This is a genomic window from Gluconacetobacter azotocaptans, from assembly GCF_014174355.1.
Taxonomy (GTDB): Bacteria; Pseudomonadota; Alphaproteobacteria; order Acetobacterales; family Acetobacteraceae; genus Gluconacetobacter; species Gluconacetobacter azotocaptans.
The window spans coordinates 111093-168259 of sequence record NZ_JABEQF010000001.1; the positions used below are offsets into that span (position 1 = coordinate 111093).

General features: G+C 66.4%; 48 protein-coding genes and 2 pseudogenes (2 of these 50 cut by a window edge). 33 read left to right on the top strand and 17 right to left on the bottom strand.

The features are described 5' to 3' along the window. From HLH34_RS00560 to HLH34_RS00620, 13 genes are all read left to right on the top strand, one after another. Positions 1 to 145, top strand: the 3' end of a protein-coding gene (locus HLH34_RS00560; RefSeq protein ID WP_183117646.1) for an aldehyde dehydrogenase family protein. 1340 nt of this gene lie to the left of the window's left edge; 145 of the gene's 1485 nt are visible here — the last part of the coding sequence; its start codon lies off the left edge, out of view; it ends in the stop codon at positions 143 to 145. 5 nt (positions 146 to 150) lie between these two features. Further along, positions 151 to 1338 carry an amidohydrolase gene (locus HLH34_RS00565; protein WP_183117647.1) on the top strand — a complete coding sequence of 396 codons (1188 nt, stop codon included), beginning with the start codon at positions 151 to 153 and terminating at the stop codon, positions 1336 to 1338. After that, a complete protein-coding gene (locus HLH34_RS00570; protein WP_220791983.1) occupies positions 1335 to 2411 on the top strand; it encodes a tartrate dehydrogenase in 1077 nt (358 codons plus the stop codon). The genes HLH34_RS00565 and HLH34_RS00570 overlap by 4 nt, the downstream gene beginning before the upstream one ends. Positions 2412 to 2635: 224 nt before the next feature. Beyond that, the gene (locus HLH34_RS00575; protein ID WP_183117648.1) at positions 2636 to 5071 is read left to right on the top strand and encodes a TonB-dependent receptor plug domain-containing protein; all 2436 of its coding nucleotides are present in this window, start codon (positions 2636 to 2638) and stop codon (positions 5069 to 5071) included. A 152-nt stretch (positions 5072 to 5223) separates the two neighbouring features. Continuing rightward, entirely contained in the window at positions 5224 to 5892 is a 669-nt protein-coding gene (locus HLH34_RS00580) for a haloacid dehalogenase type II (RefSeq protein WP_183117649.1), read from the top strand. A gap of 55 nt (positions 5893 to 5947) precedes the next feature. Beyond that, positions 5948 to 7225, top strand: coding sequence for an NAD(P)/FAD-dependent oxidoreductase (locus tag HLH34_RS00585; RefSeq protein ID WP_183117650.1), 1278 nt, complete (start codon positions 5948 to 5950; stop codon positions 7223 to 7225). Beyond that, positions 7212 to 8813, top strand: a complete 1602-nt coding sequence (locus HLH34_RS00590) for an ABC transporter substrate-binding protein (protein ID WP_244959529.1) — start codon at positions 7212 to 7214, stop codon at positions 8811 to 8813. Before HLH34_RS00585 ends, HLH34_RS00590 begins: the two co-directional genes overlap by 14 nt. Next, positions 8810 to 9766 (top strand): ABC transporter permease, encoded by a 957-nt coding sequence (locus HLH34_RS00595; RefSeq protein WP_183117651.1) that lies wholly within the window; start codon positions 8810 to 8812, stop codon positions 9764 to 9766. Before HLH34_RS00590 ends, HLH34_RS00595 begins: the two co-directional genes overlap by 4 nt. Further along, the gene (locus HLH34_RS00600; protein WP_264784205.1) at positions 9763 to 10605 is read left to right on the top strand and encodes an ABC transporter permease; all 843 of its coding nucleotides are present in this window, start codon (positions 9763 to 9765) and stop codon (positions 10603 to 10605) included. Before HLH34_RS00595 ends, HLH34_RS00600 begins: the two co-directional genes overlap by 4 nt. Then, a complete protein-coding gene (locus tag HLH34_RS00605) occupies positions 10602 to 12428 on the top strand; it encodes an ABC transporter ATP-binding protein (protein WP_183117652.1) in 1827 nt (608 codons plus the stop codon). The genes HLH34_RS00600 and HLH34_RS00605 overlap by 4 nt, the downstream gene beginning before the upstream one ends. Positions 12429 to 12499: 71 nt before the next feature. Further along, positions 12500 to 13969: an NAD-dependent succinate-semialdehyde dehydrogenase gene (locus HLH34_RS00610; protein ID WP_183117943.1), complete on the top strand. Its 1470-nt coding sequence runs from the start codon at positions 12500 to 12502 to the stop codon at positions 13967 to 13969. Positions 13970 to 14007: 38 nt separating this feature from the next. Further along, positions 14008 to 14871 (top strand): GNAT family N-acetyltransferase, encoded by an 864-nt coding sequence (locus tag HLH34_RS00615; RefSeq protein ID WP_183117653.1) that lies wholly within the window; start codon positions 14008 to 14010, stop codon positions 14869 to 14871. Positions 14872 to 14885: 14 nt separating this feature from the next. Continuing rightward, on the top strand, positions 14886 to 15812 hold the full coding sequence (locus tag HLH34_RS00620; RefSeq protein ID WP_183117654.1) for a 2-hydroxyacid dehydrogenase: 927 nt from the start codon (positions 14886 to 14888) through the stop codon (positions 15810 to 15812). Between the two features lie 296 nt (positions 15813 to 16108). Here HLH34_RS00620 and HLH34_RS00630 read toward each other — a convergent pair whose 3' ends face one another. From HLH34_RS00630 to HLH34_RS00645, 4 genes are all read right to left on the bottom strand, one after another. Next, positions 16109 to 18412, bottom strand: a complete 2304-nt coding sequence (locus HLH34_RS00630) for a TonB-dependent receptor (protein WP_183117655.1) — start codon at positions 18410 to 18412, stop codon at positions 16109 to 16111. A gap of 161 nt (positions 18413 to 18573) precedes the next feature. Then, complete coding sequence (locus HLH34_RS00635) at positions 18574 to 19500, bottom strand: metallophosphoesterase (protein WP_240161306.1); 927 nt, start codon at positions 19498 to 19500, stop codon at positions 18574 to 18576. An 11-nt stretch (positions 19501 to 19511) separates the two neighbouring features. Continuing rightward, positions 19512 to 20234, bottom strand: coding sequence for an acid phosphatase (locus HLH34_RS00640; RefSeq protein WP_183117656.1), 723 nt, complete (start codon positions 20232 to 20234; stop codon positions 19512 to 19514). A 151-nt stretch (positions 20235 to 20385) separates the two neighbouring features. Continuing rightward, positions 20386 to 23358: a ligand-binding sensor domain-containing diguanylate cyclase gene (locus HLH34_RS00645; protein WP_220791984.1), complete on the bottom strand. Its 2973-nt coding sequence runs from the start codon at positions 23356 to 23358 to the stop codon at positions 20386 to 20388. A gap of 379 nt (positions 23359 to 23737) precedes the next feature. Between HLH34_RS00645 and HLH34_RS00650 the strand changes: the two genes are divergently transcribed. The 7 genes and pseudogenes from HLH34_RS00650 (at position 23738) to HLH34_RS19260 (ending at position 29057) form a co-directional block, all read left to right on the top strand. Then, positions 23738 to 24223 (top strand): VOC family protein, encoded by a 486-nt coding sequence (locus HLH34_RS00650; protein WP_183117657.1) that lies wholly within the window; start codon positions 23738 to 23740, stop codon positions 24221 to 24223. 85 nt (positions 24224 to 24308) lie between these two features. Next, positions 24309 to 24689, top strand: coding sequence for a hypothetical protein (locus HLH34_RS00655; RefSeq protein ID WP_183117658.1), 381 nt, complete (start codon positions 24309 to 24311; stop codon positions 24687 to 24689). A gap of 76 nt (positions 24690 to 24765) precedes the next feature. Then, positions 24766 to 26553, top strand: coding sequence for a copper resistance system multicopper oxidase (locus HLH34_RS00660; protein ID WP_183117659.1), 1788 nt, complete (start codon positions 24766 to 24768; stop codon positions 26551 to 26553). After that, positions 26550 to 27335 (top strand): copper resistance protein B, encoded by a 786-nt coding sequence (locus HLH34_RS00665; protein ID WP_306417741.1) that lies wholly within the window; start codon positions 26550 to 26552, stop codon positions 27333 to 27335. The genes HLH34_RS00660 and HLH34_RS00665 overlap by 4 nt, the downstream gene beginning before the upstream one ends. Then, positions 27335 to 27862 carry a hypothetical protein gene (locus tag HLH34_RS00670; protein ID WP_244959530.1) on the top strand — a complete coding sequence of 176 codons (528 nt, stop codon included), beginning with the start codon at positions 27335 to 27337 and terminating at the stop codon, positions 27860 to 27862. Before HLH34_RS00665 ends, HLH34_RS00670 begins: the two co-directional genes overlap by 1 nt. Beyond that, positions 27843 to 28283, top strand: a pseudogene (locus tag HLH34_RS19570) (DUF4232 domain-containing protein); the annotation flags it as partial. The gene HLH34_RS00670 and the pseudogene HLH34_RS19570, both read left to right, overlap by 20 nt. A 195-nt stretch (positions 28284 to 28478) precedes the next feature. Further along, entirely contained in the window at positions 28479 to 29057 is a 579-nt protein-coding gene (locus HLH34_RS19260) for a DNA-3-methyladenine glycosylase I (protein ID WP_204736742.1), read from the top strand. A 149-nt stretch (positions 29058 to 29206) separates the two neighbouring features. On the opposite strand, the pseudogene HLH34_RS00680 reads toward HLH34_RS19260, so the two are convergent. The 4 genes and pseudogenes from HLH34_RS00680 to HLH34_RS00695 all read right to left on the bottom strand — a co-directional run bounded on the left by HLH34_RS00680 (position 29207) and on the right by HLH34_RS00695 (position 31897). Further along, positions 29207 to 30104: pseudogene (locus tag HLH34_RS00680) on the bottom strand (fructose bisphosphate aldolase). 56 nt (positions 30105 to 30160) lie between these two features. After that, positions 30161 to 30718, bottom strand: coding sequence for a flavin reductase family protein (locus HLH34_RS00685; RefSeq protein ID WP_183117661.1), 558 nt, complete (start codon positions 30716 to 30718; stop codon positions 30161 to 30163). Between the two features lie 22 nt (positions 30719 to 30740). Then, positions 30741 to 31697, bottom strand: coding sequence for a D-2-hydroxyacid dehydrogenase family protein (locus tag HLH34_RS00690; protein ID WP_183117662.1), 957 nt, complete (start codon positions 31695 to 31697; stop codon positions 30741 to 30743). Between the two features lie 35 nt (positions 31698 to 31732). Next, the gene (locus HLH34_RS00695) at positions 31733 to 31897 is read right to left on the bottom strand and encodes a hypothetical protein (protein WP_183117663.1); all 165 of its coding nucleotides are present in this window, start codon (positions 31895 to 31897) and stop codon (positions 31733 to 31735) included. 460 nt (positions 31898 to 32357) lie between these two features. Here HLH34_RS00695 and HLH34_RS00700 point away from each other — a divergent pair, with 460 nt between their 5' ends. Both HLH34_RS00700 and HLH34_RS00705 read left to right on the top strand, forming a co-directional pair. After that, on the top strand, positions 32358 to 32495 hold the full coding sequence (locus HLH34_RS00700) for a hypothetical protein (protein WP_183117664.1): 138 nt from the start codon (positions 32358 to 32360) through the stop codon (positions 32493 to 32495). 40 nt (positions 32496 to 32535) lie between these two features. Beyond that, the gene (locus tag HLH34_RS00705) at positions 32536 to 34926 is read left to right on the top strand and encodes a glycoside hydrolase family 15 protein (RefSeq protein WP_183117665.1); all 2391 of its coding nucleotides are present in this window, start codon (positions 32536 to 32538) and stop codon (positions 34924 to 34926) included. Between the two features lie 16 nt (positions 34927 to 34942). Here HLH34_RS00705 and HLH34_RS00710 read toward each other — a convergent pair whose 3' ends face one another. Continuing rightward, positions 34943 to 36253, bottom strand: coding sequence for an alpha/beta hydrolase (locus HLH34_RS00710; RefSeq protein ID WP_183117666.1), 1311 nt, complete (start codon positions 36251 to 36253; stop codon positions 34943 to 34945). A gap of 77 nt (positions 36254 to 36330) precedes the next feature. Next, positions 36331 to 37953 (bottom strand): gamma-glutamyltransferase family protein, encoded by a 1623-nt coding sequence (locus tag HLH34_RS00715; RefSeq protein ID WP_244959531.1) that lies wholly within the window; start codon positions 37951 to 37953, stop codon positions 36331 to 36333. 257 nt (positions 37954 to 38210) lie between these two features. On the opposite strand from HLH34_RS00715, the gene HLH34_RS00720 reads away from it, so the two are divergent. From HLH34_RS00720 to HLH34_RS00730, 3 genes are all read left to right on the top strand, one after another. Then, positions 38211 to 39113 carry a LysR family transcriptional regulator gene (locus tag HLH34_RS00720; RefSeq protein WP_240161310.1) on the top strand — a complete coding sequence of 301 codons (903 nt, stop codon included), beginning with the start codon at positions 38211 to 38213 and terminating at the stop codon, positions 39111 to 39113. Further along, positions 39110 to 40393: an MFS transporter gene (locus HLH34_RS00725; protein ID WP_183117669.1), complete on the top strand. Its 1284-nt coding sequence runs from the start codon at positions 39110 to 39112 to the stop codon at positions 40391 to 40393. The genes HLH34_RS00720 and HLH34_RS00725 overlap by 4 nt, the downstream gene beginning before the upstream one ends. Positions 40394 to 40641: 248 nt before the next feature. Beyond that, positions 40642 to 43032 carry a TonB-dependent receptor gene (locus HLH34_RS00730; protein ID WP_183117670.1) on the top strand — a complete coding sequence of 797 codons (2391 nt, stop codon included), beginning with the start codon at positions 40642 to 40644 and terminating at the stop codon, positions 43030 to 43032. Between the two features lie 61 nt (positions 43033 to 43093). Here the strand turns inward: HLH34_RS00730 and HLH34_RS00735 are convergent, their stop codons facing one another. Together HLH34_RS00735 and HLH34_RS00740 are read right to left on the bottom strand one after the other, a co-directional pair. Then, positions 43094 to 43984, bottom strand: coding sequence for a slipin family protein (locus HLH34_RS00735; RefSeq protein ID WP_183117671.1), 891 nt, complete (start codon positions 43982 to 43984; stop codon positions 43094 to 43096). A gap of 109 nt (positions 43985 to 44093) precedes the next feature. Next, positions 44094 to 44486 carry a DUF1488 family protein gene (locus tag HLH34_RS00740; RefSeq protein WP_183117672.1) on the bottom strand — a complete coding sequence of 131 codons (393 nt, stop codon included), beginning with the start codon at positions 44484 to 44486 and terminating at the stop codon, positions 44094 to 44096. Positions 44487 to 44876: 390 nt separating this feature from the next. Here HLH34_RS00740 and HLH34_RS00745 point away from each other — a divergent pair, with 390 nt between their 5' ends. Then, positions 44877 to 46184: an NRAMP family divalent metal transporter gene (locus tag HLH34_RS00745; protein WP_183117673.1), complete on the top strand. Its 1308-nt coding sequence runs from the start codon at positions 44877 to 44879 to the stop codon at positions 46182 to 46184. A 9-nt stretch (positions 46185 to 46193) separates the two neighbouring features. Here HLH34_RS00745 and HLH34_RS00750 read toward each other — a convergent pair whose 3' ends face one another. Continuing rightward, on the bottom strand, positions 46194 to 47222 hold the full coding sequence (locus HLH34_RS00750; RefSeq protein WP_244959532.1) for an AbrB family transcriptional regulator: 1029 nt from the start codon (positions 47220 to 47222) through the stop codon (positions 46194 to 46196). Between the two features lie 53 nt (positions 47223 to 47275). After that, positions 47276 to 47851 (bottom strand): hydrolase, encoded by a 576-nt coding sequence (locus HLH34_RS00755; protein WP_183117675.1) that lies wholly within the window; start codon positions 47849 to 47851, stop codon positions 47276 to 47278. A gap of 70 nt (positions 47852 to 47921) precedes the next feature. Here HLH34_RS00755 and HLH34_RS00760 point away from each other — a divergent pair, with 70 nt between their 5' ends. Then, positions 47922 to 48545, top strand: coding sequence for a TetR/AcrR family transcriptional regulator (locus tag HLH34_RS00760; protein ID WP_183117676.1), 624 nt, complete (start codon positions 47922 to 47924; stop codon positions 48543 to 48545). Positions 48546 to 48570: 25 nt separating this feature from the next. On the opposite strand, the gene HLH34_RS00765 is transcribed toward HLH34_RS00760, so the two are convergent. From HLH34_RS00765 to HLH34_RS00775, 3 genes are read right to left on the bottom strand one after another with little or no spacing between them, the layout of a single operon-like run. After that, on the bottom strand, positions 48571 to 48702 hold the full coding sequence (locus HLH34_RS00765) for a DUF2474 family protein (protein WP_183117677.1): 132 nt from the start codon (positions 48700 to 48702) through the stop codon (positions 48571 to 48573). After that, a complete protein-coding gene (cydB, locus tag HLH34_RS00770; protein WP_183117678.1) occupies positions 48702 to 49715 on the bottom strand; it encodes a cytochrome d ubiquinol oxidase subunit II in 1014 nt (337 codons plus the stop codon). The genes HLH34_RS00765 and cydB overlap by 1 nt, the downstream gene beginning before the upstream one ends. A 25-nt stretch (positions 49716 to 49740) precedes the next feature. Then, positions 49741 to 51138: a cytochrome ubiquinol oxidase subunit I gene (locus HLH34_RS00775; protein ID WP_183117679.1), complete on the bottom strand. Its 1398-nt coding sequence runs from the start codon at positions 51136 to 51138 to the stop codon at positions 49741 to 49743. Between the two features lie 367 nt (positions 51139 to 51505). Here HLH34_RS00775 and HLH34_RS00780 point away from each other — a divergent pair, with 367 nt between their 5' ends. The 6 genes from HLH34_RS00780 to HLH34_RS00805 all read left to right on the top strand — a co-directional run. Beyond that, positions 51506 to 52906: an aminotransferase-like domain-containing protein gene (locus HLH34_RS00780; protein WP_183117680.1), complete on the top strand. Its 1401-nt coding sequence runs from the start codon at positions 51506 to 51508 to the stop codon at positions 52904 to 52906. Positions 52907 to 53211: 305 nt separating this feature from the next. Further along, entirely contained in the window at positions 53212 to 53694 is a 483-nt protein-coding gene (locus tag HLH34_RS00785) for an MSMEG_0572/Sll0783 family nitrogen starvation response protein (protein ID WP_183117681.1), read from the top strand. 22 nt (positions 53695 to 53716) lie between these two features. Further along, positions 53717 to 54694, top strand: coding sequence for a Nit6803 family nitrilase (locus tag HLH34_RS00790; protein ID WP_183117682.1), 978 nt, complete (start codon positions 53717 to 53719; stop codon positions 54692 to 54694). A gap of 4 nt (positions 54695 to 54698) precedes the next feature. Further along, complete coding sequence (locus HLH34_RS00795; protein ID WP_183117683.1) at positions 54699 to 55808, top strand: MSMEG_0568 family radical SAM protein; 1110 nt, start codon at positions 54699 to 54701, stop codon at positions 55806 to 55808. Positions 55809 to 55811: 3 nt separating this feature from the next. After that, on the top strand, positions 55812 to 56369 hold the full coding sequence (locus HLH34_RS00800) for an MSMEG_0567/Sll0786 family nitrogen starvation N-acetyltransferase (protein WP_183117684.1): 558 nt from the start codon (positions 55812 to 55814) through the stop codon (positions 56367 to 56369). After that, on the top strand, positions 56366 to 57167 hold the 5' portion of the coding sequence (locus HLH34_RS00805; protein ID WP_183117685.1) for a sll0787 family AIR synthase-like protein. It continues 173 nt past the right edge of the window; the window shows 802 of its 975 coding nt (coding positions 1–802); the start codon lies at positions 56366 to 56368; the stop codon falls past the right edge of the window. Before HLH34_RS00800 ends, HLH34_RS00805 begins: the two co-directional genes overlap by 4 nt.

Below are 57167 nucleotides of genomic sequence, written 5' to 3' on the forward strand. Positions count from 1 at the left end.
CTGGGTCAATCGCTATGGACGTTCGGCCGATTTCGTGATTCCGACCGGCGGGTTCGGTGGATCGGGAATTGGCAAGGACCTGGGGCGTCAGGCGGTCGAGGCCAATCTGCGCCACAAGAGCGTGCTGATGGCGTTTGGAAACTGAACGTCATGGCCGTCGAACCCGACCTGCTGGTCGCGCTGCGCCACGATTTGCACGCCCACCCGGAACTGCGATTCGAGGAGGACCGGACGTCCGACATCGTGGCCGGCCAGTTGGCGTCATGGGGCTACCGACCGCATCGCGGCCTGGCGAAGACAGGTGTCGTGACCAGTCTGGATACCGGCCGCCCCGGGCCTTCCATCCTGTTGCGCGCCGACATGGACGCGCTGCCGATCACGGAACGCGCCGACCACGATCACGTCTCGCGTCATGCCGGCCGGATGCATGCCTGCGGTCATGACGGCCACACGGTGATGCTGCTGGGCGCCGCGGCCGAGCTTGCGGCCCGGCCGCCCGCCTGCGGCCGGGTGCATTTCGTCTTTCAACCCGGCGAAGAAGGCGGAGCGGGCGCGGATGTCATGATCCGCGAGGGCCTGTTCACGCTGTTTCCGGCAGACCGCTGCTTCGGCCTGCACAACTGGCCCGGGCTGGAAGCCGGTCGCTTCGGCGTGCGCGCGGGGCCGATCATGGCGGGGGGCTGGCGGTTCGCCGTCACAATTCTGGGGCGCGGCGCGCACGCGGCCCAGCCGCACCGGTCGATCGACCCCGTGGTGGCCGGGGCCGCATTCGTGCAGGCGGCTCAGCAGCTGGTCGCCCGTCGTACCGATCCGCTGGTGCCCGCCGTGGTTTCGGTGTGCACGTTTCATGCGGGCAGCACCGACAATATCCTGCCGGATCGTGCCGAACTCGCCGGCACGATCCGCGCGCTGGACGCCACGGCGCTCGACGCGCTGAAGCAGGGTCTGCGTGACGTTGCCGAGGGGACGGCCCGCGTCTTCGGTGTGCATATCGATATCAGCTTTCACAGCCCCTATCCCGTGACCGTCAATTCCCCCGCCGAGGCCGAACTGGCGGGCCAGGTCATGCGCAGCCTGGATGATGCGTCGCAGGTGGCGCCGGCCGAGCGGAATGTACCGCCCAGCCTGGCGTCCGAGGATTTCGGCTTCATGCTGCGACGGCGTCCCGGGGCGTACGCCATGATCGGCAACGGCGCGTCGGCGCCGCTTCATGCACCGGACTACGACTTCAACGACTGGATCATTCCCCGCGGCATTGCGTACTGGACGGCCCTCGCACGCCATTGCCTGTCCGGGAACGACCACAACATCACGCAACAGGAGGAGACGCCATCATGACGACCCATACGATCGCCGTTCTGCCGGGCGATGGAATCGGCAAGGAGGTCATGCCCGAGGCCCTGAAGGTTCTCGATCGGGTGGGCGCGATGTTCGATATCGGCTTCCGTTTCTCGCATTTCGACTGGAGCTGCGAGACCTGGCTGGCGACCGGCAGCATGATGCCGCCGGACGGCATGGACCGGCTGTCGCAGCATGATGCGATCCTGCTCGGGGCGGTGGGCTATCCCACCGTGCCCGACCATATCTCGCTGTGGGGCATGCTGATCCCAATCAGGCGAGATTTTGACCAATACGTCAATCTGCGCCCGGTGCGACTGCTGCCCGGCATTCCGTGTCCGCTGGCCGGCCGGGGGCCCGGCGACATCGACTTCTGGATCGTGCGTGAGAACACCGAGGGCGAATATTCGCAGATCGGCGGTCGCTTCGCCGAAGGCAGCGAGGCGGAAGGGGTCGCGCAGACCGCGATCTTCACGCGCCGGGGCACGGATCGCATCATGCGGTACGCCTTCGACCTGGCACAGCGCCTGAACCGCCCGCATGTCTCGTCGGCCACCAAGTCGAACGGGCTGTTCCATTCCATGCCGTACTGGGACGAACGGTTCGAAAGGATGGCCGCCGAATACCCGCAGATCCGGACCGACGTTCACCATATCGATATCCTCGCCGCGCGGTTCGTCATGTATCCGGAACGCTTCGACGTCGTCGTGGGCAGCAATCTGTTCGGCGACATCCTGTCCGATCTCGGGCCCGGCGTTACCGGGACGATCGCGATCGCGCCGTCGGCGAACATCAACCCGGAACGGCGGTTCCCGTCGATGTTCGAGCCCGTGCACGGTTCGGCGCCCGACATTGCAGGGCGCAACATCGCCAATCCGATCGGGCAGGTGTGGGCGACGGCGATGATGCTGGACCATCTGGGCGAGGCCGAGGCGGCTTCGCGGGTGTTGCGCGCCATCGAACATGTGACGGCAAATCCGTCGGCGACCGTGCGCACCGCCGACATCGGCGGCACCGCCAGCACATCCGCCTGCGGGGATGCGATCGTCGCGGCGCTCGATCAGGTGGACTGACATTTCGAGACCCGGAGCGACGGGCGCGCCCCGACTTCTTCCGAATAGCGCCAGTCAACCGCAGCTTCTCCTGCGCTTCAATGCAAAATCGACACGATGTGCGCATTGTTCTGTGTTCAGAATAGTCCTGCCAGGACGGCCTGCCCGTACGATTTCCGACGCTGGTCCCGATCGCTGGATGCCGCAGATGGGTCTTTCTGAATTTTCTATAGAGGAGCAGGAACGTGCGACGAACCACCATCCTTCTTTCCGCAACGACAGCGCTGGTGACGGTGGCGTCCCTCGCGGCACCGGCCCGTTCCTACGCGCAGTCGGCGACCAGTTCCGTCACCGCGCCCTCGGACGTCGTGCGCAAGGCGTCCGTTGCGTCGCCGGCGCCGGGCACCGGGGACGGCGAGCGGGATGAACTGGTGATCGTCACCGGCACGCGCGATCCGCACCAGACCGCGCGCAGCAGTGTCAGCCCTATCCAGGTCGTCACCGCGACGCAGCTTGCGGCCACCGGGCAGGCCGACGTCCGGGACGCCCTGATCCAGCTTGCGCCTTCGGTCGCGCGGTCCACCCGCGTGAACGGCAGCGCCAACATGACCGACGCGATCAGCCTGCGCGGCCTGACGCCGAACCAGACCCTGGTCCTGGTCAACGGAAAACGCCGGCATACCACGGCCGTCCTGTCGAACAATGCCGGCCCGCAGCAGGGTTCGTCGCCGGTCGATATCGACATGATCCCGGTTTCGGCCGTGGACCACATCGAAATTCTCCAGGACGGCGCCGCCGCGCAGTACGGTTCGGACGCGATCGCCGGCGTGGTCAACATCATTCTCAAGCACGATACGCATGGGCTGACCGTCCAGGCGATCAACGGCGGACGCTATGCGGGCGACGGATTTACCTCGGGCGAATCACTGAACTGGGGAACATCGCTGGCGGGCCGAGGTTTTTTCGACCTGAGCGCCGAATATAAATATCAGGACCATACCGTCCGCGCCACGCCGGACAGCCGCACGGGCCGCTACGACTTCAAGGATATCGGCGACCCGCTGCAGCAGCGTGGAACGATCTCGTACAATATGGAATATGCCATTGCCGACGATGTAAATCTGTATTCCTTCGCGACCTATGGCCACCGGCACGGGGAAAGCTATCAGGATTACCGTGTTCCGACGGCAAGTCTGCCCATGTACCCCAATGGATTCAGTCCGCGCGAGACCATTGACGAGAACGATTACGGTGTGACCGTGGGGTTCAAGGGACGCAAGTTCAACTGGGACTGGGACCTCAGCACGACGTATGGCGGCGACGCGGAACGGATGGGGCTGATCGACAGCATCAACACGGCGATGCTTCAGGATTTCGGAAATTCGCCGACGCGCTTTCACCTGATGTCGTTCAGCAACACCCAGTGGACGACGGATGCGGGCGTAAGGCACGCGTTCAATGTTCCGCTGCTGGCTGCCCCGCTCAATTTCGCGCTGGGCGCGCAATATCGTTATGACAGCTACCATATCGGCGCGGGCGACATGGGGTCGTGGTACGGAACGGGTTCGTCGGCCTTTCACGGCCTGAGCTCCAGCAATGCCAGCGACAGCAATCGCGACGTGACCGCCGGCTACATCGACATCTCCACCCAGTTGCTGCCCAAATGGCAGGTCGACCTGGCTGGACGGTTCGAGCATTACACCGACGCGGGCGATACCGAGACCGGCAAGGTCTCCTCGCGCTACGATGTGAACCGCTATTTCGGCCTGCGCGGCACGGTTGCCAGCGGGTTTCGCGCCCCGACCCTGGCGGAGGAACACTGGTCGAACATGTCCGTCGCCCCGACGACGGCCAGCGGCTATATTTCCGTCAATTCGGCGGGCGCGCGGATGCTGGGGGCCCAGCCGCTGAAGCCCGAGCGCTCGACAAGCTTCAGCGCCGGTTTCGTCGTCAATCCGATCAACAACCTGCATGTCACGGTCGACGCCTACCAGATCGACTTGCGCGACCGGATCATGGCGGCCGGCGTCTACAGCGGTCCCAGCGCCATCGAGGCGCTGGAGCTGAACGGCTTCACCATTCCATCCGGCATCTCGTCCAAGGCGGTCACGGCGCAATATTATGCCAATGCCGCCAGCACCCGCACGCGCGGCCTGGATATCACGGCCAACTACCTTACGCATCTTGGGCGCTTCGGTCAGATCAACTGGGATCTGGCGGCCAATTTCAACCAGACGAACATCCGGCATGTCGGCACGGACGGAAACGGCAACGCGCTTCTGAACCTGCAACAGCAGGCGTACATCACAAGCTATACGCCGCGAAACCGGCTGATTTTCGGCGGTGTGTGGCATTACGGCAAGATGGATTTCAGTGTCCATGAAATCCGCTCGGGGCGGGCCACGTCGCAACTGTCGTACTATACCGGGCCGAACGCCTATTCGAACACGCAGTTCATGCGCTTCGTCAATCCGCCGCGCTACGAGACCAATCTGGTGATCGGTTATCAGCTTACCCCGCGCTGGCGCGTGGCGCTGGGGGCGAACAATGTCGGCAACGCCAAGCAGAAGAAAATTCCGGCGGAGTTCCGCTATCTCGGTGCCTATGCCTACGACGTGAACATCGAGCAGATCGGCTATAATGGCGGGTTCTACTACTTCCAGGTGAACTTCAAACTCTGATCCCGAGCCCGCCGCGGCATCGCGGGCGGCAGGGAATGCTGCCCGTGGTTTTCAATTCGGCATATTATGTGCCGACGTAGGAAAAAACCGGCCTCGCGTGGCCGGAAACCCATGCTCTACTGCACTTCACGACGCAGGAGGTCCTGTTCACCATGTCTCTCTTCAAGCCTAAATTCGTTACGTTTGACTGCTACGGTACCCTCGTCAATTTCGCGATGGGGCCAACGGCGCGCCGGCTCTACGCCGATGCCATTCCCGCCGAAGCCATGGACCGGTTCGTGGCCGACTTCGCGGGCTATCGGCTCGATGAGGTTCTGGGCGAATGGAAGCCCTACCGCAACGTGGTGCTGAACGCCGTCGAACGCACCTGCCGGCGCTGGAACATTCCTTTCGACGTTTCGGTGGCCAACCAGTTCTACGACGCGGTGCCAAGCTGGGGCCCGTGGCCCGACGTAGCGGAGCCCCTGGCCCGGGTCGCGAAGGAATTTCCGCTGGTGATCCTGTCCAACGCCATGAATTCCCAGATCCATTCCAACGTGGCGAATATCGGCGTGCCGTTCCATCGGGTGCTGACGGCCGAGGATGCGCGGGCCTACAAGCCGCGGATGCGGGCGTTCGAATACATGTTCGACTCGCTCGGCTGCGGGCCGGAGGATATCCTGCATGTCTCGTCGTCGCTGCGCTACGACCTCATGCCCGCCCGCGACCTGGGCGTGAAGAACAAGGTGTTCGTCGCCCGCGGGCATGAACCCTCGACCCCGGAATATGGCTACACCGAAATTCGGGACATCGGCGGCCTGCCTGGCGTCCTCGGGCTGTAGGACCCGGCTGCGTCGCGATGAACGCGGCGGGAAACATGGCAACAGGAGGAGGCACATGAAGGCGGACAGCTACTGGATCGATACCGCCCCTGCCTTTGACGGCGGCGCCTCCGGCCCCGTTCCGGCGCGGGCGGACGCCGTGGTGATCGGCGGCGGCTATACCGGCCTGGCGGCGGCGCGTGCTCTGGCGATGGCGGGCGCGCGGGTCGTGGTGCTTGAAGCAGGGCGCGCGGCTCATGCGGCCTCGGGGCGCAATGGCGGCCAGTGCAATAACGGCCTGGCGCAGGATTTCGGATCCATGGCCGGCGCGTACGGGTTGGATCGCGCGCGGGCGTTCTACCGCGATTTCGACGATGCCGTAACCACCGTCGAGACCCTGGTCAGGGACGAAGGGATCGACTGCGATTTCAGCCAGGGCGGCAAGCTGAAGCTGGCGGCCAAGCCCGAGCACGTCGCCAAGCTGGAAGCCAGCGCCGAGTTGCTGCGGCGGGAGGTGGATGCCGATGTCACGTTCCTCGACGCGGCGGAAACCCGGCGCGAGGTCGCATCCGACACGTTCCATGGCGCGCTGCTGTTCCGGCGGAGCGCATCGATGCATGTCGGACGCTTCGGCGCGGGGCTGGCCGCCGCGGCGGCTAGGCGAGGCGCGCAGGTGTTCGAAAACGCATTCGTCAGCCGCCTCGAACCCCTGGGCGGCGGCCGCTATCGCGTAACGTCCACCCGCGGCGTGGTTGACGCCGAACGGGTGCTGATCGCCACCGGCGCTTCGGAAAAGGGGCCGTTCGGCTGGTTTCGGCGTCGGATCGTGCCGATCGGCAGCTTTATCGTGGCGACCGAACCGCTGCCCGGCGATATGCGCCGGCGCATTCTGCCCGGCGCGCGCACCTGCACGACCACGCGCCTGATCGGCAATTTCTTCCGTACAACACCCGACGACCGGCTGATCTTCGGCGGCCGGGCCCGCTTCGCCCTGCCTGGGCCGCGCGACGACGCCAAGAGCGGCATCGTGCTGCGGCGCGCGATGGTGGGCATGTTTCCCGAACTGGCGCAGACGCGCATCGACTATTGCTGGGGCGGTGTCGTGGACATGTCGGCCGACCGCCTGCCGCATGCGGGCCGGCACGAGGGCCTTTTCTTCGCGACAGGGTTCAGCGGGCATGGCACGCAGATGTCGGTTCATCTCGGCGCGGCCATGGCCGCGGCCATGCTGGGCACGCGCTCGGACGTCGTCTGGGACCAGGGGAGGTGGCCTGCCATAACCGGTCATTACGGCAAGCCCTGGTTCCTGCCGGCGGTCGGCGCCTGGTACCGGATCAAGGATGCGCTGTCGTGACGGCGGGGTCCTGACCATGGGCGCCGGCGCGCTGTCCCCGCACTGCCCCGTCTCCCGCCGGGCGGCCCTGGGTCTTGGCCTTGGCGGCACGGCGGCCATTCTGGCCGGCCCCCGGGCAGCGGCGCAGGGGGCAGGGGTGCCCCGGCGCGGCGGGCATCTGCGCCTGGCCGGGCTGGCCGGATCGACCGCCGACACGCTGGACCCCGCGCGGATGTCGGTTGCCAACGATTTCGTGCGGGGCAAGTCGTTCTATGACGGGCTCGTGGCGTTGGACGATGCGATGGTGCCGCACCCCGCTCTGGCGGAACGTCTGGATACCGACGATTTCCAGACATGGCACATCACGCTGCGCCGGGGCGTGACGTTTCATGACGGCGGCCCGTTGACGGCATCGGATGTCGTCTATTCCCTGAGCCGGCACAAGGATCCGGCCGTCGCCTCGCAGCAACGGATCGCGGCGCAGCAGATGCGTGATATCCGCGCGACCGGGCCGCTGACGGTCGAAATCGGGCTGGTGGGGCCGAATGTCGATTTCCCCGCCATTCTCGGGATGGATAATTTCGCGGTCATCCGCGACGGAACCAGGAATTTTTCGTCCGCCAACGGCACCGGTCCCTTCATCTGCACCGGTTTCCAGCCCGGTATCCGGACCACCGGGCGTCGCAACCCCGACTATTGGGGCGCGGCCGCGTGGCTCGACACGATCGACCTGATCGCAATCTCCGACGACATGTCGCGGCACGATGCCCTGCTGTCGGGCGACGTGGATATCATCGGATCGGCCAATCCCCGTCTTGTCCGGCTTCTGCGGACGCGCGGGTTCGGGATCATGGAAAGCCCGGTGGGCACCTACACGGACCTTGCCGTCAGGCTCGACCAGGTTCCGGGGAACAACGCCGACTTCGTGACCGGCATCAAATATCTTGTCGACCGGGAACAGGTGCGCGATTCCGTATTCCTCGGTTTCGCGCGGATCGGCAACGACCATCCCATTCCGCCGGAAGATCCTTATTTTGCCGCCGACCTGCCACAACGGGCCTACGATCCCGACCGGGCGCGATTCCATCTGAAACGATCGGGAATGAGTGGGAAGGACCTGGCGTTTTTCTGTTCTCCGGCGGCGCTGGCCTCGGTCGATATCGCCGTGCTGCTGCAATACGCGGCCCAGCGCGCGGGAATGGATGTGGGCATTCGCCGCATGCCGGTGGACGGGTACTGGAGCCAGTACTGGATGAAAATGCCGATGAGTTTCGGCAATACGAATGCGCGCCCCTCGGCCGATATGGCCTTTACGCTCAGCTTTTCCTCCCAGGCCTCGATGAACGAGTCCCGCTGGCGTGATCCGCGCTTCGACGCGTTGCTGCTGCAGGCCCGCGGCGAGCGGGACGATACGGTGCGCCGGCGCATCTATCACGACATGCAGGCTATGGTGCGTGACGGGTCCGGCGTCTGCATTCCCGCCTTCACCACCAGCCTGGACGCGTTCGCCCCGCAGGTGCGGGGCCTGCGCCCCAATCGTGCGGGACAATTGATGGGGTACGGCTTCACCCGGTCCGTGTGGCTGGATGACGGGGGTACGCATCGATGACCCGCAGCCTGGGTCCGCTCATCCTCGGACGGCTGGCGGCCTCCGCCTTTTCGCTGGCGTTCGTCGTCGTGACGATCTTCGCGATCACCGCGGCCCTGCCGGGCGACGTCGCGGATACGCTGCTCGGCCAAAGCGCGACGCCTGAGGCCGCGGCGTCCCTGCGTCATGCCATGGCGCTGGACCAGCCGGCGTGGCTGCGGTTCTGGCACTGGGCGGGGGACATGCTGCACGCCGATCCCGGCCGGTCGCTGCTGACCGGCCGCCCCGTCGCCGAACTGGTGGGGCCGAGGCTGTATAACTCGCTGCTGCTGGCGGGGGCGACGGCGGCGGTTTCCGTACCGTTGTCCCTGGCCCTGGGGCTGGCCTGCACGATGGCGCGCGGCACGGTGTTCGACCGGGCGGCGACGGTGCTGATGCTTGGTACCGTCTCGGTGCCGGTGTTCCTGATCGCGACGGTCGCGGTGTTCGTGTTCGCGGTGCAGTTCCATCTCGCGCCCGCACTGGCGGATATCAACGCGGTCCATTCGCCGTTGCAGTTCGTCAGGGTCTTCCTGATGCCGGTGGCCACGCTGTCCGGCGCGACGACCGCGCAGATGAGCCGCATGATCCGGGCCTGCATGATCGACGTGTTTTCCGCGCCCTGGATCGAAATGGCGGTGCTGAAGGGCGTGCCGCCGGTCCGCATCGTGCTGTTCCATGCCCTGCCGAACGCCATCGGCCCGGTGGTGAACGCGATCGCGCTCAGCCTGTCGTCGCTGCTGGGCGGCGTCGTGGTGGTCGAAACGGTGTTCAGCTACCCCGGCATGGCGGGGTTGATGGTGGATTCGGTCGCGGCGCGCGATGTGCCGGTGGTCCAGTGCTGCGCGCTGATCTTCTGCATGGTCTATCTGGCCCTGACGACGCTGGCCGATGTCGTGGCGGTGGCATCCGCGCCCCGGGGGAGGGACCGGTGAGCGCCGTCGGCGCCTTCCTGTCGCGCGGTGGACGGCACGGGGCGATGTTCGCGGCGCGGCTGGCGCCGGGGCCGCGTCGCGCACTGGGGCTGCTGGCCGTGTGGTTCGTCATCGCCTTCGCCGGTCCGCTGCTGGCCCCCCATGCGCCGGGCGAGATCGTTGACCGCGATGTCTTCGCCGGCGTCTCGCTCCACCACTGGCTCGGCACGGATTATCTGGGCCGCGACCTGGGCAGCCGGCTGCTGTGGGGCGTGCGCTATACCGTGCTGATCTGCACCCTTTCGACGCTGCTGTCGTGCTGCTGCGGCATCGTGCTCGGCATCGCCGCGACGGCGACGTCGGTCTGGGTCGAGCGGGTTCTGGGACGGCTGATGGATGGGCTGCTGTCCATCCCCAGCCTGCTGTTCGCGCTGCTGGTCATCGCGGCGGCCGGTGAATCGATCCCGGCCCTGATCCTGACGATGGGCGTGATCTATATGCCGGGCTCGTATCGCACCAGCCGCGCCCTGGCCCTGCGGATCGCGCGGGCGGATTACGTTACGGCGGCGCTGGCGCGCGGCGAAGGCCGGGCCTTCGTCATCCTGCGCGAAATCCTGCCGAACATGACCGGGCCTCTGCTGTCGGATATCGGCCTGCGCTTTGTTTATGCCGTGCTGCTGCTCAGCAACCTCAGCTTCCTGGGGCTGGGGGTGCAGCCGCCCCTGGTCGACCTGGGGTCGCTGGTGCGCGAAAACGTGCTGGGCCTGGCCTACGGCGCGCCGGCGGTCGTGGTGCCCACCCTTGTGCTGGCGCTGCTGACGGTGGGCATCAACCTCGCGCTTGACGGACGGCGGCCATGACGAACCTGATTTCGGTCCGGGGTCTGCGTGTGACGGGACGGCGCGCGGATGGCGGCGACGTCCCGATCGTGCGCGACGTCAGCCTGGAGGCACGCCAGGGCGAGGTGCTGGCCCTGGTCGGCGAATCCGGCTCGGGCAAGACCACGATCGCCCTGGCCCTGATGGGCCATGCCCGCGCCGGATGCGGGATTTCGGGCGGCGAGATCGAGGTGGCCGGTCACAGGGTCGACCGGCTGGATGCCGCGGGGCTGCGGGCCTTCCGGGGGCGGACGATCAGCTACGTGGCGCAGAATGCCGGATCGGCGTTCAACCCGGCGCTGACGCTGCACCGGCAGGTGATCGAGCCCGCGCTGACGCACTGGGTACTGCCGCGCCGGGAAGCGGAGCGCCGCGCGGTGGAACTGTTCCGCGCGATGGCCCTGCCGCACCCTGAAACGATCGGCGCCCGTTACCCGCATCAATTGTCCGGCGGCCAGCTCCAGCGGCTGATGGCCGCGATGGCGCTGATTACGGAACCCGAAGTGGTGGTCTTCGACGAACCGACCACGGCGCTGGACGTGACGACGCAGATCGAGGTTCTGGAGGCCTTCCGGGCCGTGCTGGCGCATCGGGGCATCACCGGGGTCTATGTCACGCATGACCTGGCCGTCGTGGCGCAGGTTGCCGACCGCGCCGTGGTGCTGCGCCATGGCGCAGTGTGCGAAAGCGACGCCACAGCGATGGTTCTGGAGCGTCCGCGCACCGCCTATGCCCGCCAACTGGTCGAGGCGTGCCATCTGCCGGTGCGCCCCGCACGCCCCGCGGCCGCGCCCGCTGACGGCGCGGCCGCCGAACCGGTGCTGACGGTGTCGGACGTCATCGTGGGGTATGGGCGCGTGGACGCACGGGGCCTGCCCGCGCGGCGCATTCTGGACGGCATCGACCTGTCGGTGCCCCAGGGCCGCATCCTGGGCATCATCGGCGAGTCCGGCTGCGGCAAGAGCACGCTGGCGCGCACCATTGCGGGACTGCAGCCCCCGGCGGCCGGTACGCTGCGTTTCCGGGGAGATATCCTGGCGGGCGGCGTGGGGCATCGCACGCCCGAACAGCGCCGGCGCCTGCAGATCGTGGCGCAGAACGCGGATCTGGTGCTCAATCCGGCATGGACCGTGGGCGCCATCCTTGAGCGCGTGCTTGAATTCTTCCACGGCCTGCGCGGCGTTGCGGCCCGTGCCGAGGCGCTGAGGCTTCTGGATCTTGTCCATTTGCCGCATGCCCTCTTCGACCGGCGCCCGATGGAACTGTCGGGCGGCCAGAAGCAGCGGGTCAATTTCGCCCGGGCCCTGGCGGCGCGCCCCGATCTGGTCCTGTGCGACGAGATCACCGCGGCGCTGGACCCGGTGGTGGCCGCGGCGATCCTGGAGCTGATGTCCGAACTGCAGGCGACGCTCGGCCTGTCATGCGTCTTCATCACCCATGATCTGCATGCGCTTCGGGCAGTCTGCGACCGGGTGGCCGTGCTGCTGGGCGGGCATGTGGTCGAACAATGCGAAGCCGCGTCGCTGATGGATGGGGCGCATCATCCCTATACCCAGCTTCTGGTCTCCTCGGTGCCCGAGATGCGCGCGGGATGGCTGGACGAGGTCGCGGCACGGCGGCGCGCGACGACACCCGGCCCGGTGCCGCCCGCGGCCGATGGAGGGTGCCCGTTCACGCCCCGTTGCGGCCTGCGGGTCGAGGGGGTGTGCGACCGCGTGCCGCCTCCCATCATCAACAGCCCGGACGGCCAGCGGATCGCCTGCCATCTGCCGCCGGACGAACTGCCTGTCCTGCCACGGACATGACAGTGGACAGTACCTGCGGGGCCATTCCCGCCCCTTCGCCGATGGCCGGCATTTTCACGGAGACGCACCGAATGATCGCCTTGCAGTTGAACGATCCGGGCCTGTTTCGCCAGCAGGCGTTCGTGGACGGAGCATGGATCGACGCCGCCGATGGACGCACGATCGCGGTGGACGATCCCGCGACGGGCGAGATCATCGGTCACGTCCCCGCCTGCGGCACGGCCGAAACCCGCGCCGCGATCGAGGCTGCCGGGCAGGCCCAGGCGGATTGGAAACGCCGCGCCCCTGCCGAACGCGCGGCGGTGCTGACGGTCTGGCACGACCTGATACTGGAAAACAGCGAAGATCTGGCCCGGATCATGACGATCGAGCAAGGCAAAGTCCTGGCCGAGGCGCTGGGCGAGGTCCGCTATGCCGCATCATTCTTCAAATGGTTCGCCGAGGAAGCGCGGCGCATCGACGGTGCCGTTCTTGCCCCGCCGGCGCGCGATCGCCGTATCCTGGTCCTGAAGGAGCCGGTGGGGGTCAGCGCCGCGATCACGCCGTGGAACTTCCCGCTGGCCATGATTACCCGCAAATGTGCACCGGCCCTCGCGGCCGGGTGCAGCATGGTGGTCAAGCCGTCGGAACTGACGCCGTTCTCGGCCCTGGCGGTCGCTGTGCTGGGCGAACGCGCCGGCGTCCCCGCCGGATTGTTCAGCGTCGTTACCGGGATGCCGGAGGCCGTCGGCGCCGAACTGACCGGCAACCCGGCCGTGCGCAAACTCTCCTTCACCGGTTCGACGCGGGTGGGGGCGATCCTGATGCAGCAATCGGCCGACACCATAAAGCGACTGAGCCTCGAACTGGGCGGCAACGCGCCGTTCATCGTCTTCGATGACGCGGCGTGCGATCTTGCCGTCCAGGGGGCGATGGCCAGCAAGTTCCGCAATGCCGGGCAGACGTGTATCTGCGCCAACCGGGTCCTGGTCCAGTCCGGCATTCATGACCGGTTCGTCGCGGGACTGCTGGACGAGGTCGCGGGCCTTCGTGTCGGGCCGGCCCTCGACCCGGCCTCGACCCTGGGGCCGCTGATCAATGACGCTGCGGTCGCCAAGATGCGCGCGCATGTCGAGGACGCGCTGGAACGCGGCGCGCGCTATGCCTCGGCGCCGCTGTGTGTCGAGGGCCGTTTCGTCAGTCCGGTGGTGCTGACCGGCGTGACCACGGACATGCGGATCGCGCGGGAGGAAACATTCGGCCCCGTCCTGCCGGTCTTTCGCTTTGAAACCGAGGTCGAGGCCGTACGCATCGCCAACGCGACGCCGTTCGGGCTGGCCAGCTATTTCTTCACCGCCAGCCTGGACCGTGCCTGGCGGGTGGGCGAGGCCCTGGAATTCGGCATGGTGGGGCTGAATACCGGCGCGATCTCGATGGAATCGGCCCCGTTCGGCGGAGTGAAGCAGTCGGGCCTGGGCCGTGAGGGCGGCCACCCCGGTCTGGACGAATTCCTCGAAATCAAGAGTTTCCATATCGGTGGCCTCGGGGGGGATGTTTCATGACCTCTCCTGGCACTTTCTCGAACCCCCGGAATGCCGACATGACCGACGCCGACCGCCTTTCCGCAATCGAAATCCGCCCCATGCGTGACGGCGATATCGACGTCGCCAGCGGGTTGTCGAAGGCGCTGGGCTGGCCCCATCGGCTTGAGGACTGGCAGTTCATGTTCGGGGCGGGTCACGGCCTGGTCGCCGTGACGCCGACCGGCGAACTGGTGGGCACGATCATGTGGTGGCCCTACGGCGCGCGCGACGCGTCAGTGGGCATGGTGATCGTGTCGGGCGCGTGGCAGGGCCACGGCATCGGCCGGCGGCTGATGACCGGCGCGCGCAATGCGCTGCCCGGCCGCACGCTGCACCTGAATGCGACGCCGGGCGGATTTCCGTTGTATGAAAAACTCGGGTTCCGTCCGTGCGGCCTGATCGAGCAACGCCAGGCCATCGCCACGACCCAGCCGCTGATCCTGTTGCCCGAGGGCATGCGCCTGCGGCCGGCGGGGCAGAACGATCTCGCGGCCCTCGCGGCGCTGGACCAGGCGGCAAACGGCATGGAACGGCGGGACCTGCTGTGCGACCTGCTGGCTGCCGGCAAGGGTATTGTGGTGGACGATGGCGGCGCGATCGTCGGCTATTCGGTCTGCCGGCCGTTCGGCTGGGGCAAGGTGGTCGGCCCGGTGATTGCCACGTGCGATCAGTTCGCCTCGGCCATGATCGCCCATTGGGTCGGCAGTTGCGCCGGACAGTTCATGCGCCTGGACGTGCCGGCGGAGTGCGGCCTGTCCGCATGGCTGGACGAAATCGGGCTGCCGCGCGTCGACACGGTGACCACCATGAACACTGCGACCGGTCATGAGGCCACACGGGGGGCAACGGTCTTTGCCCTGTGCAGCCAGGCATTGGGATAGGAAGCAGCGTCACCATGTCCTTCGTCATCAAGTCCACAGCGGAACGGGCCGAGGCCTGGTCCGCGCTGTTCGCCGCCGACCTGCCGGACCAGACGGTTGAAATCTGGCCCGACATCGCCGACCCGTCCGCGGTCGAATTCCTGGCCGCCTGGGTTCCGCCGCCGGATCTTGCGAAGACATTTCCCAATCTCAAGGTACTCTTCTCGGTCGGTGCCGGCGTGGACCAGCTCGACCTGTCGGCCGTGCCGGACCACGTACAGGTCGTGCGCATGATCGAACCCGGTCTGACCGACGGGATGGTGGATTATGTGCGCTTCGCGGTCCTCGCCATCCATCGCGGCATGCTGCGCTATGTCGCGCAGCAGCGCGAACAGGTCTGGAAAGCGCATTCCTACCGGCCGGCAGCGGACCTGACCGTGGGGATTATGGGCCTGGGCCAACTCGGCCTGCCGGTCATCGAGGCGGTCCGCGCCCTTGGCTATCGCTGCCAGGGCTGGGCCCGAAGCCGTCGCGACATTGAAGGGGTCCGCACCTTCGCCAGGCAGCAGGACCTTGATGCGTTCCTGGAGGGAACGGACATCCTGGTCTGCCTGCTGCCGCTGACGGCCGAGACGACGCGGCTTCTCGCGCGACCGCTCTTTTCCCGTCTGCCGCGCGGCGCGGCGCTGATCCATTGCGGGCGAGGAAAGCAACTGGTGATGGACGACCTGATGGACGCGCTGGACGACGGGACACTGGGGGCCGCCATCGTGGATGTCACCGATCCCGAACCGCTGCCGACGGGCCACCCGTTGTGGAGCCGCCCGGACGTCCTGATTACGCCCCATACGGCCAGCATAACCCAGGCCGACACGGGCGGCCGGTCCATCGTAGAAAACCTGAAACGATATCGCAGGGGTGAAGCGCTCGAGGGGCTGGTCAACAGAACGGCTGGCTACTGACCGCAGCGGAAGGCCGTAGACGCGGATTGGGGACGCCGAAAATACGCGGGCCCGGCGCGAAAAACCGACCGGGGCGCGCTGAATGGCATCGGGATTCCCTGAGACCGAATGGTTTAAGTCTCCAGGGAACTACGGGCCTGGTCTCGAAGGCTACGTCGTTGCCGGTAATGGGGTTTGGTCAACCGGTGTTCGATGTCGTTTTCGATGCAGACCCGGTCGAAGATGTAAGCCCCAGGACGCGCCGGCTGGGGCCAGCGCGGTTGTCGGGCAAATCGGCGAAGGCTGAGGCTGAACGGTTAGAACCGCCCCGTCAACGTCACGAAGAACTGGCGCGGCGCCACCGGATAGGCCGTGAACTGCTTCGATGCGTTCGTCGCCAGGATCGTCGACCAGTTCCGCGTGTTGGTCAGGTTGGTGACGTTGAACTGGATGCTCCCCTCGCGCAGCACGGGCAGATGATGGAAGGTATAGCCCCCGTTGAACCCGAACAGCACCATCGGCGACACCGACAGATCGTTCAGATAGGTGGCATAGCGGCGGCCGATATAATCGCCGGTGATCTGCGCGAACAGATTGTGGTCGGTATAGGCGAAGATGAACTTGTTCATCCAGTCCGGCACCGCCACCACGTTCTTCCCCGCCGTCGCAACCACGGCGGAGCCCGACAGGTAATTGTTGTCGTACGTCGATTTGTTGTACGACACCGCGTCATATAGCGACAGGTGATGCGTGAAATGCAGCGTGAATTCCGCATCGGCGCCATTCGTCGTCACACCGCCCACGTTTTCCAGCAGCGACGCCGCGCCCGTCAGGCTGGTGATCTGCGGCGACGAACTCACCGTCAGCAGCCGGTTGGAAAAATCCACGTGGTAATAGGACAACTGCCCGTCGATGCTGACCAGAGGCCCGGCCGACAGCGGGTGGTTGAACCGCCACCCGGCCTCGTAGGTCCATGAGGTCTCCGGCTTGCCGGTCTGGCGGAAATTCTCGAACCCCGCCTGGCTGGGAATGCCCCACGGCGTCGCGTAGCCGTAGCCCAGGCTCTGGTAGCCGCGCATGTTCTTCTGGATATTGGCGAAGAACTGGTCATGCGCCGACAGGCGCCACGTCGCGCCGAAGCCGGGCAGGAACGCATCCACGGCGTCGATCTGCCCGCCCGCCGCGGTGGTCGAGCCCGCCGGCGACAGCGACGCCGGCAGCCCGGGCACCGTCAGGCGGCCGTTGGTATATTGCAGGCTGGATTTGAACCCCGCCTGCAGGGTCAGGTCCCGGGTCACATGCCACCGGTCCTGGATATGGGTCTGGAACGTGTTCGTATAGAAATCGTTGGCGAACTGGTTAATCAGCGGGTCCGTCGGCCGGTCGTACGGCGACAGCGGCGAGGTGGCCGAAAACGGATACCACCGCCGTTCGAAGGTGTTGACGTTGCGCTCGTACCACCCGCCAAGCTCGATCTCGTGCTTCCCCAGCCGGTAATTCAGGTTCGAGATCACCCCCTCGCGGCTGATCGAATATTCCGTGGTCCGGTTGGTGAAACCCGAACTGCCGAACAGGCTGCGGATGTCGCTGTCCGGATAATAGGCTGTGAGGATCTTAGAAATTCCAGATGCGCCGATCGGTGTGGTTACCACCCCGGCCGATGCGTCGCGATGGCCATAGGCCGTCGTCGTCCATGTCAGCGCGTCCGAAAAACGATGCTCGTCGCGGACATAACCGATGAAATCCTGACGCAGCGCCGTGCTGGCATAATCGCGGAAATTCAGGCCAGCCGCCGCAGGGGGCGCCCCCGCCTTGTTCAGGTAGGCCATCGCTTGCCCCAGGTCGGGGTAGAAGGACGGGCGCGTATAGACATTCGACGGCAGCACCACCGCATCCTCGTTGCCCTCCGCCTTGTCCATCCAGCTGAAATAGAACGTGATCCGATCTTTCGCGCCCTCATGCAGGAATTTCAGGTTTACCTGCTGGCCGCCCTGGTGCTCGTGATAATCCCAGGCGCGGGCGTCCTGCCGCAAATAGCTGATATAGGCCCGGTTGTTGCCGCCGAACGTGCCGGTATCGAACCGCCCGAAGGTACGGAACGCCGCGTAGCTTCCGAAACTCTGCGACACGCGGCCGCCGCGCGTCGTGCTGGGGTCGCTCGATACGGTCTGGATCGTCCCGCCCAGGTTGCTGGTGGATGCCGTTCCCAGGTCGCCCGCGCCGGCCGACAGCGACACATGCGCGACGTTCTCGCTCGAAATCATCCGCTGCGGCGACAGGCCATTGTAATTGTTATAGGTCTGGTCGCCCAGCGGTATGCCGTCCATCGTGAATCCCAGCTGGCTCTGGGCAAATCCATGGATATACAGCGCGGCGTTCTGTTCGGTCGAACCCCACGGGTCGGCGGTGGTGTAAATGACGCCCGGCAGCACCTCCAGCGCCTGGATCGGCGATGTCCCGGGCAGGATCTTCTGGATCAGCGCACTGCCGACGCTCAGCTCCGACCGGGTTCGCCGCTCGGTCACGACCACGTCCTCGCCGGCGTGCGGGGCGGGGACCGCCGCCTTCTTCGTCACGGCCGCGTCCGTGGGCGCAACCGTGGGCGTCGCCGCGCGGGCCATTCCGGAGAATCCGGAAAGGACAGAACAGAAAAGAAGAAAACGGGAATAATGTCGCATGATGGTAATGGCCCAATGAAAAATTCCATTGCCATCTAGCAACTTTGAGATCGCGAATATGTTACAGTTTGAAGAAGATTCAAACGATTTTCGTATGAGATATATTATGAAAAACTATTGATATCTTTCGACAGCAGGGACCGCCCGTCGAGGCCGATGAAGCGGAACTGGAACACGTCGCGCGACAGCGCCACCGTCATGAATCCATGTTCGCCCGGAAAGACGATGCCGCCGTCCTGCGCCGGCGCCACCGGGTCGATCCGCGAACCGGCGCCGTTGTTGATGTAATGGATGCCGTCCCGCTCGATATATTGCAGGTTGTGGATGTGCCCGTTGATGTAGACATGCACGCCATGCCGCTTCATCACGGGCACCAGCGCGGCAATCAGTTCCGGCTCGTCGAAGCGCCGTTCGGCCGTATAGACCGGATGGTGCCCGATCACGATCTTCCACCGCGCGTCCGACGCACCCAGCGCCGCGTCCAGCCATGCGACCTGCGCCGCCGTGTCCTGCCCGCTGATATCGACGTTCGTGCCCCGGTACCGGCTGATGAACGGCGAGGTATCCAGGAAGAAGGTTTCCGCTGTGCTCCCGTCCGGCAGGATATCGCGCATGCTGTAATAGCGGGCCGGCAGGTACCACCGGCTGTCCACCTGCTGGCCGTAGCGTAACTGGGGTTCCACCTTGCCGCGATAATCATGATTGCCCAGGATCACCCGCCACGGCGTCTTCAGGCTTTCGGCGCTGTAGATCGATTCGAACGACGTGATCCATTGCCGGTCGGTTATCGACTGCACCCCGTCGTCATAGAAATTGTCGCCTACCGAAACGGTATAAAGGCTGCGATGCTCGGCTGCGACCCGGCCCATACGGGCGGCCAGCCGCCCCTGTTCGTACTGCCCCTGCCGTCCCCAGTCGCCGATCATGACGCAATTATGCGTGGGTGTGCGTGCCCGCGCCGGCACCGAGGCCAGCAGGGCGCTGGCGGTGGCGCCGGTCAGGAAATCGCGGCGGGGCAGAATCATGGTCATGGGTGTCCTCTTTACTCGATCGGCTGCGCCGCCACCCGCGCCTCGACCGCGCAGCGCTCCGGGTCGGGCGTGGCGGGGTGGGCGCGCAGGGCGGCAATTTCGTGCCCGGCGGCGGCCATGTCGGCCTGGAAGCCGGGGTCGGCCTGCAGGGCGGCGAACATCGCCGCGCCGTTCAGCCATCCGGCCTGCACGTCGCTCTTCCAGTGCACGCCACAGACGATGCGGCTTTCGCCGAATGCCCGGCCCCGGTGCAGGATGTCCGTCGCCCGGTCTGGCATCAGTTCCGCCAGAATGCCGGCCACGATCCAGCCATGGGTCGTATGGCCGGACGGATAGGCCGGGCTGTCGCGCAGATGCGCGCTATCGTCGGTGCAGATCGGCCGGTCGGTGTCCACGAACGGACGCTGCCGTTTCCAGAACTGCTTTTCCTCGGTGATCCGGGCCTCGAGTTGCGGCTGCAGGCGCGCGGGCTCCAAGGTCATGCCGGCGGCACAGCTGAAATCGGCCAGCAGGCGCGCTGGGGCCAGTTCGGCATCCTCGCGGGCCATGGCCCAGCGGGCCGAGCCGACCAGGCGCCGCGTCCGGTCGAAAACCTCCTGGTCCTCGGCCTGCGCGGCGGAATGCGGCGCGGGCGGCGGGGGCAGCACCGTCCGTCCGTCCGGCAGCAGCGGGTCGGCGCGGGCCGGGCCGGCCGCAAGGATCATCATGGAAAGGGCAAGGCGCTTCAGCATCATGTCTCGACCGGCCCGCGGGCGTTTCGTTGACCATACGCAATGGGCATCGCTTGTGACACGCGCGCCTGCCCTGCGTCATCCGAGACGGCCGACATTTCATGAAAACGTCACGAACGGTGGCCGGATGCCGCCCTGGCGGTCGTCCCGGCCCTCAGTCACTCGAACACACCCTGTCCCGCCCTGTGTTCTTGGCCTGGTAGAGCGCGGCATCCGTCCGTTGCAGCAGCACCGCGGCACTCGTCTCGCCGGGGCGGGGGATGACGAGCCCGGCGCTGAACGTCACCGGCAGGGCGAGCGCCCCGCCCCAGTCCTGTTTCGCATGGAATGCGACGCGCAGACGCCGGCAGGCCTCTTGGGCTTCCGGCAGCGAGGTCGTGGGCATCAGGATGGCAAATTCCTCGCCCCCGATGCGCGCCACGACATCGGATGCACGCACGCACGCGCGCAGAACCACGCCGACCTCGCGCAGCACCAGGTCGCCCGCGGCGTGGGAATGACGATCGTTGATCGACTTGAAGTGGTCGACATCGATCAGCGCAAGACAGAAACCCGGCCCGCCGGCCGCGATCCCGTCCATCGCAAGGGCGAGCCTTTCATCGAAGGCCCGGCGATTGAGCAGGCTGGTCAGGGAATCCTCCCTGGCCTGCCGTGTCGCGACATCCGCCTGCTGGCGCAGGCGTTCCAGCAGAAGGTTTTTCTCATGATCGGCGGCCTGCAGTCGTTCGGCCGTCTGCCTGAGTTCCCGCGTCCGCTCCCCGATGATGCGCGACAGACGCCGCGACTGGCGGCGATAATAATGGGCGATGCCGAGGTAGATCGCGACCAGCATCAGGCCGGCCGCCGCTGCAGCGCCGACCCAGACCTCCCGGCGCTGCCACCAGAGGGGATCCACGACCAGCGGCAGGGCCATGTCGTGCGTGGACCACGCGCCCCCGGGATGCGCCGCCGATACGCGCAATGTGTATTGGCCGGGGGGCAGGCCCACCAGATGGATGTTGCGCGTATTTCCCTGGAGGCTCCATGAGTCGCTCAGCCCTTCGAGTTTCGTGCGGTAGACGATCCGGTCGGGAAACAGGTAGCTCAGGGCGACATAGCGGACCGACAGGCCATGACCCGCCCGAAGATGGAGGGCCGAGCCGTCGAGCGGCTGATGGACCTCGGATCCGTCGCGTTCGATCGAACTGATCGCGACGGGCGGCGGCGGCGGCCGCATGACGAATGCATCGAACTGCGCGGGATCGACATGCGCGATGCCGATCGCGGTGGCGATCCAGATCGTGCCGTCACGGCGCATGATCGCGGAAGGGGACGCGCTCCCGTTGGCCTGGCTGCTGAGCAGGCCGTCCGTCTCGTCGAAATGCAGCACGGACACGCGCGGCGACCGCCCGTTCGCCACAGCTTCGAGTTCGGACAGCGGCAATCGCAGAACGCCGCGATTGCTCGTCAGCCAGACATGCCCCTGCCGGTCGGGGATCGTGGCGAAGATCGAATCGACGGGCAGGCCCTGTTCGCGCGCGACCTGCGTGATCTGCCCGTCGCGCGCCCGATAGACGCCCCGGTCGCTGGCAATCCAGAGGTCCCCGCCGATGGTCGTGAACCCGAAGATGGTGTGCGCCCCCTGCGCGCCACCGAAACGGATGGCCTGGATGTGTGATCCATGCACGTGGCGCACGCCGTCGAGCGTGCCGATCCACAGATCGTCGCCGCGCGCCGCCAGCGCGGTGATAAGGCCGTGCGGGGCGTCCGGGCCGTCGAGCGGATGCGGCAGGCCGCCCTCGACGTGAAAGACCCCGTGTTGCGTGCCGATCCAGACCTGACCGTCCGCGCCGACGCTCAGCGCCCGGACATTGCCTGCCGGCAACCCGTTCGCCGTGCCGAAGTGACGGGAAGACCCGTCGGGCAGGCGTTCATACACCCCGTCCGAATAGGTGCCGACCCACAGGGTGCCGCCTGCATCCTCCGCAAGGCTGAGAACCGCGGGTTGGCGATCGTGCTCGGCGGAGAGGGGAACGGCAACGACGGTGCCATCGGGTTCCACCCGCGCCAGGCCGGCGTCCGTTCCCACCCACAGCCGGCCGCCCCGATCTTCAAGGACGACCCGCGCGAAATCGTCGGGGAGGCCGTCCCGGCGGCTCACTGTGCCGAACAAAGCCTCGCGCAGGCGGTACAGCCCTCCGTTCGAGCCGATCCAGATGCTGCCCTCGGTGTCCTCCCTCAGGCAGAGAATGCGGCCGGAGGCGGGGGCCATGTAGTCGGGCAGGCGCTCGATGCCCGACGCGGTGAGCCGGATCAGCCCGTGATCCTCGGTGCCGGCCCACAGCGCGCCATGCCGGTCCTGCAGCAGCGCGGTAATCCGGCCGATGCCGTGCAGGTCGTACTGCAGGGACGCCCCTGCCTCCCCTACACGGAAGATACGGCTGCCCGCCACGATCCAGAACGTGCCGTCCGGCCCCCGGTAGGGCCACGCCAGCCCGTGCGGCAGATTCCAGGCGGCCGGGGCGGTATGGACCTGGCCCTGGGCGCCCTGGACGACGACACCGTCATATGTCCCGAGCCAGAGCGTGCCGGTACTGTCCAGCACCATCCGGCGATACAGGTTCAGAAGCGGCGATTTCGGGGGCGGCGCCACGTAATGGAAGGTGCCGTCCGCGGTCATGGTGCCCAGGCCGTTGCCCTCGTAGAGCAGCCACAATCGGCCGGTCGGGTCGATCTGCAGCGACTGGACGATGATGGAGGGGGCGTTCGCGGGGTGCGGCCACAGGCGCCAGCTTCCATCGGCGGCGTGTCGGCCGATGTTGCCGCGCGAGTCGCTGAACCACAGGGTGCCCGCCTGGTCCGCGACGATCGTACCGATGCCGTTATCGAGCAGGGCCGGGCGGCTGCCCCGGTCATAGACGGTGAATTCCATTCCGTCGTACGAAACCAGCCCTTCCCAGGTGGCGAACCACAGGCGGCCATCCGGTGTCTGGGCAATGTCGCGGATCGAATTCTGCGGCAGGCCGTCACGGGTGGACCAGTGGTCGATGACGTAGTTGGCCAGCGGGGGCGCCGGGGCGCGTGCTTCGGCGCGCGGCATGAAGCCGACAAGGCCGCAGAGGGTGACGACCGCCAGACGCAGGAGCACGACCGGGCGGCAGCCTCGGACCTGCCTTGCATGCCCATTTCCAGTGACAGCGCTGAACAAACTCACCTCACCGGAAGAAGACGCTGGCACAGCCAACCGCACGACGGGCGTGCCGGACGTTTCCCGGCCGATCGCTCGACCATCCCGAACATTCCGCGCCACCCGCTGCTCGAACGGCGCCGGGCGGCAGGCCGCTTTGCCAGACCGTAGAGGACCTCATGGGTAGATATCGCGATATCTACCCGATGTTCGCGTGTTTGCAAGGATCGCCGGCGGTCACGGCCAAGTGCGGTGCGGCGGGTGAACGAACGCCCCGCGCCGGCGTAGGAGGCCCTGCATACGGGTTCACTGCCTGCCGCCGAAGGCAGGGGAGGGGACGATGGCCAAAATCATCCAGCACCTCTGGTTCCAGCGCGACATGGAAGCGGCCATCCGTTTCTACACCTCGCTCGTTCCGGGCTCACGGGTCGAATGGGTGACAAGCATCCCTGTCGATACGCCCAGCGGGCCGGCCGGCAGCGTGGCGATCGCGGCCTTCACGCTGGGGGACCAGCGCTACATGGCCCTGCAGGGCGGCCCGCTCGATTCGTTCAACCACAGCTTTTCGGTCATGGTCGAATGCGACGACCAGGCGGAAATCGACCGGCTGTGGGACGCATTGCGCGATGGCGGAACGATCGAGCGATGCGGCTGGCTGCGGGATCGCTGGGGCCTGTCGTGGCAGATCGTGCCACGGCGGCTGGGCGAGTTGATGGGCGATCCGGACCGTGAAAAGGCCCGCCGTGTCGGCGAGGCGATGCTTGGCATGGTCAAGCTCGACATCGCCGGGCTGGAGACCGCCGCACTGCGCGCGCAGGCACCGTAGAGGGCCCCGGCATCCAGAAAATGGTGGACGATGATCGCCGTTGCGTGGATGTTCGGCCCGGCTTCGGACCGTCGGGGCAGGCAGGATGACGGGGTTAGGCGTGCAAAGGATCGGCGCGACGCGGTTGGGACGATTTCTGGCCTGCCTGCTGGTGCAGGTGGGGCTGATGCTGCCGTTCGCCGTGTCCGGTCATGCCGAAACCATGCGGCAGCCGATGTCGGGCATGGCCATGGCCCACATGCACATGGGCGCGCCGCACTGCGATCTTGGGCATCGCCATTCCTGTCATCAGGCGGGCGGGTGCTGCCTTCAGGGTGCCTGCATGGCCGACTGGATCGTGCCGCCGTTCGCGACCCGGATGCGAAATCCGGCGCGGGCGACGGTGGTGTTCGGCCGGCATCCTGCCATCCGTGTCGCCGGCGTGGCCTTCGCGCCTGCCCTGCCTCCACCCAGACAGACGGCCTGATTCTGGTCTGACAGTCTCAGGACCGGTCGTCCGCATGGGGCCGGTTCCGTCGTTTCTGCTTGGTGGTTCAAAATCAATGTCAACACGATCCCTTGCGGGACGGGGCGCGGTCACGCGCCGTCGTTTCGTTGCCGGGACGGGCCTGTGGGGCGCGGCGCTGGCGGCGTCGGGGCGGCGGGCGTTTGCCTGTACGCCGGCCTCGGGTCGGCCCGACCCCATGCCCGGCACCCGTTTCGACCTGTCCATCGGCCCCGTGCCGGTCAACGTCACCGGCGCGCGCAGGCGCGCGGTGGGGGTGAACGGCTCCACGCCTGCGCCGATCCTGCGCTGGCGTGAGGGCGATACGGTCGAACTGAACGTCACCAACCGGCTGCGCGAACCCAGTTCGATCCACTGGCACGGCATTCGCACGCCGGCCGACATGGACGGCGTGCCCGGCCTGAGTTTCGGCGGCATCGCGCCCGGCGAAACCTTCACCTACCGCTTTCGCCTGCGTCAGAGCGGCACCTACTGGTACCACAGCCATTCCGGTTTCCAGGAACAGACGGGACTGTACGGGGGCCTGATCATCGACCCGAAGGCGGGCTACGCGCAGCGTTTCGACCGCGAATACGTCATGCTGCTGTCCGACTGGACCGATGTGGATCCGCGGGACATCGTGTCCAACCTCAAATTCCAGAGCGACTATTATAATTTCCGCCAGCGCACGGTGGGCACGTTCTTTCGCGATGCACACCGCCAGGGGTTGGGCGAGACCATTCGCGATCGTCTGCGCTGGGGTGCGATGAACATGGCGCCGACCGATATCCTGGATGTGTCGGGCATCATCTACACCTACCTGATCAACGGCCAGTCCCCCGCCGCCAACTGGACCGGCCTGTTCCGCCCGGGCGAGCGCATCCGCCTGCGCTTTATCAACGGGTCGTCGATGACGCTGTTCGACGTGCGCATTCCCGGCCTGACGATGACCGTGGTGCAGGCGGACGGCAACGATGTGGAGCCCGTCCCCGTCGATGAATTCCGTATCGGGCCGGCGGAAACCTACGATGTGATTGTCCAGCCCGCCGCCGACGGGCCGTACACGGTCTTTGCCCAGGCGGAGGACCGCACCGGCTATGCGCGCGGGACGCTGGCGACGCGGCCTGGCCTTGCCGGGCCTGTTCCGCCGATGGACCCGCGCCCGCTGCGCACCATGACGGACATGGGCATGGGCGCCATGACGCACGGCGGCATGCCGAAGAGGGACAGCCCGGCCGCGCCGGGCGGAGGCGCGGCGGGCATGGAGGGCATGGCGATGGACGGCATGGACATGCCGGGCATGGCCGCCGCCCCGCCATCTCCCCTGTCGTCGTCCGGGACGGCGCCGAAGCCGGGAGTCGAGGTGCAGAGCGTCGCCATGATGCCGATCGACCGGCTGGCCGAACCGGGCGCCGGGCTGGAGCATAACGGCCGCCGTGTCCTGACCTACGCCGACCTGCGGGCCACCATTCCGGGTGTGGACCCGCGCCCGCCGTCGCGCGAGATCACCCTGCACCTGACCGGCAACATGGAACGTTTCATCTGGGGGTTCGACGGTAAAAAATTCTCGGAGGCCGAGCCGATCCGCCTGAACCTGGGCGAGCGGGTACGCTTCGTCCTGATCAACGACACGATGATGGAACATCCGATCCATCTGCATGGATTGTGGAGCGAACTGGAAAATGGGCAGGGCGCGTACCGGCCCTACAAGCACACGATCATCGTCAAGCCGGGCGAACGGCTGAGCTATCTGGTGACGGCGGACGAACCGGGCCTGTGGGCGTACCATTGCCATCTGCTTTATCATATGGAAGTAGGCATGTTCCGCACGGTGGTGGTGTCATGATCGGGCCGCGCACCGGCCGGGCGATCGCGGCCGCCATGCTGGCCGCCACGACGGCCGTTGCCGGACAGGCGCACTCCAGCGGCATGAACCAGGGCGCGGCCTTGCAGGCGGGGCCGGTCGCCTATGTCAACGGCATGCCGCCGGTCATGGACCATAATGCCTATCTGCATGCGCTGCTTGATGAGTTCGAGGCGCGCTACGGCGCCGATGGCGGCCAGTTCCGCTATGACGGGCAGGCGTGGTACGGTACCGATTACGACAAGCTGTGGCTGAAATCCGAAGGGACGGTCGGCACCGACGGCAGGTTCGGCGACGGGGATCACGAGGTGCTCTATGACCGCGCGATCTCGCGCTATTTCGATGTCCAGACGGGCGTGCGCGTCGATATCGACAATGGCCCGACGCGCGCCTGGGGTGCGGTCGGGGTCGAAGGGCTGGCGCTTTACTTCTTCAATCTGGAAGCGACGGCCTATTTCAGCGATCGCGGCGTCGCCGGCCGCGTGCAGGGGTCTTACGACCTGCTGCTGACCAATCGCCTGATCCTGCAGCCACAGGTCGAGCTGAATGTCTATTCGGCGTCCGACAGGGCGCGGGGGACCGGCAGCGGCCTGTCGGACATCGATACCGGCCTGCGGCTGCGCTATGAATGGCGCCGGAAATTCGCCCCCTATATCGGCGTGGCCTACCATGGCACGTTCGACCAGGCCGCCAGCATGGCCCGCGGCCAGGGCGCGCGTGTCCACGACCTGAATTTCACGTTCGGGATCAGGACGTGGTTCTGATGGTCTGCGGTGCCCTGAGCAACTCCTACGTCGAGACGACCGTGCGGGGAGAAAATGGAATGCGTCTGTTTCCGATACTGCGGGCCGCATTGTCCGGCTGCCTGCTCGGTGGGATTCTCGCGATCGTTCCGGCCCATGCGGACGCCTCGGGCGACGCGACGCCGTCGCCGATGGAACAGCGGATCATCGCACGTCACCTCATGTCCATCCGGAATCCGGACGAACGCGCGGCCATCAGGGCGCAGGGCACGGCGTGGCTGATGACGACCTATCTGTGCCAGGACGCGGCACGGCCGGTCGTGGTGCGGCTGGGGGGCTCCGCGCATCGTTTCTTTCTTCAGGACGCGCGGCCGGACAGCCAGATTGTCGTCAGCGCGGCCCTTGTCCAAGGGCGCGGCCAGTTCCTGCATGCCGCGTTGCCGATGCGCTGGACGGCATTCACCTGGGCCTGCCACCTCGATCCGGGAACAGGGCGGGTGTTGCGGTTCGAGGTCCGGCAGGGTGCCGATGTTCCGCCCGGTCCATAGGGGCCGGCGGCGCTCCGCGACCCTGTGGGCGCTGGTGGTCCTGGGGGCAGGCGTGTGCGGTGCGCAAAGGGCATCCGCCGCCGGCCCTGTGCCCGATACGTTTCCCGACTGCACCGCCGCGCAATTGTCCCTGGGTCTTGATGATGAGAACGGCCAGTTCGACGGGATGTCGCAGAGCGGAACGTTGCTGGTGATCCGCAATCTCGGCCCGGGGGCCTGCGCGGTGGCGGCGCTGCCTGTGCTGCGGTTCGAAGGCAGGGACCATGAACGTCTGGCGATGGCGCGTCGTCCGCCGGCCGGCATGCATCCCGATCCTGTCCTTCCACCCGTCGCGGTGGCGGCGGATGCCGAACTGACCGCGCGGCTGCATTGGGTGTCCGGCGACGTCTTCGATGACGGCCATAACTGCGTGACGCCGGACACGATCGTGCTGGATGTGCCCGGCGGCCCGTTGCGGTGGCATTTCGGGCGCCAGATGTGCGCCCCGGCGCATGCGACGCATTATTTCGACCAAACACCCTTGCGACCCGACCTTATGGAGGCAGGACGAAGGCGGACACCGCTGAGGGGGCGGCGCCGCACTGTTCGCGCCGGCGTGACGTGCTATGTCGGGGTCATGCCTTGCCCCGATTCCGTTACGTCCCTGACCCGCTGCCGGTGGGCCGAGACCGATCCGCTGCTGCGTGCGTACCATGACACGGAATGGGGCGTGCCGGTGCGTGACAGCCGGGCGTTGTGGGAAATGCTGATGCTGGAGGGCTTTCAGGCGGGGCTGTCCTGGCTGATCGTGCTGCGGCGGCGCGAGGGATTCCGTCGCGCCTTCCAAGGGTTCGACCCCGAGATCGTCGCGCGGTTCGATGCTGCCGATGTGGAACGGCTGATGGCCGATCCCGGCATCATCCGGGCGCGCGCCAAGATCGAGGCGACGATCGGCAATGCGCGCGCCTATCTGGCCATGCGTGACAAGGGCGAAGTGTTTTCCGATTTTGTCTGGAACATGGTGCCGGATGCCCCGGTGAGGAACACCACGGGGCAAGTGCTGGCGCAATCACCGCTGTCGCAGGCCATGTCGAAGGTGCTGAAGGCGCGGGGGTTCAAGTTTGTCGGGCCGGTGATCGTCTATGCCTGGATGCAGGCCGTGGGCATGGTCGACGATCATGACCCGGCCTGTTTCCGGCATCCTGCGACGCGGTAGGCGGGGGGCAAAGGCAACGGCTTTCCCCTTGACCCACCAAAGGGCGTAGCCCTTTGGAAGATCAGGATTTTAGAATCGAAGGGGATGCAAGGGCCGAGGCCCTTGCCGCGTTCGGGCGGAGCCCGACCTTACCTTGTGACGGCGATGCGTCAGTTCTTGATGGTGGAGGCGCGATAGATCTTGTCGATCGCCTGCGCCAGCGTCGCGTCGAATTTCGGCGTCGTTCATGGAATGCTTCAGGTCGCCCAGCAGGGCGCGCGAGAAGCTGGCGATCATGCCGTGATTGGCCGCCAGGCGCGTGCAGGCCTCGTCCAGCGGATAGCCGCCGGACAGGGCGACGATGCGTTGCACGCGCGGGTGGGTCATCAGGTCGCGATACAGGTCGGGCACGTCCGGAATGGTCAGCTTGAGCATGACCTGCTCGCCCTCGGGCAGGGCGTCGAGGCCCTTGGTCAGTTCCTCCAGCAGGATGGCCTCGGCGCCGGCCTTGTCCGGGCTCTTGATCAGCACTTCCGGCTCCAGGATCGGCACCAGCCCGTGCGCGGAAATCTGCCGGGCCAGGTCGAACTGCTGCTGGGCGATGGCGGCGATGCCCTCGCGGTCGGGCAGGTTGATGACCGAGCGTTCCTTGGTGCCGTAGATGCCCAGCTTCACGGCACGGGCCAGCAGGTCGTCCAGGCCCGGGATCGGCTTCATCAGGCTGACGCCGCCCTTTTCGGGCTCCAGCCCCTTGTCGACCTTGAGGAACGGCACCACGCCCCGGTCTTCCCACAGGAAGCTGGGGACGGGCTTTTCCTCGACCAGCCCATCCATGGTGCGCTCGAACAGGATGGCGGCGATGATTTTATCCCCGCTGAATGACGGGGCCGTGATGATGCGCACGCGCATTTCATGCATCAGCCTGAACATCTCGGCCTCGCCCTCATAGGCGCTTTCCGGAATGCCGTAATGGCGCAACGCGCCGGGCGTCGATCCCCCGCTTTGGTCCAGGGCGGCGATAAACCCGGCCTTTTCAGTCATTTGCGCTTTCATACGGTCAATGGACATGATTTTTCATCCTTTTATGGGCCCGTGACGCATGTTCGAGGGTCGAATGCAGAAATTCAATCCTGAAACTGTTTCCACAGTACCATCCGCTCCTGAAGGTTGATCACCCTGCCGTCAACCGTGAATGTCCCGTTCCCGTTGTGATGCAGCATCCGCCGCTCCTTGCGATCGGGATCGGTCCAGGCCTGGACCGCCTCCAGGATCCACAGCCCATAGGCGTCCACCAGTGCCGTGTCGGCGACCCGGCATTCGATATTGGCCAGGCATTCCGCGATCAGCGGCGCCCGGACCGCCCTGGCGGGGGCTTCGGTCAGCCGGAAGCGGGCGAATTTGTCGACGTCCCGGCCCGAGCAATTGCCGATATCCACCATCGTCGCGGCCAGGTCGACGGTGGGGATGGCGATGACGCATTCGCCGGTTTCGTGCAACGCGGCAAAGCTGAAGTCCCACGGGCCGATGCAGGCCCCGATCAATGGGGGGCTGTCGTGCTGCACCATCATGTGAAAGCCCATCGTCATGATGTTGGCGCGGCCGGTCGCGGCACGCGTGGTGACCAGGACCACCGGTCCGGGTTCCAGCAGGCGATAGGCTTTTGCGGCGGGATAGGGCTTCATGGCTGCGGTCCTGCCGGCGCGATCAGGCCAGGACGCGCACCGGCGTGCCGGCCAGCCATGCCGCAATGTCCTCCACAGCTTCGGTGAAATAGGTACGGTAATTGCCGTCGGTGACATATCCCAGATGCGGCGTCGCCAGCACGTTGGGCAGGCGGCGGAAGGGATGGTCGGCCGGCAGCGGTTCGCAGTCGAACACGTCCAGCCCCGCGCCGGCGATCCGGTTGCCCTCGAGGGCCGCGATCAGCGCGGGCTGGTCGACAATGGCCGCGCGCGCCGTATTGATCAGGCAGGCATGCGCCGGCATTCGCGCAAGTTCGGGGGCGCCCAGCAGGCCGCGCGTGGTGCCGCCCAGCACCAGATGGATCGAGACGAAATCGCTGGTTTCGAGCAGTTCCTCCTTCGAGGCCGCCAGCGCCACGCCCGCGGCGTCGGTGCGTTCCGGGGTCAGGTTGGGGCTCCAGGCCGCGATCTTCATGCCGAAGGCCCGGCCGATCATCCCGACACGGGTCCCGATCCTGCCCAGGCCCAGCAGGCCGAGCCGCCGGCCGTACAGATCGGTGCCGATGGTGCTTTGCCACGGGCCGCCTTGCCGCAGGGCGGCGTTCTCGGTGGCCAGATGCCGCGCCAGGCCCAGGATCAGGGCCCAGGTCAATTCGACCGGCGCCTCGGCCCCGCTGCCCGTCCCGCAGACCGTAACACCGTGGGCGGTCGCGGCTGCCAGGTCGATCGCGGCATTGCGCATGCCGCTGGTGACCAGCAGCCGCAACGCCGGCAGGCGCGCGAACAGCCGCGCCGGGAACGGCGTGCGCTCGCGCATGACGACGACGATCTCGGCGTCGGCCAGGGCGGCGACCAGCGCCTGCTCGTCCGCGATATGATGATGCAAAGGCACGATCTTCACGCGGTCGGCCAGGGGACTCCAGTCGGCCATGTGCATGGCCGCGTCCTGATAGTCGTCCAGGATGACGCATGTCTTCATCGAAGGGCTCCGACGTCATGGCCCGGCGGGCGACGTCACGGCGTCATATGGTGCAGCAGATCATCGGCCGAGGCCACCAGGGCGACCAGAAGGGCCGTCATGGAGATGATCGGCCATAGCCAGTGATCGCGGGTGCGGAACGGGACATTCGCCCCCTCCACGTCCGGATTGGCGAGAGGACAGAGATTCAACGCGACCATTCGCGCGCATTCTTGGGGAAATTCACAGTCTGACTGGCATGTTTTTGCGGAACGGCCAGCATGAGGCATCGCTTCGGCTCCCATTCCCGTAGGCGCAGTCAGACCGTCCTCAAACGATGCCACGCGGTGTTTTCTGGTTCTCTGGAATGAACAAGACAATAACAGTCCGATCCGTTTCAGTCCATTACAAATCATCATGGTGGTCTGCCGGTCCGGTCACGGATTGTTTACAAATATCCGCGTCATAATGCGAAACCGCAACGGTTTCCGCCATCCGCATCCTCATTTGCATGATGGGGTGAACGGAAAACTTATTGATTTTATATGGAATCAAGAAAAATCTTGGTGCGCGGACGCGCATGCCGTGTCTTTCACGTGATGTTGCCGGAGGGGGTCTTCAACGGCGTGGGAATCCGACCACATACAGTATGTCAAATCATGGCCTGCGAAAGGAAGGATCATGTTGGGATTTGTAAAACCATCCGGGCCGCCGGGATGGAAAAATCGTGGAAACTTATCTTACTGGGACGAAATTGGTCTTGTAGTTCTGATTGTACTAGTGGTGGCCTGGGCCATTCTTGTGGCGATCACCGCCTGACCGCAAGTTCCGGACCACAGGCCGGCAGGAGCACGACGGCATGAAGGACGCGCCCGGGCATCCTGGCATTCAACCCCGATGGACTTCCAGCGCGAAGGACGGTGTCGGGACGGCACTGGATGCGCGCAGCGAGGTCTGGTTCACGCTCAGTCACGGGATCTTGAATGAACTCTATTATCCCCGGGTCGATCAGGCCTGCACGCGCGACTGCGGACTGATCGTGACCGATGGTGTCGCGGGCGGGCTGTTCGCCGAGGAAAAGCGCGATACGCAAAACGAGGTGCACCGGGCGGCGGATGGCGTGCCGCTGCATACGCTGGTCAACCGGTGCCGGGCCGGGCGGTTTGCGATTCATAAGCAGATCGTGTCCGACCCCCTCCATTCGACGGTGTTGCAGCGGATTTCGCTAAGGCTCGGAAGCGGGGTGTCCGGATTGCGGCTGTTCGTCCTGCTCGCGCCGCATCTGGTCAATGGCGGGGCGGACAACAGCGCGTGGCTGGGGACGTACAAGGGCGCCGACATGCTGTTTGCGTCGGGGGACGGCACAACGCTGGCGTTGGCATGCGACGGCGGGTTCAAGGTGCGCAGCGTCGGGTTCGTGGGCGTATCGGACGGATGGCAGATCCTGCGGCGGCACGGCCATCTGGCCGAAGTCTACGATCGCGCCGCCGATGGAAATGTCGCCCTGGTCGCGGAAATCGACGCCGACCGCCCCACTCTTCTGGCGATCGGCTTCGGCCGGAAGCCCGAGGAGGCCGCATTCCAGGCCGCATCCAGCCTGGCCAGGGGCTACGACCGGGCGGAGGCGGAGTACGCCGCCGCCTGGCGCCGCTGGCAGTCCGGCCTGGAACCGCTGGACCCGCTGCACGGCGCGACCCCGCATAATTTCTACCGGATCAGCACGGCGGTGCTGCGAAGCCATGAAAGCCCGCGCTTCCCCGGCGGCACGATCGCCAGCCTGTCGATCCCGTGGGGGACCAGCAAGGGCGACGACGACATGGGCGGGTACCATCTGGTCTGGGCGCGTGACCTGGTCGAGACGGCGGGGGCCCTGCTGGCCTGCGGGGCGGTGGCTGACGCGCGCCGGACTCTGGAGTACCTGCGCGCCGTCCAGGAACCGGATGGCCACTGGCTGCAGAATTGCTGGCTCGACGGCACCGCCTATTGGCATGGCCTGCAGATGGACGAGACGGCGTACCCGATCCTGCTGCTCGATCTCGCCTTTCGCTCGGGCGCGGTGCCCGAACATGACCTCGCCGGCTACTGGCCGATGGTGCGGGCGGCGGCCGGGTTCATCGTCCGCAACGGCCCGGCGACCGAACAGGACCGGTGGGAGGAAAACGCGGGTTATACGCCGGCCACCCTGGCGGTGGAGATCGCCGGCCTGCTGGTCGCCGCCGAACTGGCCCAGCGGCTGGGCGAGACGCGCATCGCCGGTTTCCTGCGCGACACCGCCGACGCCTGGAATGCCGATATCGACGCCTGGATCCATGTGTGCGGCACCGACCTGGCGGATGAGTTGGGCGTGTCGGGCTATTACCTGCGGATCGCGCCTGAGGGCGACAGGGACCTGTCGCGCGTGCCGCGGCATGCCCGGGTTACGGTGCGGAACCGGCCGGGGAACGAGACCTCGATCGCGGCCGAGGCGCTGGTCGGCATCGACGCGCTTGCGCTGGTGCGGTTCGGGCTGCGGGCCGCGAACGACCCGCGCATCCTCGACACCCTCAAGGTGGTCGATCACCTGACCCGCGTGGACCTGCCGCAAGGGCCGGTCTGGCATCGCTATAATGGTGACGGCTATGGCGAGCATGACGACGGACGGCCCTTCGACGGGGTCGGCCAGGGGCGCGCATGGCCCCTGCTGACCGGCGAGCGCGCGCATTACGCGATCCTGGCCGGCGACCTGGCGGGGGCTGCCCGGTTGCGGGGCACGATGGAGGGCTGCGCCAGCCATGGCGGCCTGTTGCCCGAACAGGTATGGGACGCGGACGATATCCCCCGGCGGGGGCTGTTCCGTGGCCGGCCCAATGGTTCGGCGATGCCGCTGGTTTGGGCGCATGCCGAATATATCAAGCTGTTGCGCAGCCTGAGGGACGAGGCGGTGTTCGACCTGCCGCCCCAGACGGTGCTGCGCTACCTGGTCGAGAAACAGGCGCCGCGCCTGCGCGACTGGCGCGAAGCCTGGCGGCGCACCCGCATGCCGGTGGGCCAGAACGTCCGGATCGAACTGTGCGAGGCCGCCACGATTCACTGGAGCACGGACGACTGGCGGCACGTGACCGACACCCCGGCCGAGGATACGGGCCTGGGGATGTTCGCGGCGGAACTGACGACGGCGCGCGCCTCGGCGGGGTCGCGCGTCGTCTTTACCTGGCGGCGTCCGGACGGAACATGGCGCGGGCAGGATTTCGCGATCGAGGTTCAGGGATAAGGCCGGACGCTGCCCCCTAGTTGTTCCAGTGGATACCCGGCGCCGCCGCCTCTTCATGCCCGACGGGGGTCAGCGTGCGGCAACTGCTTCCCGCCACCTTCCCCTTTAAAAGGGCCTCGACGAAGGGCAGGGAGTCGTTCGCCGACGGGTTGACCGCGCCGTTGTGCGTCAGGCCGTGATAGCGGTACCACGTGACATGCGTTCCGGCGTCGCACATGGCGGCGACGGCGTTGTACTGCTGGCTGACGCCGGCTTCGCCGTCGGCCAGGCCGGTGCCGACGAAGACCGGCATGGCCAGATGGGCATCGGGAATGGTGAAGGCCTGTTCGTATTCGGCTTCGACGTCGGCGGACCGGCCGGTGAAGCTGTTTTCGACCGTCACGTCATGGCTGTCGGTATAGCGAAACAGGTCGCCCAGGCATGCCTGGCGGGCCTGGCGGGAGAGGTCGTGGCCTTTTTCGGTCATGAAGCGGTCCACGTCCTGATCGGGACGCAGGCTCTTCCTTGATCCTTCGGTCGTCAGAATCTCGAAAGCCGCCGCCATATGCGGAGATTCCGTGTTGCTGCGCGGCAGGGGCGCATGGCGCGGATGGGCGGGAAGGCCGAACTGGGTGACGACGCCGGTGGCGACAACGCCGATGACGCGCAGGTCCGGCGCGTAGCGCGGGGCCAGCCAGGCCGACCCCAGCGCCGCCCCGCCGCCTTGCGACTGACCGACAAGAACGATCTGGTTGCGCAGCCTGTCGGGATAGTGTGCCAGCGTGGCCCGCAGCGCGTTCAGCACGCTGTAGCCTTCCGGACGATACATCAGGTACGGATGCGGCCCCGGCGTGCCCAGCCCCTGATAGTCGCTGGCGACCACCGCGAAACCGGCGGACAGCCAGCGGTCGAGATAGGCGCGGTCCCGCGAGAAATAGCCCCGCCATGAGGGCGCGCAGACGTCCGCGATGCCCGTCGTGCCATGCTCCCACGAGACGATCGGCCAGCCCCCCTTCGGCGGTGTCCCCTGTGGAAACAGAATCTGGCCGGAGACGACGACCGGCTCGGCTTTCCCCACGCCGCTGACGGACGTGTAGAGGAAGCGTTCGGCATGGTCGGCGTGGTCGGGCAGGTGCAGCCCGTCAATCGCTTCCGTGCGGATCATCTTCCCGGCCGAGGACGGCACGTTCGTGGGCGGCTGGTAGAACGGGCTGACGCCGCCATCGCCCAGCGGCCGGTCGGGCACGGCCGCCGGTGCCGGGACCGCGCTGGGGGCCGGCGCTTCCGCGCAGGCGGCAAGCGCGGTGAGAAACGTGGCGCACAGCAGGGTGCGAAACGGAAGGCTCATGACGGTCTCCGGAAGCGGGACAACGACCTGCCATGCGGGCTGGCCGGGGGAGGGACGGGGCGGTCTCGGGGGGATGTTCAGCGGCCGACAGCCATACCATCGCGATGCGGATCGCCCCAGCCCTGCAGGCCGGCCGGCCCAAGCGTGATGCCCTGCACGGCGGCGTTCATGACGGCGATCTTCGGATGGTGGCCCATGGCGCGCAGGGCCGGGGCCAGTGCGGCCGCCGATGTGCCGTGCTCCAGTTCCTCCGCGCGGTTCTGGGCGCCGATGCGGGGCTGCTCGATGGCCGTGCGGATGTTCTGCCCCCAGGCGAGATAGCCCACCAGGGACTGTACGACGGAATCGATGATGCGCGCCCCGCCGCCGGCGCCGATGATGACTTCCGGCGTATCGTCCGCCCCGAAGACGATGGTCGGCGCCATGGTGGTGATGGGGCGCTTGCCCGGCGCGATGGCGTTGGCCACACGCACGCCATCCACGACGGGGCGGGTGGCGAAGTTGGTGATGGCGTCGTTCAGCACCATGCCGTCCACGACGATATCCGAACCGAAATTCAGGTTGATCGTGGTGGTGAAGGACAGGGCGTTGCCGAAGCCGTCGCGGATCGAAAGATGCGTCGTGGCCGGCACGGTCATCGCATCGGAAGCGGGCAGGGCGGCCAGTTTCGCCGGAAGGGCGCCGGGCGAGACCTGGTCGGCGGCTGCGTGCGTGTCGATCTGCCGGGCGCGGCTGTCGAGGTAGCCGGGGCTGAGCAGGTAGGACGTGGCAACGGGCACGAAATCCGGATCGGCGGCGTATTTGCGGCGGTCGGCCTCGGCCAGGCGCGAGGCTTCCAGCAGCAGATGGGCGGCCTGCGCGCTGCCGGGTGCGTAACGGCCGATCTGCATCCGGTCGAGGAAGGCAAGCTGCTGCAGCACGGCCAGGCCGCCCGCCACCGGCGGCGCGGCCGAGCAGATGCGCCGGCCGAAGGCATGGATGCAGAGCGGCTCACGCTCGCGCACCTTGTAGGCGGCGAGGTCGGCCGCCGTGATCTGCCCCGGATAGGGCGCCTGTGCCACGGCCTGCGCGATGCGTCCGGCGGAATCCGGCGCATAAAAATACTCCGCGCCGCCCTGTGCGATGCGCGAAAGCGTTTCCGCCAGTGCCGGGTTGTGCAGGCGCGTGCCCTTGGGCAACGGATGGCCATCGGCGTCGAAATAGCCGGCGAAGGCCGGCAGGTGCGCCAGATCGGGGCGTTCGGTCAGGACCAGATGCAGATAGCCCGGCATGGGAAATCCGTCCCGGGCCGTCGCGATGGCCTGCGTGAACAGCTCGGCCCAGGGCAGTTTGCCATGGCGCTGGTGAAGAAGGGCCAGGGTGCGCAGCGTGCCGGGCACGGCGACCACACGACCGCTGCGTTCCAGCGCGGCCGCGGGAATGCGTGCGCCCGAGGCATCGCGCGTATAGTCGGACGGGACCGAGGCCGGCGCGCTGGCCAGGCCGTCGTAGAAACTCAGTCCGCCAGTGTTGCGATCCCAGAACATGACGGCCGAACCGCCGCCGAGGCCGGATGCCTGCGGTTCCACGACGGCCAGCATCATCTGCCCGGCGATGGCGGCATCAACGGCGCTGCCGCCCTTCGCGAGGATCTGGGCCGCGACGCCGGAGGCCATCGGGTTGGCCGTGGCGGCCATGTAGGTCTGTGCCGTGGTGGGCAAGGTCTGCGGCTTTTCGAGGGTGCAGGCGGAGAGAAGGAGCGCGGAGGCCGCGAGGACGGCACTGAAGCCTGCCCGTTTGCCGGAGGACGGCGGGCGGTGCTGAAGAGCTGTTTTGACACGCATCGGGCGGAAAAGACCTTGGCGGCAGGGCAGAAAAATATCGTCTCAACATCATTATGAACTTTGATCATCAGGATAAACGTGCTTATTATGGGAACATTGCCAACTTAGAGTGTTTAATGAACGTTTTTCAGGCGATGGCCACCTTCGTTGCGGTGGTCGAAACCGGCAGCATGACGGCTGCGGCGGAGCGGTGCGGCATCTCCTCGACCATGGTTGGCAACTATATCCGCCTGCTGGAGGAACGTTTGGGCAGCAGCCTGCTGCGCCGCACGACCCGCCGCCAGAACCTGACGGCCTTCGGGGCGGTCTATTTCGAAAAATGCCGTGAAATACTCAGCCTTCTGGATGAAGCGGACCGGATGGCAGAGGCCGCGCAGACCCTTCCCGGCGGCACCCTGCGGGTGACGGCCCCCGTCACCTACGGCACGGAAAGCCTGACGCCCTGCCTTGCGGATTATCTGCTGCAGCACCCGAGCGTGGATGTCGATCTGGTGCTGACGGAACGAAGCGTCGATCTGACAGAGGAAAAGTTCGACGCGGCCATCCGCTTGGGCACGCCCGAGCCCTCCACGCTGGTCTGCCGGCGGCTGGGGGAATACAGGATGACGCTGTGCGCCTCGCCGGATTATCTGGCGCGACGCGGCGAGCCGTTTACGCCCGACCAGCTTCCGGCCCACGACGCACTGGCGTTTCCCTATCCCGCGAGCTCACCCATGCACTGGGGCCGGCGAGAATGGCGCCTGGAGGGACCGAAGGGAAAGGTGGCGATCGAGATGCGGAGCCGTGCCGTCATGAACAATACGCAGGCGCTGCGCAAAGCCACGGTCGCCGGCATGGGCATCGCCATGCTGCCCGCCGACCTCGTGCGGGACGACGTGCGAACCGGCCGGCTGAGATCGCTGCTGCCCGAATACGTCCTGCCATCGCGGCCGGTCTATATCTTGTACCACAAGGATCGTTACAGCTCCCCGACGCTGCGGTCGTTCGTGAATTTCGTGGTCGCGTCCCTGGGAGGCGTGTCCACGCAGATGCGATGACATCCGGTTCGCATGGTGCACAAGGCAGGCGGTATGTCCTGACGGCCGTGATCGGCAATGTGGTGGAATATTACGATCTCGTCATTTATTCCTATTTTTCCGCTTCCATCGCCCGGATTTTCTTTCCATCCCATCTTTCGTTTTCGCAGATCGGCCTGGCGCTGGCGACATTCGGCTTCACCCTGCTGGCGCGCCCGGTCGGGGCCTACGTGCTGGGCGGCTACGCCGACCGGAAGGGGCGCCTGCCGGGCCTGACCGCCTGCATGGCCCTGATGGCGGCGGGGGGCGTTCTGATCGCCCTGTGTCCGGATTACGAGTCGATCGGATATGCGGCGCCCTGCCTCATCGTCTTCGCCCGTCTGCTGCAGGGGTTTTCGCTTGGGGGCGAGTTCGGGGTCGCAACCTCCTTCCTGATCGAACACGCGCCGCATCATGAAGCGAAGCGCGCGAGCTGGCAGGCGGTCGGACAGATTTCCGCCTCGCTGTGCGCGTGCTGCGTCGTATTGACGCTGAGCGGTCTCATGACTTCGGACGCTTATGCGGCGTATGGCTTCCGCATTGCGGCGATGCTCGGGTCTCTCGGAGGGCTCGTGGGGCTGGCGCTTCGCTATTCGCTCGGCCGGCGCGACCATCTGCCCGTGGCCCGGCCTTCCCCGGCGGAAGAACGCACATGGCTGCGCATTCTGCTGGTCATGGGGATGGTGAGCCTTGGAAGCGGTATCACCTACCTGGGGTTCTACATGCCCCATTATGCCCAGAGCGTCTTCCATGTCTCGGTGCGTGCAACGTACTGGGCCGCGTTCGCCACCTATGCCGGGCAACTGGTTCTGACGCCGCTGCGCTGGCGCCTGGCCGCGTATTTCGACCGGACGAAGCGGATATACCCGATGCTGCTGTCCTGTCTGGGGCTGATGATTCTGCCGGTTCTGCTGGTGGAATGGGTGCCGTGGACCCCGGCTCTGGTACTCTGTGCGCCCCTGGTGCTGAATGTTCTGGGGCTTTTCTATTTCGCCTCGCTCGACGGCTACATGGGCCTCCTGTTCGGCTCGGCGCACCGGGGGCGAGGTCTGTCGGTCGGCTATTCCCTTGGCGTGGCGCTGTTCGGGGGGATGGCCCCCATGCTGAACGGCGCCGTCATCAACCTTACGGGTCTTCAGGGGGTGCCGGGATATTATGTCCTGGCGACGGCACTCCTTGCCGCCATATCCGTGGGCATGGGAAGGCGTTTCCTGAAAAAAGACGTGGCGTCTTCGGTGGATGCCGATCGGTCGGCTATCTGATCCATAGCCAGTTCAGGTGCTTTTTTTGACAAAGCATAACATTATCAATTCCAGGTTGATAATGTTCCCATGATTGAGCCATTTATCTCCTGCAAAAATATTCATAATGGTCCCGAAGCGTTTTTTTGGATCTTGCAGGAATGTGGGTGGCGATGTCTCTCCAGAGGGCTTTCTTTTTTCCGGGCGGCAGCTGTGAAAGCGGCGTGGTGCGTTCGGTCTTGCGTAAGAGACATCTCGTAGCGGCAACGATGCTGGGCACTCTCGTGATGGGCGATCTGGCGTATGCCCAGCCTCAGTCGCCCGTGCCGGTGAAGGCAAAGAGCCAGTCGTCGGACCGCCAGGGACGGAAGGCGCCAGTGGCCGGTCACGTCGCTGAAAATGACGAATCCATCAGCGTTTATGCGGATCGGACCAAGGCGCCGGGCGGTGGCATGATGCGTGTCGAGACGGCCGCGCGTTCCATCCAGTCGGTGACCGAGAGCTATATCTCGATGCAAAGCCCGACCAGCGCGCCGCTGGACCTGGTCAGCAACCTGCCCAGCGTCAACGTGTCGTCGTCCGACCCCAGTGGAATCGATGGGGGCGCGATCAGCAGCCGTGGCCTGAACGACAATGATATCGGCTTCCTGATGAATGGCATGCCGATCGCCAATGGTTCCACCGCCTCCGCCTCCAGCTTTATCCAGAACTATATCGACAGCCAGAACATCTCGGTGGAATCCATGTCGCCGGGTTCCATTTCGGTGGAAGATCCGCTGACCTCTGCCGCGGCCGGCGCGCTGTCGATCACGACGCGTACGCCGTCCAACAAATTCGGCGGCACGATCTCGGGCAGCTACGGTTCGTTCAACACGTCCCGCGAATTCGTTCGGGTGGATACCGGCCTGCTGGGCAATTCCGGGGTCAAGAGCTATATCTCGCTGTCGCATACGCGCGCCGACGCATGGCGCGGTTCAGGTGTGAGCGACCGCAAGCATCTGGATTTCCGGGCACAAAAAACCATCGGCGCGCGGAGCTCGATCGATTTTTTCCTGGGCTACAACCACTATACCTCGTACCTGAACCGGTACCCGACGCTGGTCAGTTTCGAGAACGACAAGCACGGCCGTCCGGTCGCGACGCCGCTCAGCTACCCGGCGGAGTTCAATCCGCTGTCGCCCAGCAGCTATTATGCGCTGCGCGGCACGGACAAGGATCAGTTCTACGCATCCCTGCCGATCAAGATGGCGCTGAACCACATCTTCAGCCTTGACGTGGTGCCTTATTACCAGCGTGCCATGATCACGCTCAACAGTGCCTCTCGCCTGACGGAAGGATCGACCTACTCCGGCACGCAGGCGCAGGTGATCGACCTGAACGGCGATGGCCGCATTCGGACGTCCACGCGCTTCGACGTCGGGACGGCCGCGATGTCCGTGAACCAGCAGGGCGGCGTCGTCGCCAGCCTGCACTGGCACCTGAAGGATAACGCGGGTCAGGTCGGCTACTGGCACGAGGAGAACACATATTCTCTGCGCACGCCCATGGTGCCCCTGGACCAGACCACCGGCGCGGTGCCGTCTACGGACAAGTCGGCCTATTATCGCGATCCGTCGGGAAGCATCTATTATTCGACCAATTATGTCGGCAGCTACAGCCTGAATGCCGGTTTCCTGGAAGACACGGCATATTTCCTGAACCACAGGATGAGCCTGACGGGCGGCATCAAGGTCACGTCCATGACGCTGACAGGGACCGACTATCTGCCGGGCGGTCTTGGCCGTTCGTCCCAGACGCTGGTGTCGCCCACGCCGCGTCTGTCCTGGTCGTATAACATCGACAGCCGCAATCAGGTCTACATCAATGCCGAGGGCGATTTCCGGGCGCCGTCTCCGGTCGGTCTCATCACGCGCTACAGCACCTCTACAGGCAAGATGACGACCTCGGGCGCGAATGTGAAGCCGCAGTATTCCATCAAGGAAGAACTGGGCTATCGCTATTCCGGCGATTTCCTGGTGGCGGATATCAGCGCCTTCAACTTCAACGTGACCAACCGTCTGCTGACGCTCAACACCTACAGCAACGATGTGCAGGTCAGCCAGACGATGAATGCCGGTGGAGAGACGATCCGTGGCGTGGACGTCATGCTCTCGACGCGCCCGCTGCTGAAGCGTTTCCGCCCGTATGTCTCGTTCGAATATCTGCATGCCACCATGGACAACAACCTGCCGACGACCACGGTCGACGGCGGCATGGATTACCTGCGGACCCAGGGCAAGCGCCCGATCATGACGCCGAAATACATGGCGAGCGTCGGCCTGACCTATAACGAAGGGCCGTTCTTCCTGAACGCCACCCTGCATTACACGGGCCAGCAATATTCGACATTCATGAACGACCAGGCAATGCCCTCTTACTTCACGAATTCCATCGCGCTGGGCTATCACTTCCCAACCATGTGGATCGCGAAATCTCCGACGTTCCGCCTCAACTTCTCCAACGTGACGGGGCAGAACAAGCTGGGGGGTGTCTATGCCTTCTCCAACAATGCAAAATCGACAGTGGGCGTGAACGGCCATGCCATCGCCGCGGATTCCGCGCCGACATACTCCCCGATGCCGCCCTTCTCGATGATGGGAACGCTTTCGACGTCCTTCTGACGCTGAAAGCTGACGGTGGAACCGGCCGGCTCGCGAGAGCCGGCCGTTTTTTTGTCTGACCTTATGGTGGGGGCGGCATGTCGCCCGCGGCTTCGGTTCGTGACGCCACGCCCGCCAGGTTGATCGCCGAGGCCGGGTTCATGCTGTCGATCATCGCGGTCGGGATCAGGATGGTGGAGCCGCGTTCCTTGGTGGTTTCGTAGATGATGTTCATCGCGCGAAGCTGGAGCGCCGCCGGATGGTCCGCATAGCTGTCCGCCGCCGCCACGAACAGGTTGGCGACCTCGGCTTCGGCCGAGCCGAGGATGATGCGGGCCTGCTTTTCGCGTTCCGCCTGGGCCTGGCGCGACATGGCGTCCTGAAGGGCGACGGGTATGGCGACGTCGCGCACTTCGACCGATATCACCGCCACGCCCCAGGTGGCCGTCTTGGCGCCGATTTCCGCCCTGAGCCGTTCGTTCGATGCCGTACGGTCCGACAGCAGGGTCGCCAGCAGGGAGGATCCGATGGTCTCGCGCAGCGAGGTCTGCGCCACCCGGTCGATCGCTTCGCGATAATTGGTGATCTTCAGCGCGGCGGACTGCGCGTCGTCCACATGCCAGAAGATCACGGCGTCCACATTGACCGGCACCGTATCCCGCGTCAGCGCCTGTTCGGCATTGAACCCCGTCGTCTGGATGCGCTCGTCGATGATGGCTACGATGCGGTCGATGACGGGAATGATGAAGAACAGGCCGGGGCCGCGAACGCCCTGCAGCTTTCCCGCGCGCAGCACCACGAATTTCTGCCATGTGTTGGCCATCTTCAGGGACAGGGCGACCAGGACGGCCGCGCCCAGGAATGGCAATGCATAAATCGGGGTGAATCTGCCGCCTTCGGGCGCCATCACGCCGCCGGCCCAAAGGCCGGCAAGAATCAGGGCCGCCACGATTACCAGTGTGATCGGGTTCATTGCCGTTGCTTCCGGCCATGGAGCCGCATGAAGGCGTCGCCAGAGGATCGGATGGTCGTCATCGCGATTACGGACGGGAGGGTAACGTCGGCGTCCGGCGCAGGTTCCGTCAGGCCGGGTCGTCCGATGGGGCAGGCGCAAGCGCCCCGCCTTCGTCCGGGAAGGGGCGCGTGGTCCGGCCGGTCTCGGGGAGAAGGCTGCCGAACAGCGGCACGCCGACCTCCAGGGGAACGCGTCGCAGGTCGTCGCTTTCGAGGACAAGGCAGCCCCCCTGCCGCACCGGGGCTCGGGCGAGCTTCAATTTGGCAGCGGCGTTGATCAACGTCCGAAAGCGGTCGAAGGACCGCTGGCGCGACAGCGACGTCGAAGGAAGGGTCAGCCCGGCCGCGGCCTCCAGCGCCTCGCCCGAGACCATGCAGCCGACGCGGCGGCTGCCATCCTGGACCTCGAAACGTATGAAGTGGTCGTCAGGCGCCTGGTTCGCGTTCCGTGAATTGGTCATCGCCGTTCCCCTGATGAAAATAAGTGTGCCCGTCGTGTCGTTTTTGAAACCGACAATGTGAAAAGGCGTCTTATTCGTCGGGAGTCGCGGGGCGTTCCTGGGTCATGAAGCGTTCCTGTGTCAGTGACGGATGAACGCCGATCCATACAGGGCAGGTCTGGGCATGTTGTGGCCGATGGCAATCAGCAGACACAGTCAGTGTTATCACGGACAGGGCGGAGATGGGAATTTTTATAAAAACGACAATCGAAAAATTGAAGCCGTGTCCCTGGTTGGGACGGATTCAGGAAAAATGACCGCGGAAGAGCCTGCCCGATCCGCGTCGGGCCTGGGATCGTGTCACCGACCCCCGAGGGGTGGGCGGAACGGAACGCCCGCCATGGCCCCTCCATGACGCAACCTCCCTCTCAGGACGACGATCCGGAACAGCCCAGCCCGGTCGTCGGGACTAGTCGCCCCAACCTGCTCAAGGTGCTGGGGCCCGGCCTGATCACCGGCGCGTCGGACGACGACCCCAGCGGCATCGCCACCTATTCGCAGGTCGGGGCGCGGTACGGCTATGCCATGGGCTGGACGATGGTGATATCCTATCCGCTGATGGTGGCGATCCAGATCATCAGCGCGCGCATCGGCCGTACGACCGGGCACGGCATCGCCGGCATCCTGCGGCTGCATTACCCGACCTGGCTGCTGGCAGCGGTGGTGATGATGCTGCTGGCGGCCAACATCATCAATCTGGGGGCCGACCTGGGGGCGATGGCCGATGCGCTGACGCTGCTGCTGCCGGCGCCGCACGTGCTGTATGTGGTGTTGATGGCGGTGATCTGCATCTCGATGCAGCTTTTCCTTGAATATACGCGCTATGTCGCGGTGCTGAAGTGGCTGACGCTGGCCCTGTTCGCCTATTTCGGCACGCTGGCGATCGTGCATGTGGACTGGGCCGCGTGCGCATGGGGCCTGGTCTGGCCCGGCTGGCCGTGGGACCGCGACATGATCGTGGCGGTGGTGGCGGTGCTGGGCACCACCATCAGCCCCTACCTGTTCTTCTGGCAGGCGTCCGAGGAGGTGGAGGACATGCATGTCTACCCTCAGCGCACCGACCTGTACGACGCGCCGTCGCAGGGGCGGCGCGCGCTGCATCGCATCGAGATCGACACGCTGGTGGGTATGGGGTTCTCGAACCTGGTGGCGCTGGCGATCATCATAACCACGGCGGCCACCCTGCACCCCAGCGGGATTTTGAAGATCGAAACCTCGGCGCAGGCCGCCGAGGCGCTGCGCCCGCTGGCGGGCCGCCTGGCGTCCGGGATCTTCACGCTGGGTATCGTCGGCACCGGCCTGCTGGCGGTTCCGGTACTGGCCGGATCGGCCGCCTACGCGGTGGGCGAGATGCGGCGCTGGCCCATGGGCCTCGCCCGCCGGCCCAAGGAGGCGCAGGCCTTCTACGCCGTGCTGGTCATCGCGACCCTGATCGGCATGATCCTGAATTTCACCCCGATCAATCCGATCCGGGCCTTGTACTGGAGCGCCGTGATCAACGGCGTGACGTCGGTGCCGGTCATGATGGTGATGATGCTGCTGGCCTCGCGACGCGACATCATGGGGCCGTTCGCGGTCCGGGGGACGTTGCGGGTGCTGGGCTGGCTGGCGACCGGGGTGATGGCGGCCATCGTCGTCGCGATGTTCGTCACGCTGTGACCACGCCGGTTACGTCATGCGGCGGGCCAGCAGACGGGTGATGGCGGGCATGGCCAGCAGCACGACCACGAAGCGCACCATCTGCATGCCCATGACGAAGGGCACGTCCACGTGGCTGGAAAACGCGATGATGGCCACCGAATCCGCGCCGCCCGGACTGGTGGCCAGATAGGCGGTCAGCGGGTCGACATGGGCCAGACGGACCAGCAGGGCGGCCAGTCCGCCGCACAGGGCGATCAGCACAGCGATGGCGCCCAGCACGCGCGGGGTGGCGCGGGCAGCGTGCAGCAGGATGGCGCGGGTGAAGCGCAGCCCGATGCTCCAGCCCACCAGGGTGTAGGATGCGGCCAGCAGCCAGGGCGGCAGGGTCAGTGAGATCGCGCCCGTATCCTGCAAAAGCGTGCCCAGAACCAGCGGGACCAGCAGCGGCCCGGCCGGGATGGGCAGCCGGCGCGCCAGCACCACGCCGCCGGCGACCAGTGCCAGCGTTTCGCCGAACGGCAGAAGGGGCAGCGGCGGAAACCAGTCGATGGCGGGCGGGTGGCCGCCGCCGGTCGTCCACAGCCGCGCCACCAGCGACGCGCACAGCGCCACGCACATGACGCGCAGATACTGCATGAATGCGACCAGCCGGATATCCGCGCCGAACGCCCCGGCCATCAGCACCATGACGCTGGCCGCCCCGGGGGACGAACCCCACAGCGCCGTCGTGCCCGGCAGCACCTGCCAGCGCGCCAGCAGCCAGCCCAGCACGGTGCTGACCAGCATGACCGAGACCACGCCGCCCAGAAACAGCGGCCAGTCCCGCACCATTTCATGCAGGATCGCGGGTTGCAGGCTGCGGGCGATCATGCAGCCGATGACGCCCTGCGCCAGCATGAAGGGCCAAGGCGGCACCCGCACCGTGCCTTCCAGCACCGCCAGCGCGATGGCGGCCCCCATCGGGCCCAGCAGCAGCGCCGCGGGGATATGCAGCCCCTCCAGCGCCAGGACCAGCACGGCCGACAGTGCCAGCAGCACGGCCCACTGCGTGGTCATCGGCCATGCGGCAGGTGGCCGGCCGGGGGCGGAAGGCCGGGTCATGGCGCCGGTCAGGCGACGGCCAGCGTGACCGACGCCGCGTCCGTCACCCGGGACAGGCGGGGAAAGATATGGCGGATCGCCATGTCGTGCAGGTCGGACGACCGGCTCGCACAGGCGTCCTCGGCCACCACCACGTCATAGCCCAGTTCCCAGGCGTGGCGCAGGGTGGATTCCACGCCGAAATTGGTGGCGACGCCGCCCAGCACGATGGTGCGGATTCCCCGCCGGCGCAGTTGCAGGTCCAGTTCGGTACCGTAAAAGGCGCCCCACTGGCGTTTGGTGACCACGATATCGGTGGGCTGTGCCAGCCCCTCGGCCAGGGTGCTCCAGTCCGGCCGCAGGCTGTCCAGCGCGGCGCGCGACGTCGGGGCATCGACGTTCTGGGGCGGGGCGTCGCCGAAATCGGCCGAGAACGCGACGCGGACCAGCACCACGGGGGCGCCGGCCTGGCGGAAGCGCGCGGCAAGCCGGCGGCTGGTCTCCAGCACCTCGTCCCCCGAACGCGGGGCGAGCGGCAGGCCCGTGATGCCGTTCTGCAGGTCGATCAGGACAAGGGCGGTGGTGCGCGGGTCGAGGGTGGGCATCGTCACGCCTCCATGACAGGGAATGTGAAACATGATATGCGAGGATTGGCTCGCAAATGGATAATTGAGGATGTCCTCGCAAAAAGCAATATCGCCGGAGGCACCGGCCGAACCGGTCGCCCCGAAGCGCCAGCGCGGGCGGCTGCGTGTGGCCGCCATCCTGGCGGCGGCGTCCGACACGTTTCAGGACAAGGGGTTCGACGGCGCGACGATGACCGAGATCGCCGCGCGGTCCGGCACCGCCATCGGCTCGCTCTATCGCTTTTTTCCCACCAAGGACGTCCTGGCCGATGCGCTGCTGGGCGCGTATTTCGGGCGTCTGAACGAGCGGCTGGACCACATCGCGGCCCAGGTCCGGCAGATGGAGCCGGGGGCACTGGCCGATGCGCTGGTCGACATGGCGCTGGACCTGCTGGCGGAGCGTGCGGCGGCCCTGATCCTGGTCGAGGCCCGGCGCAACGGCCCCTATCGGCGCGGGACCCTGCGGGACTTCATGCGGGGCCGCATCTGCGACATCCTGCGCGAGGTGATGCCCGGCCTGCCACCGGCGCGCGCCGCGACGGTCGCGACCCTGCTGCTGCACCTGCTGAAGACGGTGCCCGCCCTGGCGGAGGAGGAACGGACCACCGGCGCGCCGGTACTGGCCGAACTGCGCCGGACGGCGCGGCTGTATATCGGCGACGCCGCGCGCTGACGCCCGGGTTCAGGAGGTCAGGGGTTCAGGGTGTCAGGCCGACGGCCGCCATGACCAGATGCATGGCGCCGGCGAAGACCCCCATGGCGGCCACGCCGGCCAGCCAGAGGGCGACCATCCACCCAAGCTGGGTGCGCGGCCGGAAAGGGATGCGCATCAGTGATATCCTTCCCCATGACGGACCTTGCCGCGGAACACGTAATAGGCCCAGGCCGTGTAGATCAGGATGAACGGGATCACGAACAATGCCCCCACCAGCGCGAAGCCCATGCTTTCCGGGGGGGCCGCCGCATCGCGCAGCGACAGGGCGGGCGGGATGATGTTCGGCCACAGGCTGATCCCCAGCCCGACATAGCCCAGCAGCATAAGGCCCAGCGACATCAGGAACGGCACGGCATGATTGCCCTGGGCGTTGCCGACGCTGCGCAGCAGCACGAAGGCGATCGCGATCACCAGCAGCGGCACCGCGGCCAGGATCGCCATGTTGGGCATGGTGAACCAGCGGTCGGCGATGGCCTGGTGCAGCAGGGGCGTCCAGATGCTGACGATGGCGATGCAGGCCAGCAGGGCCAGCGTCAGCGGTTTCGCCAGGGTGCGCATCCGGTCATGCAGCGCGCCCTCGGTCTTGAATATCAGCCATGTCGCGCCCAGCAGCGCATAGGCCGCCAGCAGCGCCACGCCGGTGAACAGGCTGAAGGGCGAAACCCAGTCGAATGCGCCCCCGTCGTAGGACGGGCCGGTGACCTGCAGGCCGTTGATCAGCCCGCCCAGCACCCAGCCCTGGCAGAGGGTGGCCAGGATCGACCCGCCGGCGAACGCCTTGTCCCAGAAAGGACGATGGGCCTCGTCCGCCTTGAAGCGGAATTCGAAGGCGACGCCACGGAAGATCAAGCCGCCCAGCATCAGCAGCAGCGGAATGTAGAATGCGCTGAGGACGACGGAATAGACGATCGGAAACGCCGCCATCAATCCGGCGCCGCCCAGCGCCAGCCAGGTCTCGTTCCCGTCCCACACCGGGGCGATGGTGTTGATCATCGTGTCCCGTTCCGTCCGGTCGGGGATGAACGGGAACAGCAGGCCGATGCCCAGGTCGAAGCCGTCCATCACGACATACATCAGCACCCCGAAGGCAATGATGATCGCCCAGACCAGCGGAAGATCGATACCCATGTCTCTGGTTCCTTGGGGCTGAAGGTTACAGGTCGCCGAGATTCGGCGCGGCGGACATCGGGCGGGCAGGGCGCTCGTCGGGGCGCAAATCGTGGTCGTGGCCGGACAGGGCCTCGGGCGGCTTGGTGGCCAGGCGCAGCATGTACAGGACGCCGGTGCCGAAGATGCACACATACAGCACGACGAAGGTCAGCAGCGACGCCGTCAGCACCGGGACCGAATGGTTCGACACCGCGTCGCGGGTCCGCAGCACGCCATAGACCACCCAGGGCTGGCGGCCGATTTCGGTAGTGAACCAGCCGGCCAGGATGGCGATCAGCCCCGCCGGCCCCATGACCAGCGCGAAAGTCAGCAGCGGCCGGAAATCGTACAGCCGCCCGCGCCAACGCGCGAAGGCCGCGACCACGCCCAGCAGCAGCATCGCGACGCCCAGCCCGACCATGACGCGGAACGTCCAGAAGACGATGGTGGAATTGGGTCGGTCCTCGGCCGGGAAATCCTTCAGGGCCGGGATCTTGCCGTTCCAGGAATGGGTCAGGATCAGGCTGCCCACATGCGGCACGGCGATCTGGTAGCGGGTTTTTTCGGCCGCCATGTCGGGCAGGCCGAACAGGATCAGCGGCACCTGGTCCTCGTCATTGTCCCAATGGCCTTCGATGGCCGCGATCTTGGCGGGCTGGTGTTCCAGCGTGTTCAGCCCGTGCTGGTCGCCGGCCTCGATCTGGATCGGGGCGACGATCAGGATCATCCACATCGCCATGGACATCATGCGCTTGACGGCGGGTGTGCGTTCGCCGCGCAGCAGGTGCCACGCCGCTGTGGCGCCGACGAACAGCGCCGTCGCCAGGAAGGCGGCCAGCACCATATGCGTGAAGCGGTAGGGAACCGAGGGGTTGAAGACGATCTGCAGCCAGTCGACCGGGATCACCCGCCCATCGACGATCCTGTATCCTACCGGCGTCTGCATCCAGCTGTTCGACACCAGGATCCAGGTGGCGGAAATCAGCGTGCCCAGCGCGACCATGGCGGTGGCAAACAGGTGCAGCCCCTTGCCCACCTTGTCCCAGCCGAACAGGGCGACACCCAGGAACCCGGCCTCGAGAAAGAAGGCCGTCAGGACTTCATAGGTCAGCAGAGGGCCGGTCACGGTGCCCGCCCGGGCTGAAAAATAGCTCCAGTTCGTGCCGAATTCGTAGGCCATCACCAGGCCGGACACCACGCCCATGGCGAAATTGACCGCGAAGATCTGCGACCAGTAGCGGCAGAGCTGAAGATAGACCGGGTCCTTTTTCCACAGCCACAGCGCCTCGAGAAACGTCATGTAGCTGGCCAGGCCGATGGTGATGGCCGGAAAGATGATGTGGAAGGAAACCGTGAAGCCGAACTGGATGCGCGCCAGTTCCAATGCGCTCAGGCCGAACATGATGGTGCCTCCTTGCCGCGGGCCGGATGTCGGGATGGCGTGCCAGGCAATGCCGGAACAATATCCATACAAAATGAAAACAACGAACCCATATGTCCGCAAAATGTATGGGTCAAGAGGAGGCATGCGAACCCCCGTCGCCTTGTGGAACGTGGCGGAACCGCAGGGGATGCCTCGCCGGGCGCGGATTTCCCATATCGCCGCCCGGATGAGGGTGACTGCGGCGCAGGGACGCGGCAGCGGGCACCGTCCGACATGGGCGGGTTGTGTGCAGGGTATGGCTGGATTGGGCGGGAATTAGGGTAATTGTATGGATGTGCTGATGAATTGTCAGTATCACGGCCGTGCAACAGACCCCGAGAACCGAATGTCCGCCGCTGACCTGATGCCTGGCTGGAAGCAGTATATCGACCGCAATGCCGGCCCCCTCTACCTGTCGATCGTCGAGGCGCTGGCGGAGTCCATCCGCCGGGACGAAATCCACGAGGGCGACCGGCTGCCGCCGCAGCGGGCGCTGGCCAAGGCGCTGGGCACGGACCTTACGACCGTCACCCGCGCCTTCGCCGAGGCCCGGCGGCGCGGCCTGATCGAGGCGACGGTCGGGCGGGGGACGTTCGTGCGCGTGGGCGCGACCGAGACGCGCTGGCGCAATGCCGGACGCGCGGTGGTCGACCTGACCATGAACCTGCCGCCGATCCCCGAGAACCCGTCGCTGCAGCAGCTGATCCAGAACGACATCAGCCGCATCCTGCGCCGGCAGGACCTGCATGCCCTGCTGTCCTATCGCGTGACCGGCGGTACCAGCGAGGAACGGCAACTGGCCGCCGACTGGATGAAGCCGATGCTGGGCGTGCGGCCGGCGGACGAGATCCTGGTGGTGCCCGGGGCGCAGAGCGCGATGAGCGCCGTGGTCTCGACCCTGGCGGCGCCGGGCGACGTGATCGTGACCGACCGCTTCACCTATCCGGGTATCCGCACCCTGGCGGCCCAGTTCGGGCTGTTGCTGGCCGGGGTGGACAGCGACCATGAGGGGATGGTGCCCGACCTGCTGGACCGGGCGTGCCGCCAGCATCGGCCGCGCCTGATCTATTGCACGCCCACCATCCAGAACCCGACCACCGCCACCATGTCGCTGGCGCGGCGCGAAGCGATCCTGGCGGTCGCGAAGGCCCATAACGTGCAGATCCTGGAGGACGACCCCTACAGCCTGCTGCTGGACCAGCCGCCGCCGGCGCTGGCGGCGCTGGACCCGTCGCGCGTCTTCTACGTCTCGACCCTGGCGAAGGTGCTGTCGCCCGGCCTGCGGCTGGCGTTCCTGGTCGCCCCGCAGGACGCGGTCCAGCGCATGAGTTCGGCCGTCCGGGCGATTTCCCTGACCTGTTCGGGCCTGATGACCAGCCTGGTCGCGCGCTGGATGCAGGACGGCCAGGCGCAGGCGATCGTGCAGGCCATCCGCACGGAACTGCGCCTGCGCCAGACGGCGGCGCGCGCGATTTTGGGGGAGGGGCATTGCATGCACCCTGACGGCCCGCATGTCTGGCTGAAACTGCCGGACTGGTGGGGCAGCGTCGATTTCGTGTCCTACGCGCGCCGCCAGGGGCTGGGGCTGGTGCCCAGCACCGTCTTCACCGTCGAGGGCGAGCCCGCGCAGCGTGTGCGGATCGCGCTGGGCAGCGCCGCCACCCTCGACAGTCTGGAGGTGTCGCTGCATGGCGTCGTCTCGGTGCTGCAGCACAAGCGGTCGCCGGGTTACACCGACATCGTGTGACCGGCATGCTTTAGGGCTGTTCGCCCATGCACCGACAATATGGACATTATTCGTTTTTTCGCATCGGCGGAAAAAGTCCGCGTTTTCGGTCGCTTGGGGGTGTCTGGCCGGCATTGCATGGGGACGGCCGAGGAAATGTCGGGGGATGAATGGCGGCGTTCCGTCCGGCATGGGGAAATTGTATGGTTTTGTATGTAATTGCGTCTGGATGTGACCCTTGAGGATTGTCGTTATTGTATGTCACGACTCTGCCTGTCAGTTCACACGGTCACGGCCCCGCGCCGTGCCCTGGCAGGAGAATCCCGATGCCCAAGGTCGAACATGCCCCGCACAAGGACGGCGACATCTTCGTCGATTATGAAAACAAGGTCTTCGAGGACGTAAAGGCCCAGCCGGGCGAGAAGGCGCTGGTCACCTTCCATACCGTCGCGTTCGAAGGGTCGATCGGTTTCGTCAATCTGCTGCAGGCGACGCGTCTGATCCGCAAGGGGTTCGACACGTCGGTGCTGCTGTATGGTCCCGGCGTGACGCTGGGCGTGCAGCGCGGCTTCCCCCGGCTGGGGGACGAGGCCTTTCCCGGCCATATGAACGCCAACCGCCAGATCGTGAAGATCCTTGAAGAGGGCGGCAAGGTTTATGCCTGCCGCTTCGCCCTGCAGGCGCTGTACGGCCATGGCGAGCAGTCGCTGATCCCGGGCATCACCCCGATCAACCCGCAGGACGTGCTGGACCTGATCCTGCTGGCGCGACGGGACAATGCCTTCATCCTCGATACCTGGACGGTCTGAACCTGAGGCGCGGGAGGGGACGATGAACCGCATGATCCGGGCGGCGGCGGCGCAGATCGCCCCCGTCTTCGACGAGACGGGGCTGGGCACCGCCGGGAAAATCTGCCGCACCATCGCAGACGCCGCGCAACAGGGCGTGCAAATCATCGTCTTTCCCGAAACCATCGTGCCGTACTATCCCTATTTCTCGTTCATCCGTCCGGCATTCCGGATGGGGGCGGAGCATCTGGCGCTGTACGACCGCGCGGTCGTCGTGCCCGGCCCGGTGACCGAGATGGTGGGCGCCGCGGCACGGGCGGCCGGGATGGTCGTCGTGCTGGGCGTCAACGAACGCGATGGCGGCACGCTGTACAACACGCAGCTGGTCTTCGACGCGACGGGCGATCTGATCCTGAAACGGCGCAAGATCACGCCGACCTATCACGAACGCATGGTCTGGGGGCAGGGCGACGGCGCGGGGCTGAGGGTGGTGGACAGCGCGGCCGGACGGATCGGCGCGCTGGCCTGTTGGGAACATTACAACCCGCTGGCCCGTTACGCGCTGATGACCCAGCATGAGGAAATCCATTGCGCGCAATTTCCCGGATCGCTGGTGGGGCAGGTCTTCGCCGACCAGATGGAGGTAACGATCCGACATCATGCGCTGGAATCGGGATGTTTCGTCATCAACGCGACGGGATGGCTGTCCGACGGGCAGATCGCCGACATCGCCGGCGACCCGGCATTGGAAGGCCCACTGCGCGGCGGCTGCTTCACCGCCATCGTCTCGCCGGAAGGAAAATTGCTGGCGGAACCACGGCGCGAGGGCGAGGGGCTGGTGATCGCCGACCTCGATTTCGGCCTGATTGCCAAGCGCAAGCGGATGATGGATTCGGTCGGTCATTACGCGCGTCCCGAACTGCTGAGCCTGCTGCACGACCGCCGCCCGGCTCGGACGGTCCATTACCGGGACGATCCACCCGAAGGGGTGGAACCCGACAGTCTTCAGGACAGGACATAAGACGATGCCGATCCCCGCCGCCGCGCCGACCGACAGCCGCCGGCTGATCACCGACCTTCAGTCGCTGGGCCTGCAAATGGCCGACTGCGGCGACGGCGTCACCCGCAAGGGGGGCGCGGGTCCGTCGGACCACAAGGCGGTGACGGTCGCCGGCCAGACCATCATGGTGCCGATCTACACGATGGGCGCGCGTCGTTCGCCCTTCCTGGCCGACCCGCCCGATGCACGCGGGGGCAGCGTGCTGCGGCACGAAGGCCGGCCGGTCGGCACCATCCGCTTTCCCACGCCGCCGCGCTTCTATGGGCTGCACACGGCGGACGGTATTCCGTACTGGAAAATTGCTTTGCTGCACGGGCGCGATACGCTGGCGACCACGGTGCACCAGACCTGTATCCGCTATGCCGACCGGCGCACGTCGTGCCAGTTCTGCGCCATCGGCCAGTCGCTGGAGGCCGGGCGCACCATCGCCTACAAGACGCCGCAGCAACTGGCCGAGGTCGCGCGCGCGGCCGTCGAACTGGACGGCGTGCGGGACATGGTGCTGACGACCGGCACCCCCAACATGGTCGATCGCGGTGCGGCGGTGCTGGCGGACAGCACGGCGGCCATCAAGGCGGCGGTCGATCTGCCCATCCAGGTGCAGTGCGAACCGCCGCGCGACCCTGCCTGGTTCGCCCGCCTGCGCGCCGCAGGCGCCGACAGCCTGGGCATGCATCTGGAAGCCGCGACCCAGGACGTGCGGGCGCGGATCATGCCGGGCAAGGCGACCGTCAGCGTCGATCGCTACATGGACGCCTTTGCCGAGGCGGTGCCGGTGTTCGGCCGGGGGCAGGTGAACACCTACATCCTCGCCGGGCTGGGCGACACGGCAGAGCAGATCCTGGCACTGGCCCAACGGCTGATCGCGCTGGGCGTCTATCCGTTCGTCGTGCCGTTCGTGCCCATTACCGGCACGCCGCTGGAGCACCATCCGGCGCCGACGCCCGATTTCATGCGCGCGGTGCTGGCCCCGCTGGGGCGGATGCTGCGCGCGGCGGACATGCGGTCGTCCACCATCAAGGCGGGGTGCGGCCGGTGCGGCGCCTGTTCGGCGCTGTCGGCCTACGAGGACTGAGCGATGGATACCGACCGGTTCGACGCCCCGCCCTTCGCCCCCAGCGAATATATCGTCCGGTTGGCCCGCACGCGCTGGGAAAGGGCGGGGCATTTCGCGCTGCGCCGCGCGGTCTTCTGTCACGAACAGCGCGTCTTCGCGACGGACGACCGTGATGCGACCGACGATGCCGCGATCCCCATCGTCGCCGCCTGCTGCGTCGCGGGCCTGCCCGAACAGGTGGTGGGCGCGGTGCGGATCCATGAATCGGAGCCGGGCCTGTGGCATGGGTCGCGGCTGGCAGTGCATGCCGACCATCGGCGGCTGGGCCGTATCGGCGGTGAACTGATCCGCATGGCCGTCTGCACCGCGCACGGGCTGGGCGCCACGCGCTTCCTGGCGCAGGTGCAGGCGCAGAACGTGCCGTTCTTCCGCCGGCTGCACTGGCGCAGCCTGAACGAAATTACCCTGCACGGCCTGCCGCACCATGTCATGGAAGCCGACCTGGCGCACTACCTGCCCCATGGGTGCGAGCAGACCTGGCTGCTGCGGCCGCAGCGCGCGGCGCGGAGGCGGGCGTGACGGTGCCCGACCTGACGGCATTGGCCCGCCAGATCCGCCAGGGGCGGGCGCTGGCGGCCAAGCACGACATCGCCGGGGTCGTGGCGCGGCTGGGGCTTCCCGCCGAAGGGTTGCCGCGCCTGGGGGATGATTGCGCCGCCATTCCGGACGGCGACGGTTTCCTGCTGTTCGCCACCGAAGGGTTTCAGGACGAGTTCGTCCGGTCCATGCCGTGGTTCGCGGGCTATTGCGGCATCATGGTCAATGCCGGCGACGTGGCGGCCATGGGCGGGCGGCCCATCGCCGTGGTCGATGCGCTGTGGAGTCGCGATGGCGACCAGGCGGCGCCGATCCTGCACGGGCTGGCGTGCGGCGCACGCACCTACGGTATTCCGGTGCTGGGTGGGCATACCAATCTGCGCGCCGGCCAGCAGGCCTTGTCGGTCGCGATCCTGGGTCGCGCCCGTCGCCTGCTGACCAGCTTCGACGCCTACCCCGGCGAGGCGCTGGTCGCGGCCATCGACCTGCGCGGCCGCTGGCACGATCCGCACCCGTTCTGGGATGCCAGTTCCGCGCTGTGCGACACCGAGGCGGCGGGGCGCCTGCGCGGGGACCTGGATATCCTGCCCGGCATTGCCGAGGACGGGCTGAGCCGCGCCGCCAAGGATATCAGCATGGCCGGCCTGGTCGGCACGGCCCTGATGCTGGCGGAATGTTCGCGCATCGCCATCACCATCGACCTTGGCGCCATTCCCGCACCGTCGGGCGTGGACATGGGGCGGTGGCTGGCGGCTTTCCCCAGCTACGGCTTCCTGCTGA

Excerpts from the sequence above, each read along its gene's own strand:
- HLH34_RS00565 (WP_183117647.1), top strand. The coding sequence starts at position 151 with ATGGCCGTCGAACCCGACCTGCTGGTCGCGCTGCGCCACGATTTGCAC.
- HLH34_RS00570 (WP_220791983.1), top strand. The coding sequence starts at position 1,335 with ATGACGACCCATACGATCGCCGTTCTGCCGGGCGATGGAATCGGCAAG.
- HLH34_RS00580 (WP_183117649.1), top strand. The coding sequence starts at position 5,224 with ATGTCTCTCTTCAAGCCTAAATTCGTTACGTTTGACTGCTACGGTACC.
- HLH34_RS00585 (WP_183117650.1), top strand. The coding sequence starts at position 5,948 with ATGAAGGCGGACAGCTACTGGATCGATACCGCCCCTGCCTTTGACGGC.
- HLH34_RS00590 (WP_244959529.1), top strand. The coding sequence starts at position 7,212 with ATGCGCTGTCGTGACGGCGGGGTCCTGACCATGGGCGCCGGCGCGCTG.
- HLH34_RS00595 (WP_183117651.1), top strand. The coding sequence starts at position 8,810 with ATGACCCGCAGCCTGGGTCCGCTCATCCTCGGACGGCTGGCGGCCTCC.
- HLH34_RS00605 (WP_183117652.1), top strand. The coding sequence starts at position 10,602 with ATGACGAACCTGATTTCGGTCCGGGGTCTGCGTGTGACGGGACGGCGC.
- HLH34_RS00610 (WP_183117943.1), top strand. The coding sequence starts at position 12,500 with ATGATCGCCTTGCAGTTGAACGATCCGGGCCTGTTTCGCCAGCAGGCG.
- HLH34_RS00615 (WP_183117653.1), top strand. The coding sequence starts at position 14,008 with ATGACCGACGCCGACCGCCTTTCCGCAATCGAAATCCGCCCCATGCGT.
- HLH34_RS00620 (WP_183117654.1), top strand. The coding sequence starts at position 14,886 with ATGTCCTTCGTCATCAAGTCCACAGCGGAACGGGCCGAGGCCTGGTCC.
- HLH34_RS00630 (WP_183117655.1), bottom strand. The coding sequence starts at position 18,412 with ATGGCCCGCGCGGCGACGCCCACGGTTGCGCCCACGGACGCGGCCGTG.
- HLH34_RS00635 (WP_240161306.1), bottom strand. The coding sequence starts at position 19,500 with ATGACCATGATTCTGCCCCGCCGCGATTTCCTGACCGGCGCCACCGCC.
- HLH34_RS00640 (WP_183117656.1), bottom strand. The coding sequence starts at position 20,234 with ATGATGCTGAAGCGCCTTGCCCTTTCCATGATGATCCTTGCGGCCGGC.
- HLH34_RS00650 (WP_183117657.1), top strand. The coding sequence starts at position 23,738 with ATGGCCAAAATCATCCAGCACCTCTGGTTCCAGCGCGACATGGAAGCG.
- HLH34_RS00655 (WP_183117658.1), top strand. The coding sequence starts at position 24,309 with ATGACGGGGTTAGGCGTGCAAAGGATCGGCGCGACGCGGTTGGGACGA.
- HLH34_RS00660 (WP_183117659.1), top strand. The coding sequence starts at position 24,766 with ATGTCAACACGATCCCTTGCGGGACGGGGCGCGGTCACGCGCCGTCGT.
- HLH34_RS00665 (WP_306417741.1), top strand. The coding sequence starts at position 26,550 with ATGATCGGGCCGCGCACCGGCCGGGCGATCGCGGCCGCCATGCTGGCC.
- HLH34_RS00670 (WP_244959530.1), top strand. The coding sequence starts at position 27,335 with ATGGTCTGCGGTGCCCTGAGCAACTCCTACGTCGAGACGACCGTGCGG.
- HLH34_RS19260 (WP_204736742.1), top strand. The coding sequence starts at position 28,479 with ATGCCTTGCCCCGATTCCGTTACGTCCCTGACCCGCTGCCGGTGGGCC.
- HLH34_RS00685 (WP_183117661.1), bottom strand. The coding sequence starts at position 30,718 with ATGAAGCCCTATCCCGCCGCAAAAGCCTATCGCCTGCTGGAACCCGGA.
- HLH34_RS00690 (WP_183117662.1), bottom strand. The coding sequence starts at position 31,697 with ATGAAGACATGCGTCATCCTGGACGACTATCAGGACGCGGCCATGCAC.
- HLH34_RS00695 (WP_183117663.1), bottom strand. The coding sequence starts at position 31,897 with ATGGTCGCGTTGAATCTCTGTCCTCTCGCCAATCCGGACGTGGAGGGG.
- HLH34_RS00700 (WP_183117664.1), top strand. The coding sequence starts at position 32,358 with ATGTTGGGATTTGTAAAACCATCCGGGCCGCCGGGATGGAAAAATCGT.
- HLH34_RS00705 (WP_183117665.1), top strand. The coding sequence starts at position 32,536 with ATGAAGGACGCGCCCGGGCATCCTGGCATTCAACCCCGATGGACTTCC.
- HLH34_RS00710 (WP_183117666.1), bottom strand. The coding sequence starts at position 36,253 with ATGAGCCTTCCGTTTCGCACCCTGCTGTGCGCCACGTTTCTCACCGCG.
- HLH34_RS00720 (WP_240161310.1), top strand. The coding sequence starts at position 38,211 with ATGGCCACCTTCGTTGCGGTGGTCGAAACCGGCAGCATGACGGCTGCG.
- HLH34_RS00725 (WP_183117669.1), top strand. The coding sequence starts at position 39,110 with ATGACATCCGGTTCGCATGGTGCACAAGGCAGGCGGTATGTCCTGACG.
- HLH34_RS00730 (WP_183117670.1), top strand. The coding sequence starts at position 40,642 with ATGCTGGGCACTCTCGTGATGGGCGATCTGGCGTATGCCCAGCCTCAG.
- HLH34_RS00735 (WP_183117671.1), bottom strand. The coding sequence starts at position 43,984 with ATGAACCCGATCACACTGGTAATCGTGGCGGCCCTGATTCTTGCCGGC.
- HLH34_RS00740 (WP_183117672.1), bottom strand. The coding sequence starts at position 44,486 with ATGACCAATTCACGGAACGCGAACCAGGCGCCTGACGACCACTTCATA.
- HLH34_RS00745 (WP_183117673.1), top strand. The coding sequence starts at position 44,877 with ATGACGCAACCTCCCTCTCAGGACGACGATCCGGAACAGCCCAGCCCG.
- HLH34_RS00750 (WP_244959532.1), bottom strand. The coding sequence starts at position 47,222 with ATGACCACGCAGTGGGCCGTGCTGCTGGCACTGTCGGCCGTGCTGGTC.
- HLH34_RS00755 (WP_183117675.1), bottom strand. The coding sequence starts at position 47,851 with ATGCCCACCCTCGACCCGCGCACCACCGCCCTTGTCCTGATCGACCTG.
- HLH34_RS00760 (WP_183117676.1), top strand. The coding sequence starts at position 47,922 with ATGTCCTCGCAAAAAGCAATATCGCCGGAGGCACCGGCCGAACCGGTC.
- HLH34_RS00765 (WP_183117677.1), bottom strand. The coding sequence starts at position 48,702 with ATGCGCATCCCTTTCCGGCCGCGCACCCAGCTTGGGTGGATGGTCGCC.
- cydB (WP_183117678.1), bottom strand. The coding sequence starts at position 49,715 with ATGGGTATCGATCTTCCGCTGGTCTGGGCGATCATCATTGCCTTCGGG.
- HLH34_RS00775 (WP_183117679.1), bottom strand. The coding sequence starts at position 51,138 with ATGTTCGGCCTGAGCGCATTGGAACTGGCGCGCATCCAGTTCGGCTTC.
- HLH34_RS00780 (WP_183117680.1), top strand. The coding sequence starts at position 51,506 with ATGTCCGCCGCTGACCTGATGCCTGGCTGGAAGCAGTATATCGACCGC.
- HLH34_RS00785 (WP_183117681.1), top strand. The coding sequence starts at position 53,212 with ATGCCCAAGGTCGAACATGCCCCGCACAAGGACGGCGACATCTTCGTC.
- HLH34_RS00790 (WP_183117682.1), top strand. The coding sequence starts at position 53,717 with ATGAACCGCATGATCCGGGCGGCGGCGGCGCAGATCGCCCCCGTCTTC.
- HLH34_RS00795 (WP_183117683.1), top strand. The coding sequence starts at position 54,699 with ATGCCGATCCCCGCCGCCGCGCCGACCGACAGCCGCCGGCTGATCACC.
- HLH34_RS00800 (WP_183117684.1), top strand. The coding sequence starts at position 55,812 with ATGGATACCGACCGGTTCGACGCCCCGCCCTTCGCCCCCAGCGAATAT.